The 42,257-nt window shown below is 71.2% G+C and carries 42 protein-coding genes and 1 pseudogene; 16 read left to right on the top strand and 27 right to left on the bottom strand.

The genetic code is table 11. The features are described from left to right. Window positions 1-134 precede the first annotated feature (134 nt). The 4 genes from cydC to AB0K82_RS38135 are packed head-to-tail and all read right to left on the bottom strand — an operon-like array spanning window position 135 to window position 6,034. Window positions 135-1,904 (bottom strand): thiol reductant ABC exporter subunit CydC, encoded by a 1,770-nt coding sequence (gene cydC / locus AB0K82_RS38150; protein WP_364406650.1) that lies wholly within the window; start codon window positions 1,902-1,904, stop codon window positions 135-137. Then, window positions 1,901-3,559: a thiol reductant ABC exporter subunit CydD gene (gene cydD / locus AB0K82_RS38145; protein WP_364406647.1), complete on the bottom strand. Its 1,659-nt coding sequence runs from the start codon at window positions 3,557-3,559 to the stop codon at window positions 1,901-1,903. The genes cydC and cydD overlap by 4 nt, the downstream gene beginning before the upstream one ends. After that, the gene (gene cydB / locus AB0K82_RS38140) at window positions 3,556-4,602 is read right to left on the bottom strand and encodes a cytochrome d ubiquinol oxidase subunit II (RefSeq protein ID WP_364406645.1); all 1,047 of its coding nucleotides are present in this window, start codon (window positions 4,600-4,602) and stop codon (window positions 3,556-3,558) included. Before cydB ends, cydD begins: the two co-directional genes overlap by 4 nt. Window positions 4,603-4,624: 22 nt before the next feature. After that, entirely contained in the window at window positions 4,625-6,034 is a 1,410-nt protein-coding gene (locus tag AB0K82_RS38135) for a cytochrome ubiquinol oxidase subunit I (protein WP_364406642.1), read from the bottom strand. A gap of 264 nt (window positions 6,035-6,298) precedes the next feature. Here AB0K82_RS38135 and AB0K82_RS38130 point away from each other — a divergent pair, with 264 nt between their 5' ends. Then, window positions 6,299-7,276 carry an NYN domain-containing protein gene (locus AB0K82_RS38130; RefSeq protein ID WP_364406639.1) on the top strand — a complete coding sequence of 326 codons (978 nt, stop codon included), beginning with the start codon at window positions 6,299-6,301 and terminating at the stop codon, window positions 7,274-7,276. A gap of 51 nt (window positions 7,277-7,327) precedes the next feature. On the opposite strand, the gene AB0K82_RS38125 is transcribed toward AB0K82_RS38130, so the two are convergent. From AB0K82_RS38125 to AB0K82_RS38070, 12 genes are all read right to left on the bottom strand, one after another. Continuing rightward, the gene (locus AB0K82_RS38125; RefSeq protein ID WP_364406636.1) at window positions 7,328-8,119 is read right to left on the bottom strand and encodes a thiopeptide-type bacteriocin biosynthesis protein; all 792 of its coding nucleotides are present in this window, start codon (window positions 8,117-8,119) and stop codon (window positions 7,328-7,330) included. Window positions 8,120-8,134: 15 nt separating this feature from the next. Further along, window positions 8,135-9,214, bottom strand: coding sequence for a lanthionine synthetase C family protein (locus AB0K82_RS38120; protein WP_364406633.1), 1,080 nt, complete (start codon window positions 9,212-9,214; stop codon window positions 8,135-8,137). Beyond that, on the bottom strand, window positions 9,211-11,955 hold the full coding sequence (locus tag AB0K82_RS38115) for a lantibiotic dehydratase (protein WP_364406630.1): 2,745 nt from the start codon (window positions 11,953-11,955) through the stop codon (window positions 9,211-9,213). The genes AB0K82_RS38120 and AB0K82_RS38115 overlap by 4 nt, the downstream gene beginning before the upstream one ends. Before the next feature lie 81 nt (window positions 11,956-12,036). Then, on the bottom strand, window positions 12,037-12,156 hold the full coding sequence (fxlA, locus tag AB0K82_RS38110; protein WP_364406627.1) for an FxLD family lanthipeptide: 120 nt from the start codon (window positions 12,154-12,156) through the stop codon (window positions 12,037-12,039). After that, window positions 12,156-13,400 (bottom strand): methyltransferase, FxLD system, encoded by a 1,245-nt coding sequence (gene fxlM, locus AB0K82_RS38105; RefSeq protein WP_364406625.1) that lies wholly within the window; start codon window positions 13,398-13,400, stop codon window positions 12,156-12,158. The genes fxlA and fxlM overlap by 1 nt, the downstream gene beginning before the upstream one ends. Before the next feature lie 253 nt (window positions 13,401-13,653). Further along, on the bottom strand, window positions 13,654-13,896 hold the full coding sequence (locus AB0K82_RS38100; RefSeq protein WP_364406622.1) for a hypothetical protein: 243 nt from the start codon (window positions 13,894-13,896) through the stop codon (window positions 13,654-13,656). Between the two features lie 230 nt (window positions 13,897-14,126). Next, a complete protein-coding gene (locus AB0K82_RS38095; RefSeq protein ID WP_364406619.1) occupies window positions 14,127-14,549 on the bottom strand; it encodes a hypothetical protein in 423 nt (140 codons plus the stop codon). Continuing rightward, the gene (locus AB0K82_RS38090; RefSeq protein WP_364406617.1) at window positions 14,542-15,336 is read right to left on the bottom strand and encodes an SAM-dependent methyltransferase; all 795 of its coding nucleotides are present in this window, start codon (window positions 15,334-15,336) and stop codon (window positions 14,542-14,544) included. The genes AB0K82_RS38095 and AB0K82_RS38090 overlap by 8 nt, the downstream gene beginning before the upstream one ends. Window positions 15,337-15,422: 86 nt before the next feature. Further along, window positions 15,423-15,695, bottom strand: coding sequence for a hypothetical protein (locus tag AB0K82_RS38085; RefSeq protein WP_364406614.1), 273 nt, complete (start codon window positions 15,693-15,695; stop codon window positions 15,423-15,425). 79 nt (window positions 15,696-15,774) lie between these two features. Then, on the bottom strand, window positions 15,775-16,983 hold the full coding sequence (locus AB0K82_RS38080; RefSeq protein ID WP_364406611.1) for a helix-turn-helix domain-containing protein: 1,209 nt from the start codon (window positions 16,981-16,983) through the stop codon (window positions 15,775-15,777). A 50-nt stretch (window positions 16,984-17,033) separates the two neighbouring features. Beyond that, window positions 17,034-17,237 carry a hypothetical protein gene (locus AB0K82_RS38075; protein ID WP_364406608.1) on the bottom strand — a complete coding sequence of 68 codons (204 nt, stop codon included), beginning with the start codon at window positions 17,235-17,237 and terminating at the stop codon, window positions 17,034-17,036. Next, window positions 17,234-18,001: an NAD(P)H-binding protein gene (locus AB0K82_RS38070; protein WP_364406606.1), complete on the bottom strand. Its 768-nt coding sequence runs from the start codon at window positions 17,999-18,001 to the stop codon at window positions 17,234-17,236. Before AB0K82_RS38070 ends, AB0K82_RS38075 begins: the two co-directional genes overlap by 4 nt. 74 nt (window positions 18,002-18,075) lie before the next feature. Between AB0K82_RS38070 and AB0K82_RS38065 the strand changes: the two genes are divergently transcribed. The 10 genes from AB0K82_RS38065 to AB0K82_RS38020 all read left to right on the top strand — a co-directional run bounded on the left by AB0K82_RS38065 (window position 18,076) and on the right by AB0K82_RS38020 (window position 28,963). Beyond that, on the top strand, window positions 18,076-18,951 hold the full coding sequence (locus AB0K82_RS38065; protein WP_364406603.1) for a sigma-70 family RNA polymerase sigma factor: 876 nt from the start codon (window positions 18,076-18,078) through the stop codon (window positions 18,949-18,951). Between the two features lie 30 nt (window positions 18,952-18,981). Then, window positions 18,982-19,827: a biotin--[acetyl-CoA-carboxylase] ligase gene (locus tag AB0K82_RS38060; RefSeq protein ID WP_364406600.1), complete on the top strand. Its 846-nt coding sequence runs from the start codon at window positions 18,982-18,984 to the stop codon at window positions 19,825-19,827. 116 nt (window positions 19,828-19,943) lie between these two features. Next, window positions 19,944-20,765 carry a sugar phosphate nucleotidyltransferase gene (locus tag AB0K82_RS38055; protein ID WP_364406598.1) on the top strand — a complete coding sequence of 274 codons (822 nt, stop codon included), beginning with the start codon at window positions 19,944-19,946 and terminating at the stop codon, window positions 20,763-20,765. An 83-nt stretch (window positions 20,766-20,848) separates the two neighbouring features. Further along, window positions 20,849-21,109, top strand: coding sequence for a hypothetical protein (locus tag AB0K82_RS38050; RefSeq protein ID WP_364406595.1), 261 nt, complete (start codon window positions 20,849-20,851; stop codon window positions 21,107-21,109). A 78-nt stretch (window positions 21,110-21,187) separates the two neighbouring features. After that, window positions 21,188-23,737, top strand: coding sequence for an FtsK/SpoIIIE domain-containing protein (locus AB0K82_RS38045; protein ID WP_364406593.1), 2,550 nt, complete (start codon window positions 21,188-21,190; stop codon window positions 23,735-23,737). Between the two features lie 13 nt (window positions 23,738-23,750). Next, window positions 23,751-24,383 (top strand): hypothetical protein, encoded by a 633-nt coding sequence (locus AB0K82_RS38040; protein WP_364406590.1) that lies wholly within the window; start codon window positions 23,751-23,753, stop codon window positions 24,381-24,383. Window positions 24,384-24,432: 49 nt separating this feature from the next. After that, window positions 24,433-24,942, top strand: a complete 510-nt coding sequence (locus tag AB0K82_RS38035) for a PH domain-containing protein (protein ID WP_364406587.1) — start codon at window positions 24,433-24,435, stop codon at window positions 24,940-24,942. Continuing rightward, window positions 24,943-25,923, top strand: a complete 981-nt coding sequence (locus tag AB0K82_RS38030) for an adenylate/guanylate cyclase domain-containing protein (protein ID WP_364406584.1) — start codon at window positions 24,943-24,945, stop codon at window positions 25,921-25,923. A 102-nt stretch (window positions 25,924-26,025) separates the two neighbouring features. Continuing rightward, a complete protein-coding gene (locus AB0K82_RS38025) occupies window positions 26,026-28,095 on the top strand; it encodes an RNA degradosome polyphosphate kinase (protein ID WP_364406581.1) in 2,070 nt (689 codons plus the stop codon). After that, entirely contained in the window at window positions 28,085-28,963 is an 879-nt protein-coding gene (locus AB0K82_RS38020) for an NUDIX domain-containing protein (protein ID WP_364406578.1), read from the top strand. The genes AB0K82_RS38025 and AB0K82_RS38020 overlap by 11 nt, the downstream gene beginning before the upstream one ends. Before the next feature lie 6 nt (window positions 28,964-28,969). Here the strand turns inward: AB0K82_RS38020 and AB0K82_RS38015 are convergent, their stop codons facing one another. Both AB0K82_RS38015 and AB0K82_RS38010 read right to left on the bottom strand, forming a co-directional pair. Continuing rightward, a complete protein-coding gene (locus tag AB0K82_RS38015) occupies window positions 28,970-29,626 on the bottom strand; it encodes an MFS transporter (RefSeq protein ID WP_364406653.1) in 657 nt (218 codons plus the stop codon). A 73-nt stretch (window positions 29,627-29,699) separates the two neighbouring features. Next, a pseudogene (locus AB0K82_RS38010) lies at window positions 29,700-30,050 on the bottom strand (MFS transporter); the annotation flags it as partial. 210 nt (window positions 30,051-30,260) lie between these two features. On the opposite strand from AB0K82_RS38010, the gene AB0K82_RS38005 reads away from it, so the two are divergent. Beyond that, the gene (locus AB0K82_RS38005; protein WP_364406575.1) at window positions 30,261-31,007 is read left to right on the top strand and encodes a TetR/AcrR family transcriptional regulator C-terminal domain-containing protein; all 747 of its coding nucleotides are present in this window, start codon (window positions 30,261-30,263) and stop codon (window positions 31,005-31,007) included. Window positions 31,008-31,179: 172 nt separating this feature from the next. Here AB0K82_RS38005 and AB0K82_RS38000 read toward each other — a convergent pair whose 3' ends face one another. The 4 genes from AB0K82_RS38000 to AB0K82_RS37985 form a co-directional block, all read right to left on the bottom strand. After that, entirely contained in the window at window positions 31,180-31,275 is a 96-nt protein-coding gene (locus AB0K82_RS38000; protein ID WP_364406572.1) for a DUF397 domain-containing protein, read from the bottom strand. Between the two features lie 26 nt (window positions 31,276-31,301). After that, window positions 31,302-31,745, bottom strand: a complete 444-nt coding sequence (locus AB0K82_RS37995; RefSeq protein ID WP_364406569.1) for a DUF5753 domain-containing protein — start codon at window positions 31,743-31,745, stop codon at window positions 31,302-31,304. Then, the gene (locus AB0K82_RS37990) at window positions 31,742-31,915 is read right to left on the bottom strand and encodes a hypothetical protein (RefSeq protein WP_364406566.1); all 174 of its coding nucleotides are present in this window, start codon (window positions 31,913-31,915) and stop codon (window positions 31,742-31,744) included. The genes AB0K82_RS37995 and AB0K82_RS37990 overlap by 4 nt, the downstream gene beginning before the upstream one ends. Before the next feature lie 301 nt (window positions 31,916-32,216). Further along, entirely contained in the window at window positions 32,217-32,402 is a 186-nt protein-coding gene (locus AB0K82_RS37985; protein ID WP_364406564.1) for a hypothetical protein, read from the bottom strand. A gap of 267 nt (window positions 32,403-32,669) precedes the next feature. Between AB0K82_RS37985 and AB0K82_RS37980 the strand changes: the two genes are divergently transcribed. Beyond that, window positions 32,670-33,173: a pentapeptide repeat-containing protein gene (locus AB0K82_RS37980; protein WP_364406562.1), complete on the top strand. Its 504-nt coding sequence runs from the start codon at window positions 32,670-32,672 to the stop codon at window positions 33,171-33,173. A 25-nt stretch (window positions 33,174-33,198) separates the two neighbouring features. Here AB0K82_RS37980 and AB0K82_RS37975 read toward each other — a convergent pair whose 3' ends face one another. From AB0K82_RS37975 to AB0K82_RS37960, 4 genes are read right to left on the bottom strand one after another with little or no spacing between them, the layout of a single operon-like run. Continuing rightward, on the bottom strand, window positions 33,199-33,627 hold the full coding sequence (locus AB0K82_RS37975; RefSeq protein WP_364406560.1) for a hypothetical protein: 429 nt from the start codon (window positions 33,625-33,627) through the stop codon (window positions 33,199-33,201). A gap of 49 nt (window positions 33,628-33,676) precedes the next feature. Then, on the bottom strand, window positions 33,677-34,864 hold the full coding sequence (locus AB0K82_RS37970; protein WP_364406558.1) for a DUF2786 domain-containing protein: 1,188 nt from the start codon (window positions 34,862-34,864) through the stop codon (window positions 33,677-33,679). Beyond that, window positions 34,861-35,340: a bacterioferritin gene (bfr, locus tag AB0K82_RS37965; RefSeq protein WP_364406556.1), complete on the bottom strand. Its 480-nt coding sequence runs from the start codon at window positions 35,338-35,340 to the stop codon at window positions 34,861-34,863. The genes AB0K82_RS37970 and bfr overlap by 4 nt, the downstream gene beginning before the upstream one ends. Before the next feature lie 52 nt (window positions 35,341-35,392). Continuing rightward, a complete protein-coding gene (locus tag AB0K82_RS37960) occupies window positions 35,393-35,620 on the bottom strand; it encodes a (2Fe-2S)-binding protein (RefSeq protein WP_364406554.1) in 228 nt (75 codons plus the stop codon). 130 nt (window positions 35,621-35,750) lie between these two features. On the opposite strand from AB0K82_RS37960, the gene glgX reads away from it, so the two are divergent. The 3 genes from glgX to treZ are packed head-to-tail and all read left to right on the top strand — an operon-like array spanning window position 35,751 to window position 41,831. Further along, entirely contained in the window at window positions 35,751-37,844 is a 2,094-nt protein-coding gene (gene glgX / locus AB0K82_RS37955; protein ID WP_364406552.1) for a glycogen debranching protein GlgX, read from the top strand. Continuing rightward, window positions 37,837-40,110 (top strand): malto-oligosyltrehalose synthase, encoded by a 2,274-nt coding sequence (gene treY / locus AB0K82_RS37950; protein WP_364406550.1) that lies wholly within the window; start codon window positions 37,837-37,839, stop codon window positions 40,108-40,110. Before glgX ends, treY begins: the two co-directional genes overlap by 8 nt. Next, window positions 40,107-41,831, top strand: coding sequence for a malto-oligosyltrehalose trehalohydrolase (treZ, locus tag AB0K82_RS37945; RefSeq protein ID WP_364406547.1), 1,725 nt, complete (start codon window positions 40,107-40,109; stop codon window positions 41,829-41,831). Before treY ends, treZ begins: the two co-directional genes overlap by 4 nt. 13 nt (window positions 41,832-41,844) lie before the next feature. On the opposite strand, the gene AB0K82_RS37940 is transcribed toward treZ, so the two are convergent. After that, window positions 41,845-42,257: hypothetical protein (locus AB0K82_RS37940; RefSeq protein ID WP_364406544.1), on the bottom strand; the 413-nt coding region annotated here is incomplete at its 5' end.

Genomic DNA, 42,257 nt, shown 5'->3' with positions numbered 1-42,257 from the left:
CGCTGAGTAGACACCGGTGGAAGAGGACCGGGGACCTGGGTGCGCGATCCGTGGAGATTGCCCGTCATCTCCTCGGGGCATTCGGTCCACAAGATCCACCGGACAGGTCCTAGGGCACCGGCCGCGCCGGTCGATCAGCACGGTGCGTGGTCGTGGCGGCGTTCGCGGTCCCACATCGCGCGGTACGGCCCCGGCCGGGCCAGCAGGTCCGTGTGGCCGCCGCGCTGCGCCACCCGGCCGCCGTCGAGCACCACGATCTCGTCGACGGCGTCCAGCCCGGCCAGGCGGTGGGTGACGAGCAGGGTGGTGCGGCCCTCCGTGGCCGCCAGCAGGTCGGCGGTGAGCTCGTCGGCGGTCGCGACGTCGAGGTGCTCGGCGGGTTCGTCGAGCAGCAGCACGGGGAAGTCGGCCAGCAGCGCGCGGGCCAGCGCGATGCGCTGCCGCTGCCCACCGGAGACCTGGGCGCCCTCCTCCCCGACGCGGGTGTCCAGCCCGCGCGGCAGCGTCTCCACCCAGTCCAGCAGCCGGGCCCGGCGCAGCGCGTCGCGGATCTCCTCGTCGGTGGCGGACCGCCGGGCGAGCCGGAGGTTCTCCCCGATCGTCGTGTCGAACAGGTGCGCGTCCTGGCCGCACAGCCCGACCACGCGGCGCACGTCGTCCCCGGCCAGTTCGCTCAGCTCGACGCCGTTCAGCGTCACCAGGCCCGACTCGTGGGCGAGGAAGCGCAGCAGCACGGCGGTCAGCGTGGTCTTGCCCGACCCGCTCGGCCCGACCACCGCGCACCGCCGGCCCGGAGCGAGGTCCAGGGAGACGCCGTCGAGGGCGTACGGCCCGTCGGGCGTCCACCGGGCGCGCACGTCGGTGACCCGCAGGGTGTACGGCGACTCGGGGAGCGTGACCGGCGCGGCGGGGTCGCGCACCGGCTCCTCGCGGTCGAGCACGGCGAAGACGCGGGCGGCCGACCGGCGGACCCGCTGCAACTGCTGCGCGGCGAGCGGCAGGCCCGCCACCACCTCGAACGCCGCCAGGGGGAGCAGGGCGAGCACGGCGAGCAGCGTCCCGTCGAGGTGCCCGGACCGCACGGCGGGGATGCCGACGACGAGGGCGCCCCAGACGGCGAGCCCGCCGGCCAGCGCCGTGACGGCCGCGCCCGCCCCCGCCGTCGCGGCGGACCGGGCCGACGCACGGGTGAGGCCGTCGTCCAGGCGCGCGGCCGTCGCGAGCCGGTCGGCGGCGGCGCCGTAGGCCACGAGCTCCGGCGCCCCGTGCAGCATGTCGACCACGTGCGCGGTCAGCTCGCCGCGCAGATCGGCCGTCCGGTGCTCCACCCGCCGCGCCATGGCGGCCGACAGCCACGGGGCGACGACGCCCGCCAGCAGCAGACCGGCCAGCAGCAGGACGCCGGCGGACGGCAGCAGGCTCCACGCGAGGCCCACCGACGCCCCGCCGACGAGGACGGCGGCGGCGGAGGGCAGCAGCACGCGCAGGTAGAGGTCCTGGACGGCGTCGACGTCGGCCACGAGCCGGCCGAGCAGGTCGCCGCCGCGCGCCCGCGGCAGCCCGGCCGGGACGAGCCGCTCCAGCCGCTCGTACACCCGGACCCGCAGGTCGGCGAGGATCCGGAACGTCGCGTCGTGCCCGATCAGCCGTTCGGCGTACCGGAAGACGCCCCGCCCGATCCCGAACGCCCGCACCGCCACGATCGCGACCATCAGCACCAGCACCGGCGGGTGCTGCGCGGCCCGCGAGATCAGCCAGGCCGACGTCGCCATCAACCCGACCCCGCTGCCCAGCGCCAGCGCGCCGCACAGCGCGGCCAGCGCCAGCCGGCCGCCCGCCGGGCGGCCCGCCGCGAGCAGCCGCAGCACCGGTCCCCGGCCTTCCCCCGTGACAGCGCTCCTCATGCCGCCGCCTCCAGCACTCCTCCGACGCGTACCACCCGGTCGGCGAGGTCGGCCAGGGCCGGTCGGTGCGCGACGAGGACGACCGTGCGCCCGGCCGCCAGCCGCCGTACCGCCCCGATCACGGCGGCCTCGCTCTCGGCGTCCAGGCCGGAGGTCGGCTCGTCCAGCAGCAGGAGGGGCGCGTCGCGCAGGAACGCCCGCGCCAGGGCGATCCGCTGCCGTTGCCCCGCCGACAGGCCGGTCCCGCGCTCGCCGAGCCGGGTGGCGAATCCCTCCGGCAGTGCGTCGACGAACTCCTCGGCGAAGGCGTCGCGCGCCGCGCGCCGTACCTCGTCGTCGGAGGCGTCGGGGCGGCCCAGCCGGATGTTGTCGGCGACCGTCCCCGCGAACAGGTACGGCCGCTGGGGGACCCAGGCGATCCGTGACCGCCAGGCGTCCGGGTCGAGGTCGGCCAGGTCGGTCCCGCCGAGGAGGACCCGCCCGGCGTCCGGGCGGACGAAGCCGAGGAGCACCGCGAGCAGCGTCGACTTGCCGGACCCGCTCGGTCCGGTGAGGGCGACGGTCTCGCCGGGGCGTACGACGAGTGAGAGGCCGTCGAGCGCGGGCTCGTCCCGGCCCTCGTACGCGACCGTGACCTCCTCCAGGCGGAGCGGCGTGGACGCCGGGTCGGGGACGTCGGTCCGGGTGCCGTGACGCGGGAGCGGCGTCTCGATCACCTCGAAGATCCGCTGCGCGGCGGTGAGCCCCTCGACGCTGGCGTGGTACTGCGCGCCGACCTGGCGCAGCGGAAGGTACGCCTCCGGCGCGAGGATCAGGACGAGCAGCGCGGTCCGCAGGCCGACCTCCCCGTCGACCAGCCGCAGGCCGATCGAGACGGCGACGAGCGCGACGGAGATCGTCGAGAGCATCTCCAGCACCAGCGCGGACAGGAACGCCACGCGCAGGCTCGCCATGGTCTCCGTGCGGTACCGGCCGGTGACCTCGCGGATCGCGCGCGCCTGCGCCTTGGCCCGGCCGAACACCTTCAGGGTCGGCAGGCCCGCGACGACGTCGAGGAAGTGCCCCGACAGCAGGGACAGCGTGCGCCACTGGCGGTCCATCCTCCGCTGGGCGGCCAGCCCCACCAGGATCGCGAAGATCGGGATGAGCGGGAGCGTCAGCGCGATGATCAGCGCGGACGACCAGTCGCCGAACAGGATCCGCGCGCCCACCGCCGCCGGGACGAGCACGGCGAGCACGAGCTGCGGCAGGTAGCGGGAGAAGTAGGCGTCCAGCGCGTCGATCCCCCGGGTGGCGAGGGTGGCGAGCTCACCGCTGCGCTCGCCGGCCAGCCACCGCGGCCCGAGTGCCACCGCCCGTTCGAGCAGCAGCCCGCGCAGCCGCGACTTCACCGCGGCGGACGTGCGGTGCGCGGCGACCTCCTGCAGCCAGGCGACCAGCGCCCGGCCGGCGACGACGGCGAGCAGGAGCAGCAGCGGCGTACGGGCCGCGGCGAGCGAGGCGCCGCCGAGGAACGCGTCGGCGATCAGGCCCGCGAGCAGCGCGGCCTGGGCGATGACCAGGCCGGCGGTGGCGGTGCCGAGGATCACCGACAGGGCCAGGTACGCCCGCGTCGTGCGGGCGTACCGCAGCAGCCGGGGGTCGAAGGGCCTCATCTCGCCGGCTCCGGGTCCTTCGTCGGCTCCGGCTCCGCCGGCCGCGTCGGCTGCGGGATGTGCGAGGCGTGGATGCGCCGCCGGAACACCCAGTAGGTCCAGCCCTGGTAGAGCACGACGAGCGGCGTGAACACGACCGCCGCGATCGTCATGATCTTGAGCGTGTACGGGGACGAGGCGGCGTTGGTCGTGGTGAGGCTGTTCGCGGCGGCGACCGTCGACGGCATGACGTCCGGGAACAGCGCCACGAACAGGGTCACGACCGCGAACACGATGGCCGCGCCCGTGCCGATGAACGCCCAGCCGTCACGACCGCGGGCGACCGCGACCGCCGCGCCGACCAGACCGGCGGCGGCGATCGCCACGGTGACCCAGGTGACCGGCTTGCCGTGCTGCACCTGCGTGATGAGCAGGAACGTCCCGCCCACCGCGATGGCGGCGACCACGGCGATCCGGGCGATCCGGACGGCCCGGGCACGCACGTCCCCGGCCGTCTTGAGCGCCAGGAACACCGCGCCGTGCAGCACGAACAGGGTGAGCGTGGTGAGCCCGCCGAGCAGCGCGTACGGGTTGAGGAGGTCGGTGAGGGTGCCGACGTACTCGTGCCGGGCGTCCAGCGCGACCCCGCGGCTCAGGTTCGCGAAGACCACGCCCCACACGAACGCCGGGACGACGCTGCCCCAGAAGATGGCGCGGTCCCAGCGGCGGCGCCAGTGCGGCTCGTCCCGTTTGCCGCGGTACTCCAGCGCCACGCCGCGCACGATCAGCGCGAGCAGGATCGCCAGCAGCGGCAGGTAGAACCCGCTGAAGAGGGTGGCGTACCACTCCGGGAACGCGGCGAACGTCCCGGCCCCGGCGACGATGAACCAGACCTCGTTCCCGTCCCAGACCGGTCCGATGGCGTTCAGCAGGACGCGGCGCTCGGTGTCGTCGCGGCCGAGCACCGGCAGCAGGGCGCCGACGCCGAAGTCGAAGCCCTCCAGGAAGAAGTAGCCGGTCCACAGGAAGGCGATGGCGACGAACCAGACGGTCGTGGCCTCCATGGCGCAACCCCTTGTCAGTAGGTCAGTAGGCGAAGGTGAGCGACTGTTCGGCGGAGGCGTCGTCGCCGGGCGGGGGCGGCGCGACGTCCTCTTCGGAGGGCGGGCCGGCCTTGACGTAGCGCACCATCAGCCCGGTCTCGATGACGATCAGCACGGCGTACAGCGCGGTCAGCGCGAGGACGGAGATGAGCATCGACGTGGCCGAGACGCCCGGTGAGACGCTCGCGGAGGTCTTCATGACGCCGTAGACGGACCAGGGCTGGCGGCCCATCTCGGTGAAGATCCACCCCGAGGAGTTGCCGACGAACGGCAGCGCCAGCGACAGCACGCCCGCGCGCCACACCCACCGGTTGCGCGGCAGCCGCCCCCGGCGCATGAGCACCAGGCCGAGGAGGGCGAGGAACGCGGTGAGGAGGCCGACGCCGGCCATGATCCGGAAGTTCCAGTAGGTCACCGGGATGACCGGCCGGTAGTCGCCCGGGCCGTATTTCGCCTGCTCGGCGGCCTGCACGTCGTCGATGCCGTCGACCTTGCCGTCGAAGTCCCCGGTGGCGAGGAACGACAGGACCCGCGGGACCTTGACGCCGAAGACCTCCTTGCGGCCGTCGAGGGTGCCGATGGTGAACAGGGAGAACGACGCGGGCTGCGCCGTCTTGTACAGGGCCTCCGCCGCGGCCATCTTCATCGGCTGCTGCTTCGTCATGACCTTGCCCTGCAGGTCGCCGGTGACGGCGACGCCGATCGAGGCGATCAGCGTGACGGCCAGGGCGATCTTCATCGACGGCCGGAAGACCTCGACGTGCCGGCGCCGGGCCAGGTGCCACGCGCTGACGCCGACCATGAACAGGCCCGCCGTGACGAACGCCGCGGTGATCGTGTGCGGGAAGGCGACGAGCATCGTCGAGTTGGTCAGCACGGCCCAGAAGTCGGTCAGCCGGGCGCGTCCGGTCGCCGGGTCGAGGTGATAGCCGACCGGGTGCTGCATCCAGGAGTTGGCGGCGAGGATGAAGTACGCCGACAGCAGCGTTCCGACGGCGACGATCCAGATGCAGGCCAGGTGGATCTTCTTCGGTAGCTTGTCCCAGCCGAAGATCCACAGGCCGAGGAAGGTCGACTCGAGGAAGAAGGCGAGCAGTCCCTCCAGAGCCAGCGGCGCGCCGAACACGTCACCGACGAACCGGGAGTAGGCGCTCCAGTTCATCCCGAACTGGAACTCCTGCACGATGCCGGTGACGATCCCCATCGCGAAGTTGATCAGGAGGAGCTTCCCCCAGAACTTCGTCGCGCGGAGGTACCCCGTGGCCCCGGTCCGCACCCATGCCGTCTGCAGGCCAGCCACGAGTGCGGACAGGCCGATCGTCAGCGGTACGAAGAGGAAGTGGTAGACGGTCGTGATCCCGAACTGCCACCGGGCGATGTCGAGCGGGTTCATCCCCGCGGCCCTCCGTTCGTTTACTACGTCTCGTAGTACTACGTCTCGTAGTAGATCCTACGGCGAGCCGCCCCGGGGTGCTCCGTTACGTCGGTCACAGCGCCGCGCGCGGATAACGGGCCGTACCGATTCCGGGATACCGCGCGACCGGACGGCGGCGTGTCGGCGGTCGGTGTGCCGTTCACGTGCGAAAGCACCGCTGAGCGGCCAGAAAGGCGGCACAACCGAGGACGGGAGGCTGATCTTCACCTAAAGTCATAGGTGATGACTGTTCGCGAGTCCGTGTCTCAACCGTCGCCGCTGCCGCGCTACGCGATCCTCGTAGACGTGGGGTATCTCTACGCCGCGGCGGGTGACCTCCTGTTCGGCGTCTCCTCCCGCCGCTCCTACCGGGTGGACGCCGAGGGCCTCATCAAGGCCCTCCAGGGTCGAGCGGCCACCTGCATGCGCGGTGAGCTGCTGCGCATCTACTGGTTCGACGCGGCTCGCGACCGGGTGCCGACGATCGACCAGCGGGTCGTCGCGCCGCTGCCCCAGGTGAAGCTCCGGCTCGGCAATCTCAACAAGCACAACCAGCAGAAGGGCGTCGACGCCCAGATCCGCGAGGACCTGGAGACGCTCGCCCGGCACGGCGCCGTCACCGACGCCATCCTGCTGGCCGGCGACGAGGACATGCTCCCGGCCGTGGAGGCCGCGCAGACCTACGGGGTCCTCATCCACCTCTGGGGCGTCGAGCCGCCGTACGGCACCAACCAGGCCGAGCGGCTGATCTGGGAGTCCGACACCGTCGACGTGGTGAACGCCGACTTCGTCAAGCCGTACTTCACGCTCGACACCTCCCGCGAGACGGCCCCGGAGCCGCCCGTCACCCCGCCGATCCCGTCGCCCACCGCGGTCTTCGGCGCCCGGCCGCCGAAGCCGGCCCCGCCGCCGGTCCGCCCGGCGCAGCCGAGCCCGGTCGCCAAACTGGGCCCCAGCCGCGACCGCGTCGAGGAGATCGGCGAGCACATCGCGCACAAGTGGATCCTCACCCGCGGCCGGGACAACATCCGCGACCTGCTGCCCGGCCCGATCCTGCCCACGGTCATCGACAAGGAGCTGCTGATCGAGGGCGAGAAGGAGCTCGGCCACTCGCTGCGCCCCTACAAGGAGGCCCGCGACTGGCTACGGGAGGGCTTCTGGGCGCGCGTCTACCGCGAGTTCGACTTCGGCGTCGGCATCTCCGGCAAGGCCCCCCGCTGACTAGCGAGCGCTCCAGCGACCGAGCCGGTCGGCGCAACTGGCTCCTCCACTTCAGTGAGGGGGCGGGGTGCCTCTGCCGAAGACGGCATCCTTCGCGGCGTGGGCGAGGGTGGCCTGGACGGTCGCAGGGAGTCCGATGCGGTTCCAGTGGAAGATCACGTGGAGTGTGATCACTGCGCGTAGACCTCGCGTGAGTTCGCCGTTTTCGCGCAGAGTTCGGAGTGTTCTGCCTGTGTCCTCGTACGTGGTGAGCCAGTCGCCCGTGATGGCGTCTGTGCGGGCGGTACCGAGGAGGAGGTGGCGGACGTCGCTGGTGAAGGAGGCCCACACCTGGGGGTCTGGGCCGGGTGGCTGGCAGGGTAGCCCGGCGCGTTGTTCGGCGACACGTGCCCACACATCGCCTTGCTCATTGAAGTCCAGTCCTGCGGCCCGCATGAGCGCGGTGCACAGTACGAGGGAGTGTTCTCGCCGGTCGGCGGGGTCGTCGTGGAGGAATGCGAGCAGGTGGCGGCTGTCGTGGTGGAACAGGGCGTGCGCGGCGTCCATGCTGGCGGGGCCGCCGAAGGCGTGAACTTCGGGTTCGTAGACGTCGCGGTTCCAGGTGACTCCGGCGGTGAGGAGCGGGTGCAGGGGGTCGCTGCGGTCGTGGCCGTGCGCCTCCTCGGTGAGGAGGTAGCGGACGCGCCAGCGGCCCTTGCGGATGAACCACCAGGAGGTGATGAGGCCGTCGGCCTCGGCGGCGGGCAGGATCGGCGCGAGGTGGTCGATGGCGTGGCGTTCACGTTGGTGAGGGTCCGAGCCGGGGTAGGTGATGTTGACCTGTCTCCAGGGGGGTTCTTCCACGGGTGGGCCTTTCGGTCAGCAGAGCAGGAGGCAGGCGTCCCACGACGTCGCCGTTGTTCCAGCGGCGGCTAGGGCGGTGCCAGCAGACCCGTCGAGGAATCCGGCGGGTTCGTCCGCTGCGGCGATGGCCTGGTGGTGCCGGCGCAGCAGCGACGTGAGGGGTATCGGAGTCAGGGCGTCGGCGGCGATCCGGCGTCCGGTCGCCAGCAGCCCAGCGGTTCCGTGGCACAGGCTGCGATCGATGAGACGGGCTGTCTGCGTAGGATCGTTCACGCAGCCGGTGAACGAGGTCTCGGCCTTGCGCTGGCGTGCGGTGTCGCCGAGGGCGCGGGCGGCGAGTTGCTGGGCGCGGGCGATGCCGGGAGTGCCGTAGCACCAGGACGGCCGTAGCGGGCACGGCTGGCTCGGTTCGCCGCGGCGTAGGTCGTTGAGCGTGATGATCTGCGGCCACCAGGCGCAGCCGCCGGTGGTCCGTTGTTCCCAGGTGTCCAGCCACTGGTAGATGCGTGTGATCGCCTGCGCGTGACCGTCGACGGTGAGGCCGTTGGTCAGCGTGAGGGCGAGGAGGGCGAGTGGGCCGATGATGCCGTGGGCGATTCCGTGGTTGCTGTGTCCTCCGATCGGCGGCGGCTGCTCGTGGTTGGGGCCGGTCGGGCACCACCAGCCGGGAAGTCCGCCGATGGGCTCGGTGAGCCGGACGAGGTAGGCCAGTACGTCCCGGAGCAGATCAAGGTCGCCGATGCGGCGCAGAGCGACGCCGAGGCCGGTCAGTCCGCGGATCAGGTCGAATTCGGCGTAGTGCGGCTGGCGGCGTTCGTCGATGCGGCGGTGGGCGGCCTCAAGCCGGTGGCGTGTCACCGTCGCGGTTCCGGTAGCGGCGACGGCCCGCGCTTGGGTGAGGCGTGGATCGTCGGATCCGGTGAGGACGTAGGCGAGGGCGGGCGCGCCGTAGTAGAGGCTGGCGCCGCCGGCGATGCTGACGCCGTCGGCGACGGCCTGCTCCAGCGCCGTGTACGCCGCTTGCCATTGGCCGGTCTCCAGGTGGAGGAGGGCGATGCCGGCCGCCCCGTCGGCGAGGGATTGTCCCGCCGTCATGGATTCTTCCGGGCGAGGTCGGTGTGGGCGATGACGCGGGCCAGGCGTAGGCAGTGCCGTTCGGAGGCGGTGTCGACGCCGATCATGCGGGCGTGGTGCAGGTGCAGCAGATCCGCGAGGACCTGGTCGGTGTCGAGGCCGTCGCGGTCGGCCAAGGATCGGTAGGTGGTCAACGCCGTGGACAGGCTGTCGTCGCCGTGGGGGACGCGGGCGAGGGCGAGTTGGGCGGCCTCCAGCCGTGGGCCGCTGCGGCGGGGGACGTGTTCGGCGAGCCAGCGCAGACCGTCGCCGGTGAAGGCGTCGGCGATGGCGATCATCCCTGCGGCCGTGGCGGCGTGCCGGTCGCCGGCCAGCCGGTGGAGAGCGGCGCGGGAGTCGGCGGCGAAGACCGCTTCGGCCGCGGAGAGGGTCGGTCCAGTCCCGTGGCGGGTTTCGGGCCGGTAGGTGTGCAGGGCGTAGTCGTGGAGGAGACCGCTGGTGTCGAGTTGCTCCGCCCACCGGGTGAGGCGTTGGGCGGCACCGGTAAACGTGGTGGTGTTCAGCGGGATCCGTAGCCGCAGGTGGGGCTCCGGATTTGGGTAGCGGAGGAACCACCAGCCTGCGGGCAGGACCTCATCGGCGTGTTCGGCCAGGTGGGCGAGGATGTCATCACACCAGCCGTAGAGGCGGGCGTCCAGCCAGGGCGAGCCTCCAGGACGGTGCTGAAGCGTGCTGACGGGTCGGGCGACGCGCGGGGGTCGATGCGGCCGGGTGTTGGTGAGGGTGAGCAGGAGCTCGGCGGGTCTGCCGTCGATCCAGCCGGACGGACCGGGGGCCTCGGTGAGGCCGGCGTGTCCTTGCCGGCCGAGGTGACTGCGCAGCACCGCCAGGTGGGTGGGCTCGTCCAGATCGAGGCGTAGCCGCACATCGTCGTCGCCGATGAGTACCTCACGCGGTATCCGGTGGTGATCGCGGTGTTGCCGCCAGGCGTCTCGCCACTGCGGCCACGTCGCGGTGCGGCCGGGGAGCGCGGCTTGGCCGATGTCCCAGCGGGCCGGGTGCAAGATGGAGCGGCCCCGTCGGAGGCGTGGCAGGAACGGCAGATTACGGGCGTGGCCCCAGTCGAACCTGCTGCACGGAGCCGTCCATGCCGTCCAGATCTCTGTCAGGAACCAGATGAGGGGCTGCTGAACGGCTGGCAGCACGCAGTTGAGCAACAGCGGCTCGACCGGTCGGCCGGTGGTTCTGGACACCAGCCACAGTCGCTGTCCGTCACCGGTGACTGCCAGGTCCTCCAGCGTCTGTTGCGGGTCGGGGCAGAAGTCGCCGACGGGCAGGATGGGCAGCAGCTCGGGCGTGCGAGCGACGGCGGCCAAGCGAGTCTCCAGCGGAGGAGCGGAGATCTGCACCGTGTCCGCGCAGGGCAGGGCGGTCGGCAGGCTCACGTAGACGCGGCGGAAACGCTCCAGCTCGGCAGGGGAGAGCAGGTGCAGGAACCGGGCGGCCGCGACGCCGGCGTGCCGGGCTCCGCTCACCACCGTCAGCGTGAACGCGCCCCGATCCAGATCACCCAGGGTTTCGGCGGCCAGGGTGAACCGCAGTTCGGTATGCGGGATCGGAGGCCGGTCGTCGTCGCCGCGCAGCCGGTCGATCAGCTCGTCATCAAGCACCACCTCGGCGCAGCCATCCAGGGCGGAGCGCTGGGCAAGCTGGGCGAGCACACCGTCGCGGGCGGTGAATCCCGCCGGGTCACGGCGGTGGAATGCGCCCCGGTATCCGGCGGGGAACCCCAGGACGCGCAAAACCTCACGCAGCGGCACGGCCGCACCAGGCCCCCACCGGTCGATGAACGCGCGATGGTAGGCGGCCCAGCCGGGCAGGTGCGGCGCCAGCGCGACGAGCGCGGACGCGGCTTCCCGCGCCTCATCGACCACCGCCGGGGGCAGCGTCACCGAACAGTCGACCCGCAGATCGACCCCGATCTGCTCACCGGGATCGGGCAGGGAGCGGTGGCGTCCAAGGTTCGCGGCCGGGTCGGTCACGGTCATCGGCGGTCGGACCGCCGACAGCAGCACCCCGGCTTCCACGAGCGCGGCCAGCAGCCGCTCGGCCGCCGCCGTGTCGGTGGGCAGTTCCTTGGTCATCCTCGCAGCTAGCTCACTGAACATGATGGGGGAGCCGGCGGTTTCTACCGCCAATTCGACGGGGCTGGTCAGGTCGATCTCGACATCCCACATCCGGTCGTCCTTGGCGCGGGCGCAGGGCAGCACCCATGCCCCGCCACGTCGATACCCCACCGAGTTCGTCACCACCGCGACCGCGCGGAGCGTGGCCAGATTCTGCTCAGCCAAGGCGGTGTGTTCGGCGATGAATTCCTCGTTGGGGCGGACCACGGCGTGATGCGCCTCGCCCCAGCGGACCGCCGCGCGGGGACCAAGCTCAACCGGTGCCACCCCGGCGAAGTAGCCGAACGGGGTCGCGCGGCTCGTCCACCTCAGCAGATACCGGACCGTTGTCTCCACCAGGCGCCTCAGTCTGCGCTCGGCCATCGGCTCGCCGATCAGAGCACGGGTGATCTGGCTGGCTAGCTGCGGTGCGGCGGACGTGACGGCCGCTGCGAACGCGGGCAGCGTCCACACCTGGCTCAGCCATTCCAGCCACTCCCTGGGTTGGTCGGCGGTCAGGTCAGGCCAGGAGGGCAGGGGCAGGTCGTGGGGGTAGGCGGCGGCCCTGATCAACGCGGCGTCGGCGACATCGAACATGATGCGCTCACAGTTCCGGGGGTCGGTGGGAAGAACAGGCCGGGCCCGGCCCCGCAGGAGGCCGGGCCCGATGGGAGGGCGTCAGCCCGAGCAGGCGTCCGAGCCGGTGTTGCCCGAGCCGCAGCCGTCATCGGTGCTGGTGGCGTAGCCGCTCGCGGACGGCCCGGCGTCGACCAGGCGCAGGTTCAGTTGGTGCTCCATCACAGTGTTCCTCCCTGGGGAGTGAAGGTGAGGACGACGCGGCTGTGCCGCTTGTCCAGGACCGCCCCGTCCGGCAGGTCGCCGTCCGGGGTCGCCGCGGGCAGGACGTGCAGCACCGGCGAAGGGCTGCCCGCGTCCACCCACGCGCGCATGTGCTCGACCATCCGCCCGACCGCCGCAGCAGCCGCCGACCCGTGGGCGTATGCGCCGAGATCGAACTTCCTGTCGGTCCAGCGCAGCGCCGACCGGTAGGAGAAGGTGCCGTCGTCGATGGTCGCGGGGGTGCCGAATCGCCAGGCTGGGGCGACGATGCCGGAGGTGACGGCTCTCTCCTGTGCCGACAGCACCACGAACTCGCTCACCTCGGGTTTGAGGCGGGTCGCCAGCCACAGGTCCATGTCGGACAGGATGGTGCGGGGCGGCAGGCTCAGCCCTGCCCAGGCTTCCTGGCGCGGCTGGGTGAGCAGGCTCGCGATAGCGGCGGCGTCGACCTGCTGGCCCTCATCCAGCCGCAGGTGGACGCCATCGGCGATGTCGACGTACCGCATCTCGTGGGCGCCGGCGCCCTGCATGGACACGAACCCACACTGGCGGTCGCTTACACTGTCCAGCCGGTCACCCGAGCGTCGCAGCGCCCACGATCGGGTCATCCCGAACGTCCGCAGCGGCACAACGAGGACGCCGTCGCCGGTGAGCTGGTCGCGCCATGCGGGCGGGATGTCCCACGCGCCGGCCGTGACGATGATCAGGTCGTAGCGGCGGACCGGCTCGATCGGCTGCTCGGCGTCCGCGCACACCACGGTGACGTCGTTGTACCCCGCCGCCGCCAGGCAGGTGGCCGCCCGATCGGTCACCTCCGGGTCGATGTCGACGGTCGTGACCGACCCGGCCGGGCCGACGAGTTCGCGTAGCAGCGAGGCGTTGTAGCCGCCACTGCCGATCTCCAGCACGTGACGGCCTTCCAGGCCGTCGAGCGCGTCCGCTGCCTGACCGAGCATCTCCGCGATCAGGAACGGCGCCGACACCGAGCTGATGGTCTCCTCACCGCGCCGCTTGGTGACGACCGCGGCGTCCTTGTACGCCTCCTCCAGCGGTAGGCCCGGCGTGAACAGCTGCCGGGGAACGACCCGCATTGCCGCTTCCACGTCGGGACGCAGCTTGAGGCCCTTCGCCGCGTGATCGGCGGCCAGCCGGTCGACCATCTCATGACGGAGGCCCTCGCTGTCCGTGGTGCCGATGCTCATGAAGGTGTCCTCTCCCGATGGGTGCGGGGCCGTCGCGGCTCGGGCGGTCCCTGGTTTTCGCGCGGGCGACCCGACGGCGGAGCGAATCCGGCTGGGTGACCCGACGTCTCTCGTCTCCTGCTGCGCCATGCTGCCCGACCAGCGGATCGTTTCCAGGCCGAACGGCCGGGCGCGTATGCGATCGCTCGGCGGCTGACCGGATGCTCGAATCGGGGGCCAGGGGACCTCAGGTCGTTTTGCCCCGACCGTCGGCTCAGCCGGCCTCACCGGCTCCATCCGTGAGGGTGCCCCACCGCGACGAGATGAACTCGTGGAGTTCCTCTCCACTCATCCGGTCGAATCGGGCGAGTGCGGCGTCGATGAACAGAAGTTGGTCCGTGTCGCGAGTCGCGACGTAGCACGGTTCGACTTGCCGCTGCCACAGCGGAACTCCCCGCACGTCTTCATCGACACGCACCCAGCCGGGTGGTGCCTCGCCTACCGGTACAGCGTCCATGGCCCTCGGCTCCTTGACCCTGTAAGAAAAGTTCTCGCCCACGGCGGGATGTCGTTGAGATTGGCGTCGCCGTCTTGCCGATGGCACCGGCCGTGATGCTTTCGGACCTCGGCCCATGAGATCCCTTCGGCATCTGCCGTGGGTATGAAGTTCCTCTGCTGGCGCGGCGGCCATCGTCGTGCTGGCCGAGAACCGGTTCGACAGGAACGCGTGTTCATTGGAATTCCTTCCTAGTAGCGCCCACACTCCCGCGCGGGTGTTCTATGGGCGATGGTTTTGTCATCGAGTTGGGCCATGCGGCACAGGCTGATGAGGGTCTGCACATTCGTCGCGTCGATGACCGTGTTCTCCCGTGTGCCGGCGACGACGTTCGCTATCCGCAGCGCCGCATAGTCGATCTCGTCGCCAGGGGAGAACGGCTCGACGTCCGGCTCCGGTCTGGGCGCCCCTCGTACGACGAGGCGCGGGCCGAGCCAGAGCCAGCACCACATCAGCACGCCGTCGACGTCCTGGAGCTCGACACTCTGGACGAGGTGAGCGCCGACGTTGATCGCCGTCACGCGGTAACCAGTGACCTTCACCTTCAGACCTCGTTCGGTGAGCGCCACGGACAGTCGGTCGACGTACTCACGCAGGCACTGGGGATCAGCCACGGGACGCCTCCGGGCGCTTTAGGCCGACGCCGCCAAGGAACGGGATTTCTTGTGCCCGCTGTGAGCCGCGTCTCCACTTTGAGACGGGGACGAGACCGGGGTGCACGAGTTGGAGACCGTCGAAGAAGCGCGCGATGCGCTCAACCGTGCGGGGCACGCCGGGGGCGTTCGCCTGCTTCCATACCTCGGCAGCATGCACCGTCTCCGGGTTCCGCTTGGCATGACTGAGTACGAGGCAACTGCCGGGTGCCATCGCCGAACGGAAGCTTGCGACGATGCCGTGGGGGTTCTCGCTGTCGGGGATGAAATGCAGGACCCCGACCAGAATGACACCGACGGGCTTGTGCCAGTCGATCATCGTGTTGAGCCCGGGATGGTCGATGATGGCGTCCGGGTCGCGGAGGTCTGCCTGAATGACGGTCGTGTTGGCGTTGTCCGTCAGTAAGGCGCGGCCGTGGGCCAGGACGACCGGGTCGTTGTCGAGGTAGACCACGCGGGCGTCCGGATCTCGGTTCTGTATGACCTCGTGGGTGTTGTCCCGCGTGGGGAATCCAGCACCGATGTCGATGAACTGCTGAATGCCTAGATTCTGGAGGTATCGGGCTGCGCGTTGGAGGAACCGGCGGTTTTCCTTGGCCATCAGGCGCAGGTTGGGTATTCGCCTGATGGCCTCCTGTACGGCTTCTCGGTCGACCAGGATGTGATTTTTGCCGCCGAGGAGGTAGTCGTACATCCGAGCGACGTTCGGCTCTCTGGCGCTGCACACGACGGGCTGCTGGCTGGTCATCCGCCGCCCCCTCGGCGGTCGTGTCGGCAACTCCACGCCGAACTTAGGAGCTGTCCCGCCGACCTGGGAGCCGCATGCGGGGCGGCTCATGCTCTGACGCTCCGCAGCATGTTCTGGAGCCGGTCCGCGACCTTTTCGACGTCGGCGGTCGGGCCCAGCTCCTGACCACCGGGGACGGAGTAGGCGAGCCCGTTGTCCGACGCGGAGCACACGACCGACTCGTTCAGCTCCTCGTCGGCCGGGTTGGTGACTGTAAGCGTGAAGCGGTCGCCACGCTGTCGAATCCGCGCCGGCCAGTCGCGACGCTTCAGGACTTCGGCGAGCTGTATGAGTTGAGCACGGTCGTCGTGGTTGGCCATGCACACAGACGGTAGGAGTGCGAACGCTCCGTAATTTCACTGGTGTGAAACGGTGACTTGTTGACCGAATTAGGCCGACTCAGTGCGGGATGCCCATCCGCGCTGCCATCGCGCGCAGTTCGCGTCCCACTGCCGCGCTGCGCTCTTGGGCCAGCATGGAGCTGACTGTCTCATGAACGGCCGTGCTATTGCGAATCTTGTGAGGGGCGACGCTCTCGGCTCGGCGAAGCCATCGATAGGCAGCGGCCCTCATCCGCGGGTCTCGGGCCAGTCCGCGACCTACGTCTGCGAGGAAGGTCGCCCGGCGTCCGCGTCGGCCGGCGATCCGATCTTCATCGACCTTCTCGGCGAGCCGCAAGAGGCCAGCGCCGGTTTCGCCGCGCTCGACGGCCAGCCCGACGCGCCAGATGGCGACGTTGGTGCTGGAGAAAGCGCCCCAGGTCTCGGAAGGAGTGTCCGGTATCCGGGAAGCGAGGTCGGCGGCTTGGTCGAGCCAGTGCTCGGCGCGGTCGTAGTTGTAGCAGACGGTTGCGGACAGGGCAGCCGCCAATGCGAGCATCCCGAGAACCGGTATCTCTGTGCTGCTCCTGAGATGGGGCTCAAGCGCATCTGCCGCCTTCTCGGCTGCAACGAGGGCGAAGTTCCGAGATGCCATGGGGATCGTATGGATGTGCAGCGAGGCTGCCTTGCCCTTGCTGACGGGGTCGTCGAGGATATCGGCCACTTCCATGGCGCGCATCGCGGCAATGCGAGCCAGGTCGAAATATCCCAGGTCTTTTGCGGTGAATGTCGCTGTTTGGAATGCCTCGATCAGGGTTGCCAGCGCGACCCGACGAGCGGCTTCGTCGGCCGGGCCACAGACATGCACATGGAGCTCGTTGATCAGTGCGGGGAGTTTTCTGCCGACCTCTACATGCTTGTACTCACTACGGTCGATACGGGCCATCTCGGTAATGAGCTCCGATAGCGGACGTGCCTGGTCGGCGGCCGGGGCCGTCAGAGTGTTGACAAGCAAGGCTTCTCGGATGTTCGGGATCGCGGCGTGCGGCCCTGCTTGGACAGGGTCTGCGCTCAGGTGCGGCCCACCGACCAGATCGGTCTCGGAAACCCTCAACGCGGTAGCCAGAGCCGATATGTGGGACCGCCGATCGATGGGACGCAGACCTCGTTCAGCCATCGAAAGGAAAGAAGCGCTGAGTCCTGACAGGTCTCCGAGTTGCACGAGGGTCATGCCGCGCCATCGGCGCAGGACCCGAAGACGTCCACCGATGTTGGTTTGATCGTGCAAAGCCCCGCACCTCCTGAAGCCTCGACGACTTCAGGCTATGGTGCGGGGCTTCACTTGTGCAGCCGCTCGGCGCAGGTCGCAGCCAGTTGGCGTGACTCCCCGGCTCGCGCCCATCGCGCGTAGAACTGCGCCAGGCCTTCCTCGGTGACCCGTTGCTGCTCCGGCCCCTGGGCTGGGGCGGTGAGCGCTTCGCCGTACACCGATCTGCACCGTCCGCCGCTGACCGGATCCGGCTTGACCGGGGTGCTCCTCACGCGCCGGTGGTCTGGGCGGCCAGGAACTGTTCCCAGGTGTCGCTGCCGGTAGGTGCGTCGAGGGTGAGGTTGGCCCCCGACCGGTAGGCCTTGCCGATCTTGCCCGGGACGTGGATGGGGAGCCGCATCCGGCGCTTGCCCACGGCGGCCAGGTAACTACGCTGCAGCTCCTCCAGGGTGTAGACGCGCGGTCCGGCCAGGTCGGGGACGCGGCCCGCGGGGGTGCCGAGGGTCAGCTCGGCCAGCTGGGCCGCCACCTCACGGGAGGCGACCGGCTGCCAGCGGATTCCGCCGGGCGCCGGCAGGACTGGCGCCTTCGCCATGGCCCGGACCGTCTTCAGCGCCAGGTCGTGGAACTGCGCGGCGCGCAGGATGGTGTACGGGATGCCGGAGGCGGCCACGATCCGTTCCGCCTCCGCCTTGCGGGTGAAGTAGCCGATCGGCACGGCGTCCGCGCCGATGACCGAGATGAGCACGAGGTGTTCCACGGTGCCCGCACGCTCGGCGGCCCGGACCAGGTTCCGGGTGGCGACGTCGTCGCCCTTGGGGCCGCCGGCCAGGTGCAGCACGGTCCGCACCCCGTCGAGCGCCTCGTCGAGGCCGTCCCCGGTCAGCAGGTCGACGGTCACGTACTCCACGCCGTCGCCCGGCTGCCGGTCGTGGCGGCTCAGCACCCTGACGTCGTGCCCGGCCTGCCGGAGGAGCGGAACGACCTGCGAGCCGAGAAGGCCGGTGCCGCCGGTGACCAGAATGGTGGTGGACATCCCTTGATCTCCCTGCTGTGTAGATTTGCGGTGCTACACGGCTACGACCCGCCCGGGCTCTGGAATGTGACACGGTGATCCAGGATTTTTCGTCGCTCGACACGTTCGAGGCGGAACGGCCCCGGCTGCGGGCGCTCGCCTACCGGATGCTCGGCTCCGGCGCCGAGGCGGACGACGCGGTCCAGGAGACCTGGCTGCGCTTCGACCGGACCGACCTGGCAGAGATCGAGAACCTGGCGGCCTGGCTGACGACCGTGGTCACCCGCGTCTGCCTCAACCTGCTCCGGGCGCGGCAGACCCGGCGCGAGGAGTCGCTGGAGGACTTCACCGCCGACTGGCTCGGCGCGGCCGACGAGGAGCGGATCCCGCAGGAGGAGGCCGAGCTGGCCGACTCGGTCGGGCTGGCGATGCTGGTCGTGCTCGACCGGCTGAGCCCGGCGGAGCGGATCGCGTTCGTCCTGCACGACATGTTCGACGTGGCCTTCGACGACATCGCGCACATGATGGAGCGCAACTCCGCCGCGGTCCGGCAGCTTGCCAGCCGGGCCCGCGCCAAGGTCCGGGGCACCGGGGCACAGCCCGCGGATCCGGCCCGCCGGCGCCAGGCGGTCGAGGCGTACCTGGCGGCGACGCGGACCGGGGACTTCGAGGCGCTGCTGACCCTGCTCGACCCCGAGGTCGAGCTCCGCGCCGACGCGGCGGTCACCGGCGTCGCCAGACCCCTCACCCTGCAGGGCGCCCTGGCCGTCGCCAGAAGCGCCGTCGCCGCGACCACCCGCGCCCGCTTCACCGTCCTGGCCATGGTCGACGGAAGTCCGGCCCTCGTCATGGCGCCACTCGGCAGGCTCTCGCTGGTCATGCGATTCTCCTTCGCCGGGAGCGCGATCAGCGCCATCGACCTCACCGCCGACCCGGACCGCCTCCGGACCTTCGACATCACCCTGGACTGACGGCGCGGTCCTGCGCCCTAGGCTGGGCAGGTGAGCCCTTCGCCGTACACCGATCTGGAGCGTCCGCCGCTGAACGAGCGGGCGCTGAACCGTGCCCTCGTCCACCCCGAGGGGCTGTGGCGGCAGATCCGGGTGGTCGCCGAGACCGGCTCGACCAACGCCGACTTGGCGGAGCGGGCCCGAGCCGGTGCGGAGGAGGGCCTGGTCCTCGTCGCCGAGGCGCAGACGGCCGGGCGCGGTCGCCTCGACCGGGCGTGGACCGCCCCGCCGCGTTCGGGGCTGGCCTTCTCGGTGCTGCTGCGGCCTCCCGTGCCGGTCGCCCGGCTCGGCTGGCTGCCGCTCGTGGCCGGGGTGGCGGTGGTGCGCGCCCTGCGCGGGTTCGCCGAGATCGAGGGGACGTCGCGCGGCGGGATGGCCGATGCGGCGCTGAAATGGCCGAACGACGTGCTGATCCACGGCCGCAAGCTCGCCGGGATCCTCGCCGAGCGCGCGGGCGACGCCGTCGTGCTCGGCATCGGGCTGAACGTCAGCCTGCGCGCCGACGAGCTGCCGGTGCCCACCGCGACCTCGCTCGTGCTGGAGGACGCTCCCGCCGACCGCGACCCGGTGCTCCGCGCGATCCTGCGCGAGCTGGCGGGCCGGTACATCGAGTTCTGCGGGGAGTGGGCCGAGGGGGCGCTCCGGGACGCGTACCGCGAGGTGTGCGCGACGCTCGGCCGCCAGGTGCGCGTGCAACTGCCCGGCGGCGCCCCGGGCGCGCCGGACGGCGTCCTGACCGGCGAGGCCGTGGACATCGACGAGAACGGCTGCCTCGTCGTCCGCGCGGCCGACGGAGACCACGCGCTCAGCGCCGGTGACGTCGTCCATGTCCGTTAGGGTCGTCCGCCGGCGTCCCCATCCAGGAACGGAGCCGACCACCATGGACGTCACGTTCGCCGACGTGATCCTCGCGTACTGCCGCATCGACGACCTTCGGACCAGGTGCTGATCCCGTGGCGCTCAAAGCCGTCATCACCGTCGCCGGGTACGGCTCCCGGTTCTTCCCGATCGCCAAGGCGGTCAACAAGTGCATGCTGCCGATCCTCGACCGGCCCGTCGTGCACCTCGCGGTGCAGGACTGCGTCGCTGCGGGGATCGAGCAGATCGCGATCGTCACCGCGCCGGGCGACACACAGGTCCGGCACTACTTCACCGAGGACCGTGCGCTGCGGGACCACTTCCACGAGCGCGGCTGGGACGGCAAGTACGAGCCGATCGCCCGGCTGCACGAGCTGGCGGAGTTCACCTTTCTCGAGCAGCCCCGCGACGGCCGGTACGGCACGGCGCTCCCGGCGATGGTCGCCGCGGAGTGGATCGGCGGCGATGACTTCCTGCTGATGTCCGGCGACGACGTGATCCTCCGCGCCGACGGCGGCTCGGACCTCGCCGACATGGTGCGGGCCCGTACGGCGGCCGGCACGCCGGGAGCGATCGCCGCGGCGACGGTGCCCGGCGAGCAGGCGCATCGGTACGGCGTGTTCGTCACCCGGGACGCGGGCGGCCGGCTGCTGCTCGATCGCCTGGAGGAGAAGCCGGCGGACTACATCGGCGACGTCGCGCATGTGAACATCAGCCGCGCGGTGCTCCCGAACGCCTTCCTGGACTTCCTCGACGGCCTGAAGCCCGCGGTGAACGGCGAGTACCAGTCGACCGACGCGATCGCGGAGCTCTGCGAAGACCTCGAGGTGCTGGTGCACCCGATCCGCGGCACCTATCACGACTGCGGCGACCCGGCCGGCTGGCTGGCCGCGAATAACGCCGCCGCCGCGATCTGAGAGGCGGAGGACTCCCGACTCAACTGGACCGGTCCGCGACACGCCGGTTTAATTGGGCTATCCCATCCTCCGGAGGTCGTTGCATGGCCAGTGTGGCTGAGCTCAAGGGTGCCATCGCCCAGGCCGGCGAAGAGGCCGAGCAGGCCGTGCAGCTGCTCGTCCAGGCGGGCGGCCGAGCCGAGTCGGCGCTGCAGTACCTGATCGCGGTGGCGCAGGGGAGCGAGCACGATGCCCTGAGCGGTGCGCTGGGCGCGATGGGACAGGCGGTCGAGAGCATCGAGGAGTGCCAGAAGCAGATCGCGGCCGCGATCGAAGAGGCGAACACCTACGCCGAGGGGCTCTGAGGCGACCGCACACCAGCACGTCCCCGACCGAGGTTCATCGCCCACCGCCCTCTGCGTGAAAGCCGCAGGAACCCCCACATGACGCTCAAGCCCGGCGATCTCGTTGCAGCCGTGCGCAAGGACATCCGGCAGGCGCGTGGTGCCATCCGCGCCCGCAGGAGCAGGCTCGACGAAGAGATCGCCGAGGCCGAGGCCGCGGTCGAGCAGAGCCGCCGGGAGGTCGCGGCGACCAGCGGCCCGGAGACCGCGGCGGCGGTCGCCGGCTGGCGGGAGCTGGCCGCCGAGGCCGCGCCCGGCGCCGCGTCCGCGCCCTGGACCGACTGGCCGGCCGAGCCGGAGCCGGCCGACTCCGGGCCGTGCCTGTACCGCGTCGGCACGGCCGCCGGTGAGGTTCCCGCGCTCGTCCCGCTGCTGGACTCCGGCCACCTGAGGATCACCGGGGGTCAGACGCCGGTCGCCGACGCCATCGTCGACGCGCTGCTCGTCCGGATCGTCGCCACGACGCGGCCCGGCTCCGTACGGGTGAGCCTGTACGACCCGCGGCGCCTCGGGGCGGGGCTCGGCGGCTTCCACGCGCTGTCCCGGCCGGGGCTGCTCACCGTGTACGGCGTCGAGGAGTTCAAGGACCTCCTCGGCTCCCTGGACCGCGACATCCGGCGCATCCAGCGCGACGTGCTCGGCGGCGGACACTCCTCGCTCGCGGAGCTGGCCGCGGCCACCGGCCGGCGGCCCGAGCCGTGGCAGGTGGTGATCGTGCAGAGCCCGGTGCGCGGCCTCCGCGCCGACGAGGTCGCCCACCTGGCCGGCGTGATGCACGCCGGCGCGGCCTGCGGCATCCACGTGATCTGCCGTGACGTGCCGGTCGAGGACGCGCCGGGCATCGAGACGATCGACATCACGGCGGACGGCCGCGTCACCACCTCGATGACCGGCGGGCTGGAGGTGACGGTCGAGCCGCCGCCGCCCGAGCTGGTCCGCGCGGTGTGCGAGCGCGCCGCCCGCTGGGCGGGCATCGAACGCGACCCGCCGCGTTTCGCCGAGCTCGTCCCGCACCGGATGTGGAGCGAGTCGTCGGCGGCCGGGGTGCGCGCCCCGATCGGGGAGGACGTCGACCGGTACGAGCCGGTGGAGGTCTTCCTCGGCGACGACCCGGTGCACGCGCTCGTCGGCGGTCCGCCCGGCTCCGGCAAGACCAACTTCCTCTACGCCATGATCGGGTCGATGGCCGCGCGGTACTCACCCGACGAGCTGGAGTTCTACCTGCTGGATTTCAAGGAGGGCGTGTCGTTCGCCCGCCTGGCCAGCGGCCGTACCGACAAGACGTGGCTGCCGCACGCCCGGCTCATCGGCGTGAACATCAACAACGACCGGGAGTTCGGCCTTGCGCTGCTGCGCTTCCTGGCCCGCGAGCTCGAGCGCCGGGGCGCCGCCGCCCGCGAGCACGAGGTCACCAAGCTGGAGGAGCTGCGGGCCGTCGACCCGGACGGGCACTGGCCGCGCATCGTCGCGGTGATCGACGAGTTCCAGGTGCTGATCCAGCAGCAGGACAGGATCACCGACGAGTCGCTGTACCTCCTCAACGACCTCGCTCGCCGGGGCCGGTCCCAGGGCATCCACCTCGTCCTGGCCAGCCAGAACGTCAGCGGCGTGCAGTCGCTGTGGGGGCGCGGGGCCATCCTCGACCAGTTCACGCTGCGGATCGCGCTGCCCAAGGCGCGCCGCATCCTCGCCGACGACAACTTCGCCGCGTCGCAGGTCGCGCGCTTCTGCGCGGTCGTGAACCCCGAGTCGGGCGCGCGGCAGGCCAACCGCATCGCCCGGCTGCCGGACGCCGGCGTCGCGGGCACGTTCGACGCGTTGCAGCGGGAGCTGTGGCAGCGCCGCCCCGAGCACCTCGCGCCGCCCCGCATCTTCGACGGCGCGCACGTGCCCGAGCTGATGACCGCGCCGGTCCTGCCGCCGGGCGAGAGCGCGGTCGGCCAGCTCATCGACCTGGCGGGCAGCCCGGCGACCGTACGCTTCGACCGCGCGCCCGGCCGCAACCTCGCGGTGGTCGGCACCCGCGCCGACGAGGCGTACGACGTGCTGGCCTCGGCGGTGCTGTCGCTGTCCCGCGGGCACGCGCCCGGGTCGGCGGTCTTCCGGCTGTACGCGCTGGACGAGCAGCTCGAGCCACGGGTCGGGCTGCTGGCCCGGCGGCTGGCCGACGACGGCCACGAGGTGACGCTCGGCGGCGACCTGCCCGAGCCCGCCGACCGGGACGTGCCCGAGTACCTCGCGCTGTTCGCGGTGGACGCCGGGACCGGCCGCTCGGAGGACCTGCGCCGGTCGATCCGCCGCCTCGTCGAGCACGGCCCGGAGCGGCGGATGCACGTGCTCGGCTGGTGGCGGACGACGGACCGGCTCAAGGCCGACGTCGTCGAGCGCGTCGGGTCGGTCCGCAACATGGACGCGTGGGTCGCCCTGGACGTACGGGACAGTGAGCTGTCGCCGCTGCCGGGCGGTCAGCTCCTGAGCTGGAGCCCGCGTCACCGGCGGGCGCTGTTCCACGACCAGCGCACCGGCGTGCCGCCCCAGCCGATCATCCCGTTCGAGGTGATGAGCGAGTCCGGGGACGGTGCCGGGTGAGGGCGGAGGGCTGATGACGGACCCGCAGGCGGCACGGCGCGCGTACAAGGAGTACGCGGCCGAGGCCGGCCGCAGGCTGCTGGCCGCGGAGGGGGCCCGGCGCGGCCTGGCGGAGGCCGAGGAGCGGCGGACGGCGGCGTACGCCTCCGTCGAACAGGAGTGGGCGCGCCTCGACGGTCTGGAGGAGCGGGCCGCCGGCGTCTGGCGGGAGCTGACCACCCGTTTCGGATCGCACACGGTCGGTCCGCTTCCGGAGCCCGCCGACGACGTACGGCCCGACCAGGACGCCGCCGAGCTGGTGGGGGAGGGGCACCGGCGCGTGCGCGAGCCGGTCCACTATCCCCTCACCGGCCGCTACATCCAGATGGCGGTGCTGGGCTTCGTGGTGGCCGTGGTCGTCACCGCCGTCGGCTTCGAGCTCGCCGAGAGCCTGCGCGGCCTGGGGCAGGTGCGGCTCGTCCTGGCGTACGGGCCGGTGCTGGCGGCGCCCTGGCTCGGGCAGCTCACGGCGGGCGGCTGGATCCGGCTCCGCACGTCGCACGAGGAGCGCGAGTACGCCGTCGACACCGCGACCGGCGGCCTGGTCGGCGGCGGCGGGGTGTGGCTCATCGCCCTCATCTTCATCGTCATGCACTTTGTGACCTGATCAGCACTTTGATCGTCCTGGACCGTCGGTTTCTGCGAGGATTGCGGCCATGGGTCTTGCGAAGAGCTCGTTGGGCGGGGACGAGGAGATCGTCCTCGAGTTCCACCCGCACTGGTCGACGCTGGTCGGCACGATCTTCTGGGCGGTCGTCACGGTGGCCGTCGCCGCCGTCGCCATCGTCTTCATCCCGGGCGGTAGCGCCCAGACGATCATCCGCCTGATCATCGCGGCCGTCGCGGTCGTCGTGATCCTCGTCGTCGGGCTGATCCCCTTCCTGCGGTGGGTGACCACGTCCTACACGCTCACGAACCGGCGGTTCGTGCTGCGCCACGGCATCCTGTCCCGCTCCGGGCGCGACATCCCGCTCACCCGGGTCAACGACGTGTCGTTCGAGCACAACCTCATCCAGCGGATGCTGGGCACCGGCACGCTGATCGTCGAGTCCGGCGGTGAGCACGGCCAGCTCGTCCTGAAGAACATCCCCCGCGTCGAGTACGCCCAGAACCAGCTCTACCGGATCGTCGAGGAGCTGACCGACGGCGACGGCGTCAAGCCGTAGATGAGCGACGCGCCGGAGCCGAGGGAGATCGAGGAGCTCCTCCTCGGTGGCGAGCTGAGGTTCACCCGGGTCGACGCGATCGAACGCGCCGGGGTGTCGCCGGAGTTCACCCAGCGGCTGTGGCGGGCGTTCGGCTTCCCGCACCTCGCCGACGAGACGGTCGCCTTCACCGAAGGCGACCTCGACGCGCTGGTGCGGATCAAGGACCTGCTCCACGAGGGCCTGCTGGACGAGGAGATGGTCCTGCGGATGGTCCGCGCCGTCGGTCAGACGATGGCGCGGCTCGCCGAGTGGCAGGTCGACATCATCGTCGGCGCGCTCGCCGACCCCCTGCAGCCGCCCTCACCGGACGTCGTCCGTCTCATCATGGACCACGCCGAGGGCCACGTCGCGGCGCTGGAACCGCTCCTCGTCCACGCGTGGCGGCGGCAGCTCGCCGCCGCCGGCACCCGCGCGCTGACCGCGTCGGCGGCGGAGGACGCCGTGCCGGGACGGCTCCGGGTCGCGGTGGGGTTCGCCGACATCGTGGGGTTCACCGCGACCAGCCGGAACCTCGGCGAGCTGGAGCTGGCGGAGCTGGTCGAACGCTTCGAGGAGACCGCCTCCGACGTCGTGGCCGAGCACGGCGGCCGGATCGTCAAGACCCTGGGCGACGAGGTTCTCTACACCGCCGACACCCCCGCACTGGGCGCGGAGATCGGGCTGTGCGTCGCCGAGGCGGTCCGCTCCGGGGGCGACATGGACGTGCGGGTCGGCATGGCGTACGGCCTGGTGCTCTCGCTGATGGGCGACGTGTTCGGCACGACCGTGAACCTCGCCAGCCGGCTCACCTCGATCGCCCGGCCCGGCACCGTCCTGGCCGACGCCGGTCTGGCGGACGGCCTGCGCGACGACGGCGCGTACGAACTGGTCCGCATCGGCCGCCGCCCGGCCCGCGGTCTCGGCGTCATCCAGCCGTACGTCGTCCGCCGCGCCCGCTAAGGGCCTAGCGGAGTCTTTGCCGGTCAGCGGGGTGGCGAGGGGAATCGGACCGGCAACATCTCGTTCGCTTTCCGTTCACCAAAAATGGGGACCATATACCTCATGAGCGTTGAACCAGGGCATTTTGCTCGTTCCGTGGACGGGCTGCCGGACGATCGGTTCCTTGATCGAGAGGAGAGCTGGCTCCGGTTCAACCAGCGCGTCCTTGACCTGGCCGCCGACCCGTCGCTGCCGCTGCTCGAGCGCGTACGGTTCCTGTCGATCTTCGCGACCAACCTGGACGAGTTCTTCATGGTGCGGGTCGCCGGGCTGACCCGGCGCATGGCCACCGGCATCGCCGTCCAGAGCGCCAGCGGCCGTCAGCCCCGCGAGGTGCTCGCGCGCACCTCCGAGGTCGCGCGCGAGCTGATGCTCGAGCACGCCGCCCTCTTCCGCGAGGAGATCTGCCCGGCCCTCGCCAAGGAGGGGATCGAGGTCCTGCGCTGGGACGAGCTGGCCGACACCGAGAAGGAGAGCCTGAACCGCCTGTTCCGGCGGCAGATCTACCCGGTTCTGACGCCCCTGGTCGTCGACCCGGCGCACCCCTTCCCGTACATCTCCGGGCAGTCCCTCAACCTGGCGGTGCTGGTCCGCGATCCGGAGATCGGCACGACCATGTTCGCGCGCGTCAAGGTCCCGCCGTTGCTGCCAAGGTTCCTGGAGGCGTCGCCCTCGCGGTTCGTGCCGCTGGAGGACGTGATCGCCGAGAACCTGCCGGAGCTGTTCACCGGGACCGAGATCCTCGAGCACCACGCCTTCCGGGTCACCCGCAACCAGGACCTGGAGGTCGACGAGGACATCGCCGAGGACCTCCTCCAGGCCCTCGAACGTGAGCTGCTGCGCCGCAGGTTCGGGCCCGTCGTACGCCTGGAGGTCGAGGAGTCGATCACCCCGGAGGTCCTCGAGCTGCTGATGACCGAGCTGGAGGTCGACGAGCGCGCGGTGTACCGCGTGCCCGGCCCGCTCGACCTCGGTGGCATGTCCGCCATCGCGGACCTGGACCGCAGCGAGCTGAAGTACCCGCCGTTCGTGCCGTCAGAGGCGGCGCTGCCGCACGACACCGACATCTTCGCCACCCTTCGCGACCACGACGTCCTCGTCCAGCACCCCTACGACTCCTTCACCACCAGCGTCGAGCGCCTCATCGAGGACGCCGCCGCCGACCCGCAGGTCCTGGCGATCAAGCAGACGCTGTACCGCACGAGCGGCGATTCACCGATCATCGACGCCCTCATCGACGCCGCCGAGGCGGGCAAGCAGGTCGTCGTGGTCGTCGAGATCAAGGCGCGGTTCGACGAGCAGGCGAACATCACCTGGGCGCGCAAGCTGGAGCGCGCCGGTTGTCACGTGGTGTACGGCTTCGTCGGCCTCAAGACCCACTGCAAGGTCGCGCTGGTCGTCCGGCAGGAGTCCGACGGCTCACTGCGCCGCTACTGCCACATCGGCACCGGCAACTACAACCCCAAGACGGCCCGGATCTATGAGGACTACGGCCTGCTGACCGCCGACCACGAGGTCGGGCAGGACGTCAGCGCCCTGTTCAACCACCTGACCGGCTACTCGCGGGACACCGCCTACCGGCGGCTCCTGGTCGCCCCCGACTCCCTGCGGGCCGGGCTGGTCGAGCGCATCGAGCGGGAGATCGAGCGTCACGAGGAGGGCCGCCCGGCTCGCATCCGGTTCAAGTGCAACGCCCTGGTCGACGAGGTGCTCATCGACGCGCTCTACCGGGCGTCGCAGGAGGGCGTGCCGATCGACGTGTGGGTCCGCGGGATCTGCGCGCTCCGCCCCGGCGTGCCCGGCATGTCGGAGACGATCCAGGTCCGCAGCATCCTCGGCCGGTTCCTCGAGCACTCCCGGGTGTACGCCTTCGAGAACGGCGGCGAGCACGAGGTCTGGATCGGCAGCGCCGACCTCATGCACCGCAACCTGGACCGCCGCGTCGAGACGCTCGTCCGCGTCACCGACCCGGCCCACTGCGCGGACCTCGTCGGCCGCTTCGACCTCGCGATGGGCGCGGACACCAAGTGCTGGGTCCTCGGCGAGAGCGGCGTCTGGACCCGCCACGAGGGAGACATCGACGTGCAGACCAACCTGATGCGGGCGCGCCGCTGGAGGACCGTTGAATCCTGATCCCCCGGGGACGATCCGCGCCGCCGGCGCGGTCCTGTGGCGGCCCGGCCCGGACGGCAGGCCGCTCGTCGCGCTGATCCACCGCCCCCGGTACGACGACTGGTCCTTCCCGAAGGGCAAGGTCGACCACGACGAGCACGTCGTACGCGCCGCCGCCCGCGAGGTCTGGGAGGAGACCGGCGTCTGGCCGGTGCTCGGCCGCCGGCTGCGTACGGTCCGCTATGCGGTGAGAGGCCGCCCGAAGCGGGTCGACTACTGGGCGGCGACCGGGGACGAGGCCCGGTTCGTCCCGAGTGAGGAGGTCGACCGGATCGAGTGGCTGCCGATCGCCGAGGCGGAGCGGTGGCTCAGCCACGACCACGACCGCGACGTGCTGCGGGAGTTCGCCGCCGGTCCCCTGCGCACCACGCCGTACATCGTCCTCCGGCACGGCGCCGCCGGGCAGAAGCGGGACTGGGAGGAGGACGACCTGCTGCGCCCCCTCGACCAGGAGGGGCGCGCGCAGGCCCAGCGGCTCGACGACGTGCTCGTCTGCTACGGCCCGGCGCGGGTGATCAGCTCGGCGACGGCCCGCTGCCTCGAGACGGTCCTGCCCTACGCCGCCCGGACCGCCGCGGACGTCCGCACCGACTGGGCCGTCACCGTCGGCACCGCCAAGGCCCCGGGCGACCGCCTCGCCGAACTCCTCGCCGACGGCGTCCCCGTGGTGATCTGCACCCACGGGGAGCTCGTGCCCGACCTGATCAACCGGGCCTGTGAGGAACTCGGCGCCCGGCCCCCGGAGGACCCGAAGCTCCCGAAGGGCGCCTTCTGGGTCCTCCAGGTCGCCGGCCGCACCCTCGCCTCCATCGAACACCACACCTGCTGACCCGGCTCAGCCGAGGCCGCGCCTGCGCGGGATCAGCAGCACGGGAATCAGCGTGACGGCCAGGAGCGCGGCCGCCCACCAGAACGTGTCGGTGAACGCCGAGGTGAGCTGCGCGGGCGTCCGCGCGGCACGGTGGGTCACGGCCTCTTTGAGGTTGCCGGTCGCCCCCGGCACGTCGTCGCGGATCATGATCTGGAGGACGATCGTGAGGACCGCGGTGCCGAGCGAGCTGCCGATCCGGACGAGGATGCTGGCACCGGTCGTCGCGGCGGGCACCGACTCGCGCGGGATGCCCTGGTAGGCCGCCGCCATCAGGGTCGGCGACATGGCGCCGTGCCCCAGGCCGATGACCAGCATCACGGCCATCAGCGCCGGGTGGCCGGTGGACGGCTGGATCCGGGTCAGGACCAGCGTTCCGGCCAGTACCAGCGTCAGCCCGGCGGTCGCGATCCAGCGTGCCCCGTACCGGTCGGTCATTCTTCCCGACACGGTCATCGTGATCATCGCGCCGAGGCCGAGCGGAGAGATCAGCCATGCCGCGTCCATCGGCGACTCGCCCCGCACCACCTGGGAGAACAGCGGCAGCAGCACCACCAGGCCGAACACCGAGGCGCAGTAGGCGAACAGCCCGCCGGTCGCGGTGGCGAACGAGCGGTCGCGCAGCAGCCGTACGTCGGATCACGCCGCCGAGCAGCGGGCCGAGCACGGGCGCGAGCATGGCCGGTACCGAGACGATCGTCATCACGCGGCCCATCCGGTCCGGCCCGGCGGCACGGGCCAGCACGGTCTGGCCGATCGGCATGAGCATGCCGCCGCCGACGCCCTGCAGGATCCGGAACGCGATCAGGGAGGGCACCGACCAGGCCAGTCCGCACAGCAGCGAGCCGGAGATGAACAGCCCCAGCGAGGTCAGCCACATCGTGCGCGCGCCGAAGCGGCGGACCGACCAGCCGGTGAGCGGGATCGCCATGGACAGGGCCAGGGTGTAGCCGGTCATCACCCACTGGATCGACGACAGCGAGGCGTCGAACTCCCTGCCGAGGGTGGTGACCGCGACGTTCACGATCGTGGTGTCGAGGATCGTCATGATCGTCCCGAGCAGCACGACGATCGCCAGCCGGCGCAGCTCGGGATCGATGCCGCGCCGGCCGGCGGCGGGTTCGCGGGTGGGTGCGGTGGTCATCCGGTCTCCTCCCGGTGAGGTTTCCGTACGCTGTATCGCTCAGACCGTACAGCGTATCGCTCGACCCGTACACCGTCTCGGTAGCGCCGTACGGTGTACGGGTAGGATCTGGGCATGACCATCGATGGGGACCGCCCGTCCGCCACACCCGAGCGCCACCAGCGCGCCGGCGACCGCGCACGCGCCGCCGAGCCGGTGTGGTCCCGCCCTCGCGGTGGGCGCCGGCCCAAGCTCAGCCGGGGAGCGATCGTGGCCGCCGCCATCGCGATCGCCGACGCCGAGGGGCTGGACGCGGTCTCGATCCGGCGTGTCGCGAGCGAGCTCGGCGTGCGCGCCATGAGCCTCTACACGCACATCGACGCCAAGGAGGACCTCCTCGACCTCATGCACGACGAGGTGGCCGCCGAGGTGCTGATCGAGGGAGAGCTGCCCGACGACTGGCGCGAGGCGATCCGGCGGATCGCCGACAGGGAACGGGAGGCCGGACTGCGGCACCCGTGGCTGTTCCAACTGGTGGGGCGCTCACCGCGGGTCGGGCCCAACGGGCTCATGCACGCCGAGCAGGTCTTCGCGGCCGCGAGTCGGCTCACCGACGATCCGCGCGAGATGCTGGCCATCGTGACGGCCATCGACCATTACATGCTCGGCTACACGCTCCGCGCGCACCACAGCGCGGAGGGCGAAACGGGCGCCCTGGGCGGCATCGAGGAACAGCCCTATGTGCGGAGCCTCCTGGCCGACGGGCGGTTCCCGCACCTGAAGCCGGTGCTCGAGGCGGGGATCCACGCCCAGGAGGACTTCCAACAGGGCCTTACCTGGATCCTGGACGGCATCGAACGCGAGTACGGCGGACGCCGCTAGCAACGAATGGCTGCTGGCCTGCCTTTGAGATGGACCCTAGGTTTGGTCGCATGGCTCGCGGCGACCGGCGTCACCCCGAAAGCGCGGCCCGAGATTGGTTCGTCGACGACCGCTGTATCGGTTGCGGCGGCTCGGTCTCGGTCGCTCCGATGGCGCGGGGCTCTTACGCTGCTCAGCTGTTGACGGTGGCGACTTCGACGCACTCACCGGAGTCCGTGGACCGCTTGGCCTTACGCCACTCGGCACGCGACAGATCGACCTGGGGCATGGACGTACGCCTCTCGGCTCGGTGGGTCAGGTGCTTGCCAATTCTTCGGCGATGAACGTCATCGTAGCCGCGGGTGACAACGCGGCCCCGACCAGATGACGGAACGCCCCGTGGAATCGTTCAACCTCGGCCGCCTCCTCGATGTACAACTCGCCGGCGAAGTTGTCGACGTAGGCGGCGTCCCGGTCGGTCTCGTCGGGGAACTGGAGGATTGTGAACGGGCCACGTCCGACGCCCGGATGAGCGCCGATGGAGAACGGGATCAGCTGCAGTGTCACCGAGGGCATGCGGGCCGCTTCTGCGAGACGTTCGAGTTGGCCGTGAATGACCTCCGGGCCGCCGGCCGGCCGCCGGATCGCGGCCTCGTCGATGACCGCCCATAGGCTGAGCGGGCTGGGGCCGGTGAGTATTTGCTGGCGTTGCATGCGTACGGCGACACGGTCCCTGGTCCGCTCGATGTCGAGGCTCATGGGATGGGCATCGCCAGTTCGGCCGCGCGGCATCGGAACACTAACCGCCGCGGGTCGCGGTCGTAGATGATCGTCGACTCGGGGCCGAATCTCGCGATGGCGGCGTACTCGCGGCGGTACCAGCACCACATCACCAGCCACTGCGAGTCGTTCGCCGCCGCCGTGGGCACGGTGCCGTCGTCGTGGTCACCTTGCCGTCGACGGTGACGGATCGATGACCGGTTTGCCGGACCTGTCACGTCACTTCCGGCGTCACAGTGGCTGATCGATCCGGCAGAGGGCTCCGCGGCCCGGACGGGACTGGCTCCACGGTTCGGATGAGGCCACCATGCAGCTCGGGGCGGGCGTAACGCTCGGCGAAAGTTCGTGCCGGCGAGTGGTTCGTCCCGGTAAGAGGCCCGTGCTCAACGGGTTCACCGAGCGCTACGCCCCTCAACGCCGATCACGTGGCCGTGCGTATCGCGGAGGTCGTCAAGCACGACTCCCGGAGAGCCGAGCGATCAGGGCGTAGCGCTCGTCGGTCACCGGGGCGCCCCACAGGTCCGCGTGTGCGCTGAGAGGCTCGATTCGCAGGTCGGCGACGAGGGGGCGTACGGCGGCGGCCAGGTCGTGCGCGCCGATCCCGCCGGTCCACGGCAGGAGCTCCGCTCCTTTCACGTACGGCGTTCCACGCCGCCCGGACTCACGCCACCGGCCTCGCGGGACTGCGAGACCATCCCCGTCTGGGGCGATGCTCGCCGGTACGCTCGGGCGATGCCGAACTCCCGTCCTCCGACCCGGCTTCGCGAGCCGGCCGCTCCCAGGCTTCCGAGCCGACTGACGCGCGTCGCCGTACCTGACCAACCGCTCGGAGACGACCAGGCGCTATTGTCCCTGGAACTTCATGGCAGCGGCTGGGCGGGGATACAGGCCGAGGACGTGGAGGTGAACCGGTGTCGGTTCGCCGATGCGCGGCTCCCCGGGGTGGTTCTGCCGCGTGCCCGGCTCGAGGACGTCGAGCTGACCCGCTGCGATCTGGCGAACCTGCAGATCATCGATGGCCGAATGTTCACCACCCGCCTGGTGAACTCCAGGCTCACCGGTCTGGCATGGATCGACTGCGGCCTGCGTGACGTGGTGTTCACCGACTGCCGCGCCAACCTCGCCCGGTTCCGGATGTCGACACTGCGGGATGTGATCTTCCGCGACTGCGACCTCACAGAGGCCAGCTTCCAGGCCGCCACTCTCAACGGCGTCCTCTTCGAGAACTGCCGCCTGGCCGGCACCCAGTTCTCCCAGGCGAAGATCATCGACGCCCGGTTCAAGGATTGCGATCTGTCAGGCGTGGGCGGGGTCGAGAGTCTTCGCGGTGCGACGGTGTCGTCCGCCGACGCACAGAGCCTCGTATGGGCTCTGGCGTCCGCGTTCGGCATCAGGATCGAGGGCTAGGAACAGCGGCGGGGCGCCGGCCCGGTCAGGAGTCGGGGAAGAGCCAGAGATCCTGGGCGGCGGTGGCGTGGAGGAACTGGGCGAGCGCCTCGATGCCGCTCAACGGGACGGTGGTGTCGTCATCGAGCTCGACCTTGTCGACGCCGGAGGTGCGGAGGTCGGCCAGCCAGTGGTCGAGACGGTCGGCGAGCTCGCGGACCTGCGCCGGGTCGAGCAGCTCGTACAGGTTGAACCCGAGCGTGCGGTTGATCCACTCTCGGTAGACCTGGCCGCGGAACCCGGTGAAGTCGCCGTCGGAGGGCCAGAACAGGCCCTCGGGGAAGTCCCGGGGGACGTCCTCGAACGGATCGAGGTCCGCAGGCCCCTCCCATTCCCACGTCACGGGCGTCTGCAGCGTGTCGTGGCCTTTCACCGCCGGGTCTCCCGGGCGGACCGCATAGACATCGAGTCCCATAGCGCTGATCGTCGCACATTGTGATCAGGTGTGCCGATAAATGACACGGTCATCGGACCGGTCTGCGGGCAGTGAGGTCGGCGCGGTCGGCGGCGGTCTGGCCGGACAGCCAGCCCGCCCGGTCGCTGACGCTCATCCGATGGCCGGTGAGCCGCGGGAACATCGCGGTCATCGCGTCCTCGACGGCCCGGTCGCGGGCGGCGAGGACCGGGAGGAGGTCCATGCCCGGCGCCTCGGTCGCGGCCCGGTGCTCGGCCGCGCCGGCGGCCTCGGCGAGGCGTTCGCCGATCCGGACGGCGTAGGAGGCCAGGAACGACCGGCGGAAGGCGCGGGTACGGGCGCGGTCGCCGTCCTCGTGGACCAGGGCCGACGTCGCCTGCACCAGGAGGGACGTGAACAGCAGCTCGACGGCGTCCAGGTCGGCGGGGAATCCCAGGACGGTCGCGAAACCGAGCGACCTGCTCCAGGCGACGCGGCACCGGTTGGCGTCGGCGACGGCGCCCAGCAGCAGGGCCTTAGGTGCCTCGTACGGGCTGTCGATCGGCAGGCGGCGGCCGACGGGTCCGTCGTCGGCCCGTCCGGTCCGCGCGGCGAGGAGCGCGTCGTCGACGCGGTGCCGGGCCATCAGCTCCTGGGCCCGCGCGGTCAGCGCCTCCGCCTCCTCGGGGAACTCGGTCGACTCGGCCTTGGCCAGCAGCGCCTGGATCCGGTCGAGCGTCCGCCGGTCGGCGCGGCCGCCGCCCGAAGAGGACCGGGGGTCGGCAGGGAAGGGCCCAGCGCCGCCCGAAGCGGGCCGGGCGTTGCCCGGGGAGCCCGCGGCGCAGCCCGAGAGGGGCCGGTCGTCGCCCGGCGGTGGGCAGAGCATCTCCAGGCGGGGCAGCGCGCGCAGCAGCGCGGTCAGCCGCAGGGCGCATTGGACGGCGGTGGCGTGGTCGGTGCCGTTGCGGGCCGCCCACTCGGCGAGGTAGGTGTCGTCGTTCCGCCACCAGGTGGCCGCCCCGAGCGTCGTCAGCTGGCCGGACCATCGCTCGTCCACGGTCGCCGCCGCGTACGCGCGCATCTCGGCGGCGATCGCGTCGGTCATCATCCGGCCGGCCCGCCTCCCGTGCGAACGGGTCGCGTGGCGTACGAGGTCGGCCGGTTGCCAGCCCAGCCGCCAGGCCGCCGTGACACCGGCCGTCACGGCGTCCGGCAGCGCGCGGGCCGCTTCGGGTGTCTCTCGGGGCGACCGGCTCAATCGCCCGGAGGCTCGGCGAAGCGCTGGAGGTAGAGCGGCTCGCCGAGCTTCTCCAGGAGCTCCAGCTCCATCTCCAGGTAGTCGATGTGCTCCTCCTCGTCCGCCAGGATCTCCTCGAAGATCCGGGCGGACGTGACGTCGCCGCGCGAGCGCATGAGGTCGATGCCCGGACGGAGGCGTTCGACGGCCTCCATCTCGATGGCGAGGTCCGAGCGGAGCTGCTCGGGCACGCTCTGGCCGATGCGCAGCGGGTTCAGGCGCTGGTAGTTCGGCAGGCCCTCGAGGAAGAGGATGCGGTCGGTCAGGCGTTCGGCGTGCCGCATCTCGTCGAACGACTCGGCGCGCGTGTGTTCGGCGAGCTTCGTGAAGCCCCAGTGTTCCTGCATCTTGGCGTGCAGGAAGTACTGGTTGATGGCCGTCAGCTCGGCGGTGAGCTGCTCGTTCAGCAGCCCGATGATCTCCCTGTCACCTTCCATACTTCACCATCGTGGCATGGCGAAGTGCCGAGGGAGCCGACCGACCCGCCGGTCAGGCCGCCACGGTGATCGCGTCGCCGCGCTCGTCGGCGGCGAAGTGCTGCTCGATCAGGTCGCGAATCCGGTTGACGCACGAGCCGCAGCCGGGGCGCATGCCGCAGGCCGTGCGGACCTCCTTGGCCGAACAGGCTCCCGCCGCCACATGATCGCGCACGTCATCGTCGGTGACGGCATGGCAGACACACGCGTACATCGGGGGAGAGCCTCTCGATTGATCCATTAGGTAAGGCTCTCCTAAGATAACGCTCCGTGCGCGACCAGGCAATACGGGGTGCCGTGCGTGCCTGTTCCGTTACAAACCGGCATGAACATCTGCGTGTGAGGCGATCACGGCAGGGAAGCTCACCCATGTGACACGCGTATGGCCGGGTGACCCCTACCCCCTCGGCGCCCACTACGACGGCGCCGGCACGAACTTCGCACTCTTCTCCGAAGCGGCCACCCGGGTCGAGCTCTGCCTGTTCGACGACGAGGGCGAGGAGACTCGGCTCGACCTCCCCGAGAGGTCCGGGTTCGTCTGGCACGGATACCTGCCGACGGTCGGCCCCGGGCAGCGGTACGGCTACCGGGTGCACGGCCCGTACGACCCGCGCGGCGGGCAGCGCTGCAACCCCGCGAAGCTGCTGCTCGATCCGTACGCCAAGGCGGTCGACGGGGAGGTCGACTGGGACGAGCCGCTGTTCTCCTACCGGTTCGGCGACACGTCCGCCCGCAACGACGACGACAGCGCCCGCCACATGCCGAAGTCCGTGGTGATCAACCCGTACTTCGACTGGATGTCCGACCGCCATCCCCGGACCCCGTACCACGAGACGATCATCTACGAGGCCCACGTCAAGGGCCTGACCAGGCTGAACCCGGACATCCCGGAGGAGCAGCGCGGCACGTACGCGGGGCTGGCGCACCCGGCGATGGTCGATTACTTCAAGGACCTCGGGGTCACCGCAGTCGAGCTGATGCCGGTGCACCAGTTCGTGCACGACGACGTCCTGCTCCAGCGGGGCCTGTCGAACTACTGGGGCTACAACACGATCGGCTTCTTCGCCCCGCACAACGGATACTCCTCGACCGGGCAGCTCGGGGAGCAGGTGCAGGAGTTCAAGCTGATGGTGCGGACCCTGCACGAGGCGGGCATCGAGGTGATCCTCGACGTGGTCTACAACCACACCGCCGAGGGCAACCACCTGGGCCCGACCCTGAGCTTCCGGGGCATCGACAACGCCAACTACTACCGGCTCGTCGACGGCGCGCCGGAGTACTACATGGACACGACCGGCACCGGCAACAGCCTCAACGTCCGCCAGCCGCACGCGCTTCAGCTGATCATGGACTCGCTGCGGTACTGGGTGACCGAGATGCACGTGGACGGGTTCCGGTTCGACCTCGCCTCGGCCTTGGCGCGGGAGTTCCACGAGGTGGACCGGCTGTCGGCGTTCTTCGACCTGGTCCAGCAGGACCCGATCGTCTCGCAGGTCAAGCTGATCGCCGAGCCCTGGGACGTCGGCGAGGGCGGCTACCAGGTCGGCAACTTCCCCGCCCTGTGGACGGAGTGGAACGGCAAGTACCGCGACACCATGCGCGACTACTGGCGGGGCGTGGAAGGACGGCTGCCCGAGTTCGGCAGCCGGTTCACCGGCTCCAGCGACCTGTACGCCGACGACGGCCGGCACCCCATCGCCTCGGTCAACTTCGTCACCTGCCACGACGGGTTCACGCTGCACGACCTCGTCTCCTACGACGGCAAGCACAACGAGGCGAACGGCGAGGACAACCGGGACGGCGCCGACGACAACCGCTCCTGGAACCACGGCGTCGAGGGCGAGACCGACGACCCGGAGATCATCGCGCTGCGGGAGCGGCAGAAGCGGAACATGCTGACCACGCTCCTGCTGTCCCAGGGCGTGCCGATGATCTCCCACGGCGACGAGGCGGGCCGCACCCAGCGGGGCAACAACAACGTCTACTGCCAGGACAACGAGCTGTCCTGGATGGACTGGTCCGACTCTCCGACCAACGAGGTCCTGCGGGCGTTCGTACGGCGGGTGACCGAGCTGCGCCGGGAGCACCCGGTGTTCCGGCGCCGCCGCTTCCCCACCGGCGAGGGCGACGTCCTCTGGTACGCCACCTCCGGCCGGCCGATGTCCGACGCCGACTGGCAGACCCCGTACGCGAAGGCGGTGACGGTCTTCCTCGACGGCGACCGCATCGCCGAGCCGGACCGGCGCGGCGAGCCGGTCCGCGACGACTCGTTCCTGCTGCTGTTCAACGCGGCCGACGTCGACCTGGACTTCGTGCTGCCCGATACCGGCGGAGGGATGTGGACCGGCGTGCTCGACACGGCGACCCCCATCGAGGTGTACGAGGACCATGAGCGGCCGGTGGACCGCGGCGGCGAGAAGGTACGGGTCGAGTCCCGCTCCATCCAGGTGCTGCGTCGTGTCTAGGCGACCGACCGGGACCTACCGGTTGCAGCTGCGCAGGGGCTTCGGATTCGCCGAGGCCGGCGAACTGGCCGGCTACCTCGCGGCGCTCGGCGTCTCGCACGTGTACCTGTCGCCGATCCTGCAGGCGACCCCCGGCTCCGCGCACGGCTACGACGTCGTCGACCACGCGCGGATCTCCGACGACCTCGGCGGCGAGGAGGCATTCCGGGCGATGGCGGTCCGGATGCGCGCGCACGGCCTGTCGATCATCGTGGACATCGTGCCGAACCACATGGCGGTCCCCGCGCCCGAGAACCTGAACAGGCAGTTCTGGGACGTCCTGCGGCAGGGGCCGGACTCCCCGTACGCCCGCTGGTTCGACATCGACTGGTCGCAGGGCGCCGTCGTGGTCCCCGTGCTCGGCTCGCCCGATGACGAGCCGCGCCCGGACGGCGACGTGCTGCGCTACCACGACCACGTCTTCCCGCGCCAGGGCCGATACCGGGCGGTGCACTGGCGCGAACCGGACCTGAACTACCGCCGCTTCTTCGACATCTCCTCCTTGATCGGACTGCGGGTCGAGGACCCGGAGGTGTTCGACGCGACCCACGCCGTGATCCTGCGGCTGGTCGACCAGGGCCTCATCGACGGCCTGCGGATCGACCACCCGGACGGGCTCGCGGACCCGCGCGGGTACCTGCGGCGGCTGGCGCGGCCGCGCGGCTGGGTGGTCGTGGAGAAGATCCTCACCGGCGACGAGCCGCTCCCCGCCGACTGGCCCTGCGCGGGCACCACGGGGTACGACGCGCTCGGCATGGTCGGCGGGCTGTTCGTCGACCCGGCCGGGGAGAAGCCGCTGACCGAGGCGTACACCGCGCTGACCGGCGGCCCCGCCGACTTCACCGAGGTCGAGCGCGCCGCCCGGCGCTTCGCGGCCGACCGGATCCTCGTCCCCGAGGTGCGCCGCCTGACCGCGCTGCTGGCGCGGATCCTGCCGGAGGAGGACCCCGGAGCGTTGCGCGAGGTCCTGGTCGAGCTGCTGGTCGCGATGCCGGTCTACCGGGCCTACATGGTGCCCGGCGAGGAGCCGCCGGCCCAGGCCCTGGAGATCGTCGCCCAGGCCGCCGCCGAGGCCCGCGCCGCCCTCCCGGACGGCGACCTGCTCGACAAGGTCATCCCCCTGGTGCTGGGCCTGGGCGGCCGGGACGAGACGCGGGACGAGTTCGTCGTACGGTTCCAGCAGACGTCCGCGCCGATGACGGCCAAGGGCGTCGAGGACACCGCGTTCTACCGCTGGTCGCGGCTGGCCGCGCTGAACGAGGTGGGCGGCGACCCGGCGAGGTTCGCGGTGTCGGCGGAGGAGTTCCACGCCTACTGCGCGCGGATCGCCGCCGACTGGCCGCGCACCCTGACCACGTTGTCGACGCACGACACCAAGCGGCAGGAGGACGTACGGGCGCGGCTGGCCGTCCTGTCGGAGCTGCCGGACGAGTGGGTCGCCGCCGTCGGCCGCTGGCGGTCCCGGGCGCCGGAGAGTCCCCTGGAACCCGACCTGGACTACCTGATGTGGCAGACGGTCGTCGGCGCGTGGCCGCTGCCGCCCGACCGGCTCAAGGAGTACCTCACCAAGGCGATGCGCGAGGCGAAGACCCGCACGTCCTGGACCGACGGGGACCCGGCGTACGAGGAGGCGGTGCTGGCCCACGCCGACGCGGTGCTGTCCGATCCGACGCTGACCGGGGAGGTCGAACGGTTCGTCCGGCGGATCGCGCCGTACGCCCGCGTGAACTCCCTCGGCCAGAAACTGGTGCAGCTCGCCATGCCGGGCGTACCGGACGTGTACCAGGGCTGCGAGCTGACCGGCCTGTCCCTCGTCGACCCCGACAACCGGCGCCCGGTCGACTACGCCCGCCGCCGCGAGCTGCTCGCCGACCTCGACGCCGGGACCACCCCGGCCGACCTGGACGGCGAGAAGCTCCTCGTGACGTCCCGCCTGCTCCGGATGCGGGAGGAGCACCCGGACTGGTTCGACGGCGACTACACGCCGGTGCCCGCGACCGGCTCGGCGGCCGCCCACGCCGTGGCGTTCCGGCGCGGCGGCGCGGTGATCGTCGCGACGCGGCTGCCCGCCGGGCTCGAACGCCGCGGCGGATGGGGCGACACCCACCTCGACCTGCCCGGCGGCCCCTGGAACGACGTCCTCACCGACCAGTCCTACCCCTCCGGCCTGCAGCTCGGCGGGGTCCTCCGGCTGCTTCCGGTCGCCGTCCTGATCGAGGCCGCATGAGGTACGAGGTGTGGGCGCCGGCCGCCGAGACCGTCGAGGTGGAGACCGGCGGGACCCGGCACGCGATGACGCGCGCCGAGCGGCCCGGCTGGTGGACGGCGGACGTCGGCGCCGGGACCGGTGAACCGGACTACGGCTTCGTGCTCGACGGCGATGGACCGTTCCCGGACCCGCGCTCGCCCTGGCAGCCGGACGGCGTGCACGGACTGAGCCGCGCGTACGACCATGATCGCTTCAAGTGGTCGGACGAGGGCTGGCGAGGACGGCCGCTGGCAGGCTCCGTCCTGTACGAACTGCACGTCGGGACCTTCACCCCGGAGGGCACGTTCGACGCCGCCGCCGAGCGCCTCGACCACCTCGTCGCCCTCGGCGTCGACGCCGTCGAACTGCTTCCGGTGGCCGCCTTCCCCGGCCGGCACGGCTGGGGGTACGACGGCGTCCACCTGTGGGCGGTGCACGACCCGTACGGCGGCCCAGACGGGCTGAAGCGGTTCGTGGACGCGGCCCACCGGCGCGGCCTCGCGGTCGTCCTCGACGTCGTCTACAACCACCTCGGCCCGAGCGGCAACTACCTGGGCCACTTCGGCCCGTACTTCACCGACGCGCACCAGACGCCCTGGGGCCCGGCGGTCAACGTCGACCAGGCCGGCTCCGACGAGGTCCGCGCGTACATCGTCGGCAACGCGCTGATGTGGCTGCGCGACTACCACCTCGACGGGCTGCGGCTCGACGCCGTCCACGCCATCCGGGACCAGCGCGCCCTGCACCTCCTGGAGGAGCTGGCCGCGTCCGTGTCCCGGCTGAGCGCGCGGACGGGCCGGGAGATGTTCCTCATCGCCGAGTCCGACCTGAACGACCCCCGCCTGGTCACCTCGCGCGAGGCGGGCGGGTACGGCCTGGACGCGCAGTGGAGCGACGACTTCCACCACGCCCTGCACACCCTGCTCACCGGTGAGCGGCAGGGCTACTACGCCGACTTCGGCTCACCCGGGGTGCTGGCCAAGACGCTGACCCGGGTCTTCCTGCACGACGGGACGTGGTCGTCGTTCCGGGGCCGTACGCACGGCCGGCCGGTCGACACGCACCGGACCCCGGCCCACCGCTTCCTCGGCTTCCTGCAGAACCACGACCAGGTCGGCAACCGCGCCACCGGCGACCGGATCTCCGCGAGCCTGTCCCCGGGCCTGCGCAAGGTCGGGGCGGGGCTGCTGCTGACCGCGCCGTTCACGCCCATGCTGTTCATGGGGGAGGAGTGGGGCGCCGCCACGCCGTGGCGTTACTTCAGCGACCACCAGGAGCCGGAACTCGCCCGGGCCGTCAGCGAGGGCCGCCGCCGGGAGTTCGCCGACCACGGCTGGGCCTCGGAGGACGTCCCCGACCCTCAGGACCCCGAGACGTACCGCGCCTCGATCCTGAACTGGAGCGAACTCGACGAACCGGGCCACCGGGAGCTGTACGAGTGGTACCGCGAGCTGATCGCGCTCCGGCGGGCCGAGCCCGAGCTCACCGACCCCCGCCTCACCGAGGTCGCGGTCGAGTACGGCGAGTCGTGGCTCGTGATCCACCGGGGAGACCTGCGGATCGCGGTCAACCTGGGCACGGAACCGCTGCCGCTTCCGGACGGCGACGTGCTCCTCGCCTCCTCGATCGAGGAGGACGGGAGCGGGCTCCCCGGCGAGTCCGTCGTCATCCTGCGAACACCCGGGCGGGGCCGGACGTGACCCTGCGGTCTCGCTACCGCTTGGCCTTGGCGAGCAGGACCAGGCCGATGATCATCCGGATGCCCCCGAAGAGCATCGGACCCCAGGCGACGACGTAGACCCCGCCGCCGCTCCCGGACGCGTGCGAGTACGTGAGCACGGTGATCAGCAACCCGATCACGAAGAACGCCGCGCCGATGCCGATGGCACGGGTGGCCCTGCGGCGCTCCCCGTCATCCACCCCCTGATAGGGCGAGCCCTGGAACGGCGCGTTCTGGTACGGCCCGTTCTGGGGCGGGCTCTGATACGGCTGCTGCGCGTTCGGATAGGGCTGGTTCGGATACTGCGGGTTCTGTTGGTAGGGGCCCTGGTTCGGCGCGTTCTGGTACGGCGCCTGGAACCCGCCGCCACCCTGCTGCGGAGCGCCCTGGTAGGGGGCGGCGGGAG

This window comes from Actinoallomurus sp. NPDC052274, assembly GCF_040679475.1.
GTDB lineage: Bacteria > Actinomycetota > Actinomycetes > Streptosporangiales > Streptosporangiaceae > Actinoallomurus > Actinoallomurus liliacearum.
This window is presented reverse-complemented; position numbering and strand designations above follow the sequence as displayed.

Bases quoted from the DNA above. Each gene is read 5' to 3' on its own strand.
- cydC (WP_364406650.1), bottom strand. From the start codon at position 1,904: ATGAGGAGCGCTGTCACGGGGGAAGGCCGGGGACCGGTGCTGCGGCTG.
- cydD (WP_364406647.1), bottom strand. From the start codon at position 3,559: ATGAGGCCCTTCGACCCCCGGCTGCTGCGGTACGCCCGCACGACGCGG.
- cydB (WP_364406645.1), bottom strand. From the start codon at position 4,602: ATGGAGGCCACGACCGTCTGGTTCGTCGCCATCGCCTTCCTGTGGACC.
- AB0K82_RS38135 (WP_364406642.1), bottom strand. From the start codon at position 6,034: ATGAACCCGCTCGACATCGCCCGGTGGCAGTTCGGGATCACGACCGTC.
- AB0K82_RS38130 (WP_364406639.1), top strand. From the start codon at position 6,299: ATGACTGTTCGCGAGTCCGTGTCTCAACCGTCGCCGCTGCCGCGCTAC.
- AB0K82_RS38120 (WP_364406633.1), bottom strand. From the start codon at position 9,214: ATGACGGCGGGACAATCCCTCGCCGACGGGGCGGCCGGCATCGCCCTC.
- AB0K82_RS38115 (WP_364406630.1), bottom strand. From the start codon at position 11,955: ATGTTCGATGTCGCCGACGCCGCGTTGATCAGGGCCGCCGCCTACCCC.
- fxlA (WP_364406627.1), bottom strand. From the start codon at position 12,156: ATGGAGCACCAACTGAACCTGCGCCTGGTCGACGCCGGGCCGTCCGCG.
- fxlM (WP_364406625.1), bottom strand. From the start codon at position 13,400: ATGAGCATCGGCACCACGGACAGCGAGGGCCTCCGTCATGAGATGGTC.
- AB0K82_RS38100 (WP_364406622.1), bottom strand. From the start codon at position 13,896: ATGGACGCTGTACCGGTAGGCGAGGCACCACCCGGCTGGGTGCGTGTC.
- AB0K82_RS38090 (WP_364406617.1), bottom strand. From the start codon at position 15,336: ATGACCAGCCAGCAGCCCGTCGTGTGCAGCGCCAGAGAGCCGAACGTC.
- AB0K82_RS38085 (WP_364406614.1), bottom strand. From the start codon at position 15,695: ATGGCCAACCACGACGACCGTGCTCAACTCATACAGCTCGCCGAAGTC.
- AB0K82_RS38070 (WP_364406606.1), bottom strand. From the start codon at position 18,001: ATGTCCACCACCATTCTGGTCACCGGCGGCACCGGCCTTCTCGGCTCG.
- AB0K82_RS38050 (WP_364406595.1), top strand. From the start codon at position 20,849: ATGGCCAGTGTGGCTGAGCTCAAGGGTGCCATCGCCCAGGCCGGCGAA.
- AB0K82_RS38045 (WP_364406593.1), top strand. From the start codon at position 21,188: ATGACGCTCAAGCCCGGCGATCTCGTTGCAGCCGTGCGCAAGGACATC.
- AB0K82_RS38040 (WP_364406590.1), top strand. From the start codon at position 23,751: ATGACGGACCCGCAGGCGGCACGGCGCGCGTACAAGGAGTACGCGGCC.
- AB0K82_RS38035 (WP_364406587.1), top strand. From the start codon at position 24,433: ATGGGTCTTGCGAAGAGCTCGTTGGGCGGGGACGAGGAGATCGTCCTC.
- AB0K82_RS38030 (WP_364406584.1), top strand. From the start codon at position 24,943: ATGAGCGACGCGCCGGAGCCGAGGGAGATCGAGGAGCTCCTCCTCGGT.
- AB0K82_RS38025 (WP_364406581.1), top strand. From the start codon at position 26,026: ATGAGCGTTGAACCAGGGCATTTTGCTCGTTCCGTGGACGGGCTGCCG.
- AB0K82_RS38005 (WP_364406575.1), top strand. From the start codon at position 30,261: ATGACCATCGATGGGGACCGCCCGTCCGCCACACCCGAGCGCCACCAG.
- AB0K82_RS38000 (WP_364406572.1), bottom strand. From the start codon at position 31,275: ATGCCCCAGGTCGATCTGTCGCGTGCCGAGTGGCGTAAGGCCAAGCGG.
- AB0K82_RS37995 (WP_364406569.1), bottom strand. From the start codon at position 31,745: ATGAGCCTCGACATCGAGCGGACCAGGGACCGTGTCGCCGTACGCATG.
- AB0K82_RS37975 (WP_364406560.1), bottom strand. From the start codon at position 33,627: ATGGGACTCGATGTCTATGCGGTCCGCCCGGGAGACCCGGCGGTGAAA.
- bfr (WP_364406556.1), bottom strand. From the start codon at position 35,340: ATGGAAGGTGACAGGGAGATCATCGGGCTGCTGAACGAGCAGCTCACC.
- AB0K82_RS37960 (WP_364406554.1), bottom strand. From the start codon at position 35,620: ATGGATCAATCGAGAGGCTCTCCCCCGATGTACGCGTGTGTCTGCCAT.
- treZ (WP_364406547.1), top strand. From the start codon at position 40,107: ATGAGGTACGAGGTGTGGGCGCCGGCCGCCGAGACCGTCGAGGTGGAG.